We start from the raw sequence: 55,116 nt of genomic DNA, 5'->3' as shown, positions 1-55,116 counted from the left end.
TCCGCCGCGGTGATGGCGATGACGACGCCCTTGCCCGCGGCGAGGCCGTCCGCCTTGATCACAACGGGGAGCGTGAAGCCGGCGAGTGCCTGTTCCGCGTCGGCCAGTGTGGTGCAGCGGACATAGGCGGCGGTCGGGATGCCGGCGCGCGCGCACAGATCCTTGGTGAAGCCCTTCGACCCTTCGAGGGCTGCGGCGGCGCGCGACGGGCCGAACACCGGCACGCCCGCGGCGCGGAGCGTATCGGCGAGGCCGTCGACCAGCGGCGCCTCCGGCCCGATCACGACGAGGTCGATCGCATGTTCGGCGCAGAATGCGACGACGGCGGCATGATCCGCCGCATCGAGCGCATGGCAGACCGCGTGCGCCGCAATGCCGGGGTTGCCAGGCGCGGCGTGCAGGCTACCCAGCAACGGCGATTTCGCGAGTTTCCACGCAAGCGCATGTTCGCGACCCCCGGACCCCAGCAACAGGATGTTCATGGCTTCCCCTTTTGACGGCCTCCTAGCCGAGCCGGTGCCCGGCGACAACGCAGCCGCGGTTTCCGTGTCCGAACTGTCCGGTGCGCTGAAACGCAGCGTGGAGGACGCGTTCGGCCATGTCCGGGTGCGCGGCGAGATTTCGGGGTGGAAGCGCCATACGTCGGGGCATTGCTATCTGGCGCTGAAGGACGACCGCGCGGTGATCGATGGCGTGGTGTGGAAGGGGCAGGCGGCATCGCTTCGCTTCCGGCCCGAGGACGGGATGGAGGTGATCGCCACCGGCAAGCTGACGACCTATCCCGGCCGGTCGAAATACCAGATCGTGATCGAGCGGATGGAGATCGCCGGGGCGGGCGCGCTGATGGCGCTGCTCGACCAGCGGCGGCGGATGCTGGCGGCGGAAGGGCTGTTCGGCGAGGAGCGAAAGGTGGCGCTGCCGTTCCTGCCGCGGACGATCGGGGTCGTGACGTCGCCGACCGGCGCGGTGATCCGCGACATCCTCCACCGGTTGCGCGATCGGTGCCCGACGCATGTACTGGTGTGGCCGGTGGCGGTGCAGGGCGAGGCGGCGGCGGGCCAGGTGGCGCGCGCGATCGCCGGGTTCGATGCGATGGCTGCGGATGGCGCGATCCCGCGGCCGGACCTGGTGATCGTGGCCCGCGGCGGCGGGTCGATCGAGGATCTGTGGGCGTTCAACGAGGAAGTGGTGGTGCGCGCGATCGCGGACTGCCGGATCCCGATCATCTCGGCGGTCGGCCACGAGACCGACACGACGCTGGCCGATTTTGCCGCGGACCGGCGTGCGCCGACCCCGACCGCGGCGGCCGAGATGGCGGTGCCGGTGCGCGCCGAGCTGCTGGAGGCGGTGCGGAGCCTGTCGAACCGGACGTTCCGGTGCGCGACGCGATATCGCGAGCGGGCGGACGAGCGGCTGGTGGCGACGGCGCGGCGGTTGCCGACCGCGGAGACGCTGCTCAGCCCGCAGCGGCAAAGGCTGGACGAGCTGGGCGATCGGTTGCCGCGCGCGCTGGGGCGGCGGCTGGCGGTCGCGCGCGGGGACCTGGCCCATGCGGCGGGGGCTTTGCGGCCGGCTTTGCTGCGCCACCGGGCGGAGCGGGCGGGCGCGCGGCTGGCGGCGGCGCGGTTTTCGCCCGTGCTGGTGCAGCGGCCGCTGGCGGAGCGTGGCCGCCAAGTCGCGCAGGCGGGGCGGTTGCTGGAGCAGCTCGACCCGAACCGGCCGCTGGCGCGCGGCTATGTGAAGGTGGAGCGGCGCGGCGACGGCAGCGTGTTGACGACCGCGGCGGCGGCGCGCGCGGCGGGGCTGCTGACGCTGCACTTCGCGGACGGCGCGGTCGATGCGCGGGTTGAGAAAGCCGGGACGGCCCCCTATCCAAAGGTCAGGGCGGATCAGCCCGGATTGTTCGAGTGAGTGCCGTGACGATGCCGATGCGTATCCTGCCATGCTGATGTCCCCGGGGCGGCCCGCCAAGCTGCACTATATGGCCAATAATTTCCGTATGCTGGTGCGCGGCGACCATGTGGTGTGCGCGCAGACCGGCGTCGCGATCCCGCTCGACAATTTGAAATATTGGAGCGTCGAGCGGCAAGAACCCTATGCGACCGCGCAGGCGGCAAGTGCGGCGATGCTGCCGGAGTGAGCGGCCGATGACGGTTCGCCACGGCCGGGTGGTGGCCGCGATGCTGGCTGGTGTCGGTTTTGCCGTCGCGGCCGATGCGCAGAACGGCACGCCGCCCATGACGCTGCCCGGTTCGGTCGCGACGCAGGCGATGCGGGAGGTGGGGGGCGCGACCGCAACCGCGCCAAGCGACGGCTTCACGATCGAGGGCGCGGTGCGGCAGGGCGGCCTGCTGCGCGGCGTGGCGCCGGTGGGTACAGTGGAACTGACGCTGGACGGCGAGCCGCTGGCGATGGCGCCGGACCGTCGGTTCCTGATCGGGCTAGACCGGGATGCGCCGCCCGCCGCGCGGCTGGTCGCGACACATGCCGATGGCGGGCAGAGCGTGCGGGTGCTGGTCGTGCGGCGGGGCGACTGGCGCGTGCAATCGCTGCCGACGCTGCCCAAGGCGACGCCGCGGACGCCGACGGAGGTGGCGCGGCGGAACGCGGAACTGGCGCAGATCGTGGCGGCGCGCGCGACCGTCCATGCGACCGACGGCTGGCGGCAGACGCCGGTCTGGCCGGTGACCGGGCGGATCAGCGGCGTGTTCGGATCGCAGCGCATCTATGCGGGGGAGCCGGGCGCTTATCATGGCGGCGTCGACATCGCGCGGCCGACGGGGACGCCGGTGGCGAGCCCGCTGGACGGGGTGGTGGTGCTGGCCGCCGCGGTGCCGTTCAGCCTGGAGGGGCATTTGCTGCTGATCGATCACGGCATGGGGCTGGGCAGTGCGTTCCTGCACCTGTCGCGGATCGATGTTCGCGTTGGGGACCGCGTGACGCGCGGCCAGACCGTCGGCGCGATCGGTGCGACCGGGCGGGCGACCGGTCCGCATCTGCACTGGGCGATGACCTGGAACGGTCGGCGGATCGATCCTCAGCCGCTGGCGGGTGCGATGCCGACGTCTACCGCGCGCTGATCAGCCGACGCGCATACCGCGCACCGCCCGACCACCGGGCAACTTGAAGATATAGCTGCCGAGGCTCGCGCGGCGGACGTTGATCTTGCTGCCGGCCTCCGGAAGCTTCGCGCCCGTCCAGGGCTCGGTCGATCGCCAGGTGCCGCCTTCGGCCAGCGTCAGCTGGTACTTGCCGTTGCCGAGCGATTGAACGCGCGTGATCGTGGTGTCGAGTTCGGCGATATCCTCCCGCGCCACGGCGGCCGGATCGCGCGCGCCATCACGCCCGCCGAAGAGCGCGATGCGCGGCAGCGAGAAGCCGAACAGCGACCGGCGGGTTTCGACCACGTCCTGACGGTCCAGCACGATCAGGTCGCGATTGGCGGTGGCGGTCGCAAGCTTTGCGGCCGCGGCGTCGAAGCAGGCCAAACGGGCGTCCGGTTCCGTGCGCCCGCGGCATGCGGCGAATTCGGCCACGATTGCGGCGGGTCGTTCGCCGGCCGCTGTCGCGGCGGTCCGCGGCGCGGCTTGTGCTGCAAAAGCAGCAACCCCGGCGCAAACGCCCAACGCGACAAACCTGACATGTTTCACGGCGGATTGCCCTCCTGATCCGACAAAACGGCTACACCGAGCATCATGAGCCCCGCAAGCAGCAAAGTGTGTCGTTCCTGCTACAGTTCCAAAACAATACCACGGCAGATGACAAACCGAGATTGCTGCATCGCGGGATCGGTGCAACCAAACGCACATAGCGAAAGCGGTTCCACCGTTTCGCGCAATCTTACGAGTGCCAAACGCACCGTAATTGAAAAAAAGGGGCCTAATCGCATGAAGCTGGATATCCGTACCCGCCTGTTGGCGTCCACTCTGCTCGTCGGTGCCGCGATCGCCGCGCAGCCGGCCTATGCTCAGGCTGCGACGGATACGGCGCAGTCGGCAACGGCGGTCCCGTCGGGCACCCAGACGCAGGACACCGTCGCTGCCGCCGGCGGCCAGGACGAAAACAGCTCCGGCGAGATCGTCGTCACCGGTTCGCTGATCCGCAACCCCAACCTGGTCCAGTCCAGCCCGGTCCTGTCGGTCGGTGCCGAAGAAGTTTCGCTCCGCCAGTCGAACGTTGCTGAACAGTTCCTGCGCGAACTGCCCGGTGTTGTTCCGAGCATCGGTTCGGCCGTGAACAACGGCAATGGCGGCGCATCGTTCGTCGATCTTCGCGGTCTCGGCAACAACCGCAACCTCGTGCTGCTGGACGGCGCGCGCATCGCGCCGTCGGGCCTGAACGGCGTGACCGATCTCAACAACATTCCGCTGGCGTTGATCGAGCGGACCGACGTGCTGACCGGCGGTGCATCGACCACCTACGGTGCCGATGCCGTCGCGGGCGTCGTGAACTTCGTCACCCGCCGCGATTTCGCGGGCGTCGAAGTGAACGCATCCAACCAGCTGACCGAAAAGGGTGACGGGCACACGTTCCGCACCGACATCACCATCGGCGCCAATTTCGACGACGGCCGCGGCAACGCGGTGTTCAGCGTTGGCTATCAGCAGGCCGACCCGGTGTATCAGGGCGACCGAAGCTTTTCGCGCAACAACGTCGACTCGTTCAGCGGTGTCGTCGGCGGCGGTTCGGGCACGACCGTTCCGGGGGTGTTCTCGCTGACCGGTGTCGGCAACCGGCAGATCAATCCGGATACCGGTTCGCTGGTCCCGACCTACCAGCTGTTCAACTTCAACCCGCAGAACATCTTCCAGACGCCGTTCGAGCGTTTCAACATGTTCGGCGCGGCGCACTATGAAGTGGCCGACGGGATCGAAGTCTACAACCAGGGCCTGTTCTCGAAGAACAGCGTTTCGACCGTGATCGCGTCGTCGGGCACGTTCGGCAACTCGCTGACCATTCCGTACAGCAACCCCTATCTGCCGGCGGCGGCGCGGACCCAGTTCTGCAACGCCAACGGCCTGACCGCGGCGCAGTGCACCGCGGCCGCAACGGCACAGCCGACGCTGGCCGACGGCAGCGTGAACCCGGCGTACCGCACCTTCGTGACGAACGCATCGCGTCGCTTCGTCGAGGCAGGACCGCGCGTCAACGAGTACACCACGCAGATCTTCAACTACCGCGCGGGTGTTCGCGGCGACATCACCGATAGCATCGGCTTCGATATCTCCGGTGCTTATGGCGAGAGTGAGAATACGTCGCGTCAGACGGGCAACGGTACGTTGACCCGCCTGCGGCAGGCAGCACTTGCCACCAACACCACGAGCTGCGTCGATCCGACCAACGGCTGCGTTCCGATCAACCTGTTTGGGCCGGACGGTTCCATCACGGAGGACCAGCTCGGCTTCCTTCTGGGCGTGACCAACAGCACGACCACGCGGACCACGCTGGCTCAGGCACGCGCCGTGGTGAACGGCGACTTCGGCGTCGTCAGCCCGCTCGGCACCAATCCGATCTCGTTCGCGGCGGGCGGCGAGTTCCGCAAGTACACCGCGGCGGTGATCTCCGACTCGCTGACGCAGACTCCGAACGAAGTGCTCGGCAATGGCGCGGCCTCGCCCGACGTGTTCGGTCAGTACAATGTCTATGAAGGGTTCGGCGAGCTCATCATGCCGTTGATCGAGGATCGTCCGTTCTTCAAGAGCCTGACGCTCGAAGCCGGCGCGCGTTACTCCGATTACTCGACGTCGGGCGGCAACTTCACCTGGAAGGTCGGCGGCAGCTGGGAGCCGGTCGATGCCCTGAAGCTCCGCGGCAATTACCAGAAGGCCGCACGGTCGCCGAACATCGGCGAACTGTTCTCGCCGGAAGTCACGGGGCTCGATAACCTTGCGGTCGATCCCTGTCAGGGCGCTGCGCCCGCAAACAACGCGAATCTCCGCGCCGTCTGCCTTGCGCAGGGCGCACCGGTGTCGTCGATCGGCAACATCAGCGCGCCGTCCGCCAGTCAGGCCAACATCACGCAGGGCGGAAACCCGAACCTGGATGTGGAAAAGGCGACCACTTGGACCGTCGGTGCCGTGTTCCAGCCCGACTTCATCCGCGGGCTGTCGTTCACGGCCGATTACTACAACATCAAGGTGACCGACGCGATCACCAGCCCGACCGTGGGCGACGTGATCGGGGCTTGTTTCGGCGCGAACCCCACTGCCCCATCGGCCGGCGCGGCAACGTCGGTGGCCTGTACCTCGATCCGCCGCGATCCGCTCGACGGCACGTTTAACGGCGTCGCGGACGGCCTGCCGTTGCCGCTGTCGAACCTGGGGCGCATCACGACCGACGGCATCGATGTGTCGCTCAACTACCGTCGTGACCTCGGCTTCGCCGTCGCCAACTTCTCGGCGCTGGGCAACTGGACCAACAGCAAGAAGTTCCAGGCGACGCCGACGTCACTGAACCGCGAATGCGTGAGCTATTACAGCGTCAACTGCGCCTCGATCCAGCCGGAGTTCAGCGGCAGCTTCCGCACCACGCTCAGCTTCGGGAAGCTCGATATCTCGGCACTGTACCGCTACATCGACGCGGTGCAGTACGAGCCGGCGCAGAACGCGGACGACATCGCCAACGCGACCACGGTCGTCAACGGTGTGACCACGATCAATCAGGCCGGGATCGTCAATCCGGAGTTCCAGAACATCGGTGCCGAGCATTATGTCGACCTGACGCTTCGCGCCGAAGCATCCGATCATCTGACCATGACGGTCGGCGTGATGAACCTGTTCAACAACCAGCCGAAGGTCGTCGGCGCGAGCGTCGGTTCGACCGCATACAACAGCGGCAACGTCTATCCGTCGACCTACGACGCGCTGGGCCGCCGTTACGCCGTGAGCGCCCGCCTGAAGTTCTAGGGTTCGGCTTAGCGTGAGCAAAGAGGGAGGCGTGCCACGGCGCGCCTCCCTTTTTTGTGCATAGCGCATCGCGGCAAGCCAGCTTTGAAGGGCGACCCCGCGGGCGGTTTCGTCGGTCGCCGCCAAGATCGAGACCGGCCGTACCAAACGAGAAACCCTGCGCGCGTGATCGGCCGGGCCATCAGGCGGTGTTTAGAAAGGGGCGGGTCGGGCCGGGGGATGAGCCCTGCGAACCCGTAACCGGGTCTGGACGAGGGGCGACTTGGTCGCAACGGCGTTACGCGGTCCGCATCACCTCGCAGCCCCCGTGTTTTACGAAGGGGGCGCGCGAGATTTATCGGACGGGCACCCGGTTGATGGTCACCGCGTCATGTTTGCGAGCTTTTGGCCTCTTGCGGCCTAAAACGTCCGCCGGCCGCAGCGCGGCAGCGGGTGGCTGTTAATAGCCGATTCTGAGACGCGATCCGGTCACGGAGACGTGCTCGCGTCCCGGTTACGCCTTAGAATCGGGTTTTGTGGATCGACGGGTGGTGTTCGACAACTCGTCAGTTGCCGTTGGCGAGGCCGGCATTCTGCTGGACCATATTGCGCGCGGCGGCGTTCTCCCCATCCCGCGATCGCGACCACTGCGCCGACGTCATGCAACGCCGGGTGCGCTTGACCAGCGAGCCGGTCTCGACCGCTGTGCGACAGATGACACGTTCCGGATCGGACCCCGTCCGCGCTTTCGACGCGGCGGCATCGTACCGCGCCTGGGTCGAACTGGTCTGCGCCGTAGCGGTGGTCGAAAGCAGCAGCAACGCGATGGCGATGGTGGATTTCATGACTGTTCCCCGATGATATGCATGAAAGTGTGTCGCAAAGGCGAGATTTCGGCAAGATCGAATTGTGCGGCCGAACCGTGTGCTTCTGTTGTTGCGCAACATGCTCGCCAAAAGCATGGCTTTCGCCATCGACCGCGGTGACCCGAGACGGTAACTTCGGAGCACTGAGCCAGGGGTTGAACCATGAATAGCAAAGTACAGCAGCTGCTCGCCGATGCGACCGCGGCCCAGGGCGCGGGGCGCGGGCAGGAGTCGGCGCGGCTGTTCAGGGCAGTGCTGGCGGTCGATCAGAACCAGCCGATCGCGCTGAACGCGCTGGGTATTCAAGCGCTGGGGGCCGGACGGCTTGCAGAGGCGGTGGCATTGACGCGGCGCGCGACGCAAGCGGACCCGGGCGAACCGATCCTGTGGATCAACCTGGCGCGCGCGCAGCGAGAAGCGGGCGACCGGGCGGGGGAACGGGCGAGCCTGGACGCGGCGCTGGCGATCGATCCACGCCGATTCATCGCGCTATTGCGCAAGGCGCAGTGGCTGGAAAGTAGCGGCGACCTGGCCAATGCGGCACAGACCTGGAGTGCGGCGCTGGCGATGGCACCGCCCGAGGCGCAGCGCCCGCCCGGGCTGGCAAGCGAGCTGGCTGCCGGTGCTGCCTTCGTCCGCCGCCAGGGAAGCGATTTCGCGCAGGAGGTGGACGCCGGGCTGGCAGATGCACGCGCCACGCTGGACGGTGCCGAACGGCGACGCTTCGATGCGTGCGTGGATACGGCGCTGGGCCGGCGGCGGATATTTCACCCGGAATGCGCCGGGCTGCACTTCCCCTTCCTGCCGGCAGACGAATTCTTCCCACGGACGTTGTTCCCCTGGCTGGCCGAGCTTGAGGCACACACGCCGGCGATCCGCGCGGAATATGAGGCGCTGGTCGCGGGACAGGACGCGTCGTTCGTGCCTTATGTGACGCAGCCGGCCAACACGCCGGTCAATCCCTGGTCGGGCCTGAACAACCGGCTGGACTGGAGCGTCTATTATCTCTGGCGGTTCGGGGTGGCACAGGCGGAGGCGCATGCGGCGTGCCCGGCGACGGCGGCTGCGCTGGCAGCGGTGCCGCTGCTCGACATTCCGGAGCGCGGGCCGACCGCCTTCTATTCGCTGCTAAAGCCGGGAGTACGGATACCGCCGCATAGCGGGGTCACCAACAGTCGGGCGATCGTGCATCTACCGCTGATCGTGCCGGAGGCGTGCGGGTTCCGCGTCGGGGGCGAGACGCGGCGCTGGACCGAGGGGGAGGCGTTCGTGTTCGATGATACGATCGAGCATGAGGCGTGGAACGACAGCGAAACCGGGCGGGTGGTCCTGATCATGGATGTGTGGAACCCGCATCTGACGGAGGCGGAGCGGACCCTGCTGCGCACCTATTTCGCGGTGATCGACGCGAGCGAGCACAAGCCGGACCTCGTCGAGGGGCTTTAGGTCCCGCCGCCACAGTCATGCCCGAGGCGGGCCGGGATGGCCCCCGGCCGATGCGGCTGCCCCCGATTAGGGGGGAACCGCTTCTGTGTCAGGCCTACGCCGCGATCACCAGGGCGCCGTCGCCCTCGTCGACGTTGACGGTGCTGCCGTCGGGCACGTCGCCGCGCAGGATCGCGTCGGCGAGCGGATCCTGCAGGTAGCGCTGGACCGCGCGGCGGAGCGGGCGCGCGCCGTAGACCGGGTCGTAGCCGACCCGGCCGAGCCAGGCGCGGGCGGCGTCGGTGAGCGCCAGCGTGACCTTGCGATCGGCGAGCAGCCGCTGGACATGCGCGACCTGGATATCGACGATCGGGGCCATGTGCGCCTGACCCAGCCGGTGGAACAGGATGATCTCGTCCAGCCGGTTGAGGAATTCGGGCCGGAAATGGCCGCGGACGATCTCCATCACCTGGGGTTCGACGCTTTCGACCGTCTGGTCGTCGGTCAGGTGGGCGAGATACTGGCTGCCGAGGTTCGAGGTCAGCACGATCAGCGTGTTGGAGAAGTCGACCGTGCGGCCCTGCCCGTCGGTGAGGCGACCATCGTCGAGCACCTGGAGCAGGATGTTAAAGACGTCCGGATGCGCCTTCTCGACCTCGTCGAACAGTACGACCTGGTAGGGCCGGCGGCGGACCGCCTCGGTCAGCACGCCGCCCTCGTCATAGCCGACATAGCCGGGGGGCGCGCCGACGAGCCGCGAGACGGCGTGCTTCTCCATATATTCGGACATGTCGATCCGGACCATCGCGGCATCATCGTCGAACAGGAAGCCGGCGAGCGCCTTGGTGAGCTCGGTCTTGCCGACGCCGGTGGGGCCGAGGAACAGGAAGGAGCCGAGCGGGCGGCCGGGATCCTGCATCCCCGCACGCGCGCGGCGGACGGCGCGGCTGACGGCCTTCACCGCCTGATCCTGGCCGATCACGCGCTTGCCGATGATCGATTCCATCGCGATCAGCTTGTCGCGTTCGCCCTGCAGCATGCGGTCGACCGGGATGCCGGTCCAGCGGCTGACGACGCCGGCGATGTCGTCGGCGGTCACTTCCTCGCGCAGCATCGCGCCCTCGGCGGCGGTCTCGGCCTCCGCCAGCTGGCGTTCGAGGCCGGGGATGACGCCGTAGGAGAGTTCGCCCGCGCGGCCGAGATCGCCCTTGCGCTGCGCCTGGTCGAGTTCGATCCGCGCGGCGTCGAGCTGACCCTTGAGCACCGCCTCGGCGTTGATCTTGTCTTTCTCGCCCAGCCAGCGCGTGGTGAGCGCGCCGGACTGCTCCTCCAGATCGGCGAGGTCGGCCTCCAAAGTGTCGAGCCGGTCCTTCGACGCGGCGTCGGTCTCGCGCTTCAGCGCCTCGCGCTCGATCTTCAGCCGGATGATGCGGCGGTCGAGCGATTCGATCTCCTCGGGCTTGGACTCGACCTCCATGCGCAGGCGCGAGGCGGCCTCGTCCATCAGGTCGATCGCCTTGTCGGGCAGGAAGCGGTCGGCGATGTAGCGGTGCGACAGCGTGGCGGCGGCGACCAGCGCACCGTCCGCGATCCGGACGCCGTGGTGGAGTTCGTACTTCTCCTTCAACCCGCGCAGGATCGAGATCGTGTCCTCGACCGTGGGTTCGCCGACGAAGACGGGCTGGAAGCGGCGCTGCAGTGCTGCGTCCTTCTCGACATATTTGCGATATTCGTCGAGCGTGGTGGCGCCGATGCAGTGCAGTTCGCCGCGGGCGAGCGCGGGTTTGAGCAGGTTGCCGGCGTCCATCGCGCCCTCCGACTTGCCCGCGCCGATAAGCGTGTGCATCTCGTCGATGAACAGCACGACCTCACCCTCGGCCTGGCGGACCTCGTCGAGCACGCCCTTCAGCCGTTCCTCGAACTCGCCGCGATATTTCGCGCCGGCGATCAGCGAACCCATGTCGAGCGCCATGAGGCGGCGGTCCTTGAGGCCGTCGGGCACGTCGCCATTGATGATGCGGAGTGCCAGCCCCTCGGCGATCGCGGTCTTGCCGACGCCGGGTTCGCCGATCAGCACCGGGTTGTTCTTGGTGCGGCGTGCCAGGATCTGGATCGTGCGGCGGATCTCCTCGTCGCGGCCGATGACGGGATCGAGCTTGCCGTCGCGCGCGGCCTGGGTCAGGTCGCGGGCGAATTTCTTGAGCGCGTCATAGCGATCCTCGGCACCGGCGGTGTCGGCGGAGCGGCCCTTGCGAAGCGCGTTGATCGCGGTGTTGAGCGCGTCGGCCTTCACCTTTGCGGCGGCGAGCGCCTTGCCGGCCGCGGTGGTGGGCGACAGGACAAGCGCGAGCAGGAGCCGTTCGACGGTGACGAAGCTGTCGCCCGCTTTCTGCGCGACCTGTTCGGCGGTGTCGAACACGCGGACCAGATCGTTGTCGATGCCGGGCGATTGCTGCGCGCCTCCGCCGGAGACGGCCGGGATCTTGGCGAGCGCGGCGTCGGTTTCGCGGAGTGCGGCCTTCGCGTCGCCACCGGCCGCGGTAATGAGGCCGGACGCCATGCCCTGCTCATCCTCGAGCAGCGCCTTCAGCATATGTTCGGTGCCGATCCGCTGATGGCTCATGCGGATTGCGACGGTCTGCGCCGACTGAATGAAGCCCTTGGCGCGGTCGGTGAATTTTTCGAGGTTCATGGTCACTCCCCAGATGTTGGTGGGGATATGGTGTTGCGCTTATGTCACACAAGGGTGTGGTGTGTAAGGAGTTGCGGGTGGGGTGCCAGGTCAGAGGGTGGAGCTGGACCCCCGCCTGCGCGGGGGTACGGTTTCTCGTTGGTGGCGCTGTTGCGTCTAGGCCCCGGCCTGCGCCGGGGCACTTTCTGGGGTCATCCGTGCGCGATCAGAACTTGATCGTGCCTTCGAGGCCGAAGGTGCGGGGGGCGTTGTAGTTGCCGTAGTCGCCCAGGATGTTGCTGATGCTGCCGGTCGAGACGTTGGTGGTCGGGGCGCCGGGCAGGCTGTTGGAGGGATCGCGGCGGAAGATATATTGTTCGTCGAACAGGTTGCGCGCCCAGGCCGAGATACCGAACGTGTGGCCCGACCCGAGCGCGATGTCGGCGAGGCCGACGCGGCCGTTGACGATGAAGGACGAGTCCGCCTTCGTCGCGAACTGGTCGAACGCCTGGGTCGCCTGTGCATAGTTGCCGTCGAGGTGGAAGCGCAGCTTGGTGTCGCTGTCGCCGAGCGGGAGGGCGTAGTCGATCGTCCCGCTGACCGCGTTGCGCGGCGTGTAGACGATGTAGAATTGCTGCAGCACCGTCGTCGACTGGCCGCCCGCGGTGTAGGTGATCGGGATGCGCGGGATGTGCGTGTAGGTGTAGGCGTAGGAGGCGCCCAGCGTCAGGCCTTCGACCGGGTTGACCGTCAGGTCGGCCTCGATCCCGCGGATCTTGGTGATGCCCGGCGCATTGATCGTGACGAGGTTGTTGAAGCTGGAGCCGTTGAACGGCTGGATCGAGCTGATGTCGACCTGGCTGTTCTTGCGGTCCATGATGTAGCCGGCCAGGTTCAGGCGCACGCGGTGGTCGAACAGGTCGTTCTTCAGGCCGATTTCGTAGGACTTCACGTCTTCCGGCCCGAATGGCTGGTAGTTCTGGGTGCGCGAACTGGCGCCGCCCGACCGGTAGCCGGTCGCATATTTGGCGTAGGCGTGGACGTTGGGGGTCACGTCGTAGGCGACGGTCGCGGTCGGGTTGAACCGGTTCCAAGTCTTGTCGAGCGGCTGGTAGCCGGCGGCGGTCGCAGCGGCGGTGTTGGTATCGTAGTTCACGTTGCGCGAGATATGCAGCACGCCCTGCTTCTCGTCATGCGTGTAGCGCCCGCCGATCGTGATGTGCAGCAGGTCGGTCGCGTTCCAGGTGGCCTGGCCGTAGGCGGCGTAGCTCTTGGAATGGACTTCCGACGCGCGATCGATCGAGCAACCCTGTGCGGCCGATCCGATGAAGGCGGTGTCGGTGGCGACGGTCTGGCCGGTGCAGAACGGGATGGTGGTGTAGGTCGCACCGGTGACCTGGCCGGCGGCGTTCAGCGTCGCGATCGCGCCGGTGGAGTTGGGCGTCGCGGCGTCGTCCTGCACATGCTCGTTGAAGTAGTAGAGGCCGGCGACATAGTCGACCTGACCGACGGTGCCGACCGCCTGCAGTTCCTGGCTGAACTGGTTCTGCTTCAGATCCGCGAGGCTGTAGCGGCTGAAGGCGCAGGGTGCGGCCGCGGTGCAGGCCGCGGTCAGCGTGACGACGGGGACACGGTGCGCGCCGCCCGAATTGTCCCACTGGGTCGCATCGACGCCGCGCCATGCGGTGATCGAGCGCAGTTCGAGTGCGTCCGAGACGTGCCACCGGAGGTTGTTGGTGAAGCCGTGCGTCTTGTCGATGCTCGGCTGCTGCGGCACGCCGATGTCGGCGGTCTTCATGCGGCTGTCGCCGTTTACGACGACGCCCGGCAGGAGCGGCTTCACCGTGCCGGTGAGCGCGGTGTAGGCGGTGCCGGGCAAGGTGCAGGCCGCGGCGGCCGCCTGCGTCCCCGCGACGCAGTTGTTCGGGTTCGCGTTCAGCAGCTGGCTGTAGAACGGACTGTTCTTGTCCTTGGCGATGTCGAAGGCGAAGTCGTCGGTGATGTTGCTGGTGGGTTTCCAGCGCACCGCGGCGCGCAGGCCCTGGCGGTTGAAGTAGTTCCAGCCGGTCTGCCCCTCGAGCGGGTTCTTGGTGGTCGCGTCCTGGCTCTGCTTGACCAGGTCGAGCTTGAAGCTGAGCCCGGCGACCTCCGGCAGGTCGAGGTGGATGTCGCCATTATAGGCGCCGTAATTGCCGATGCCGCCGGTCGCGCGCAGGCCGAACTTTCCGCTGGGTGCCTTGGTCACGATCGACAGCGCGCCGCCTTCGGTGTTGCGGCCGAACAGCGTGCCCTGCGGACCCTTCAACACCTCGATCCGCTCGACGTCGAAGAGCGCGGCGTTCAGGCCGTGTTGCCGGCCGATATAGACGCCGTCGACATAGATGCCGACGCCCTGTTCGCGCGCGGGCTGGTTCGCGTCGAGCGGCACGATGCCGCGGATGCCGATGGTGAGCGCGGACTGGCGCGCCTCGAACGTGGCGACGCGCAGGCCGGGGACCGCGCCGTCGGCCAGATCGTACAGGCTCTGCACATGGCGGTCGGCCAGCGCCTGCGCGCTGAGCACCGAGATCGAGATCGGGGTCTTCTGGAGGTTCGTCTCGCGCTTGGTGGCGGTGACGACGATGTCCTGCAGGCCGTCATTCGATGCGGCCGGGGCGGCGGTGGTCGGGGCGGCGGTCGCGGCGGCATCGGTCTGGACCTGCGCGTCGGCGGTCGCCGGGGCGGTCTGGGCCTGGGCCGGCATGGCGAGGACGAGCGCGAGCGCACCCAGCGAAATGGAGGAAACGGCGCGGATCATGTCAAAACCCCTTTTGCCGGGACGATGGTCCTTCGGCTCGGGAGCGCCCCTATGTCGGTGGCGTGACAGTTTGGTTTCAGTTGAGCATTACATATCGGTAAGGCGCAGGACATCGTCCGGTAAGCCCCGACCGATCAGATGTCGGATCAATATGTGGGAGCTTTGTCGCTCGTCATTGTGCAGTCGACGATGTCGAGTTGTTGCGGAGTGCGGTAATTACTTCTCCTTGCATATGTGTCATGGCTTCGAGATGTTCGATCCGAAGCGCATCGATCTTTTCGTGGAGCCGCATGATTTCGAGTTCGGCGCGCAGGTTGACTTCATAGTCGTGGCTGGCGGCGAGCCGGTCCTTGGTCGCCTGGCGGTTCTGGCTCATCATGATGACGGGCGCCTGGAGGGCGGCGACCATCGACAGCATCAGGTTGAGGAAGATGTAGGGATAGGGGTCGAACGCCTCACCCAGCCGGCCGAGGATGCCGGTGTTGAGGATCATCCAGCCGACCAGCACGCCGAGGAAGGTGAAGATGAACGCCCAGCTGCCGCCGACCGCGGCGACCCGGTCGGCCAGCCGATCCCAGAAGGTGGCGCGGTTTTCGGCTTCCTCGCCGATGTCCAGGCTGATCGGGCGGCGCGCGGCCATGCTGTCGACGACGCGGCGTTCCTCCGGATCGAGCGTGCCGGCCGCACGGCCGAGCAGCCGTTCGGGGATGTCGGTCGGATCGGACGGCTGGTTCATCGCAATCTCCTGCTCGGCGGGCCTAGCGTGCGGCACCCCCCTTGGCCACCGCGGGGCGGGCTGACATAGTGAACGGTAGATCCTGAAGGAATTCGCATGCGTCGCTGGCTGACCCCCTCTTTGTTGTCCTCGTCCCTGCTCACCCCGCTGTTGCTGGTGCCGCATGCCGTCGCGGCGCAGGCGCCCGCCGCCGCGGTGGCGAAGCCGGCGGACCTCGTGGGTCAGGTGAAGATCCCGTACGAACAGTTCACGCTGCCCAACGGGTTGCGCGTGATCGTCCATACCGACCGCAAGGCGCCGGTGGTGGCGGTGTCCGTCTGGTATCATGTCGGGTCGAAGAACGAGCCGGCCGGCAAGACCGGTTACGCCCATCTGTTCGAGCATCTGATGTTCAACGGATCGGAGAATGCGCCGGGCGATTTCTTCGAGCCGCTCGAGCAGGTCGGCGCGACCGACTATAACGGCACGACCTATTACGACCGGACCAACTATTTCGAGACGGTGCCGACGCCGGCGCTGGCGCGTGCGCTGTGGCTGGAAAGCGACCGGATGGGGCACCTGCTGGGGGCGATCAACCAGAAGAACCTGACCAACCAGATCGGCGTGGTGCAGAACGAGAAGCGGTCGGGCGACAACCAGCCTTATGGCCTGGTCGACTACCGGATCGGCGAGACGCTGTACCCGGTCGGGCACCCGTACCGGCACAGCACGATCGGTTCGATGACCGACCTGTCCGCGGCGAGCATGGATGATGTGAAGGGCTGGTTCCGTAATAACTACGGGCCGAACAATGCGGTGCTCGTGCTGGCCGGCGATGTCGACGTCGCCACCGCACGCGCGCTGACCACCAAATATTTCGGCGACATCGCGCGCGGCCCGACGCCGCCCAAGGTCGTAGCACCCGTGCCGACGCTGCCCGCGCGGAAGGACGAGGTGATGCGCGACCGCGTCGCGACCACCCGCGTGCTGCGGACCTGGGCGGTGCCGGGGATGCTGGACAAGGATGCCGCCGCGCTGGACGTGGTGGGCGGCGTGCTGGGCGGCCTCGCCAGTTCGCGGCTCGACAACATCCTGGTGCGGGGCGAGAAGCTCGCCGTTGCGGTGTCGGCATCGTATAGCGGGTTCGAGGATGCCGGGCAGTTTTCGGTGTCGATGGACGTGCGGCCGAGCGTCGACCCGGCGGTGGCGGCCAAGCGGCTCGACGCGATCATCGCCGACTTCGTCCGCACCGGGCCGACCGCGGACGAGGTGTCGCGGTATGTGACCACCACCGCCGCGCGGCAGATCAAGGGGCTGGAGTCGGTCGGCGGGTTCGGTGGCAAGGCCGTCGCGCTGGCCGAGGGTGCGGTTTATGCGAACGACCCCGGTTTCTATGCCAAGCAGTTGGCGGCACTGGCCGCGGTGACGCCGGGCCAGGCCCAGGCGGTGGCGCAGAAGTGGCTGTCGCGCCCGGTCTATGCGCTGTCGATCGTGCCCGGCGCGCGGGAGAATTATGTCGAGGCGGCACCCGTGGCGGTGAAGACCGACGATGCCGCGACGACCGCCGCCGCCGGTCCGGTGGGGCGCGGCGGGTTGCCGACGGTCGGCACGATCAAGGAGCTGGAATTCCCGGCGGTGCAGCGCGCGACGCTGTCGAACGGCATGCAGATCGTCTACGCGCAACGGACCGCCGTGCCGGTGACCAAGGTGGCGATCAGTTTCGACGCGGGCAATGCGGCCGATCCGAAGGCGAAGCTCGGTACGCAATCGCTGATGCTGGCGCTGCTGGACGAGGGCACGAAGACGCGCAATTCGATCCAGATCGCGGAGGCGCAGGAACGGCTGGGTGCCGACATCGGTGCGCGCGCATCAATGGACCGGACGACGGTGTCGCTCGACGCGCTGACCGCCAATCTGGCGCCGTCGCTCGACCTGATGCAGGATATCGTGCGGAACCCGGCCTTCGCGCCGGCGGAGGTCGATCGGTTGCGCAATACGCAGCTGGCGCGGATCGCATCCGAACTGACGCAGCCGCAGGGCGTGGCGCTGCGCACGCTGCCGGTCGTGCTGTACGGGCCGAACCATCCCTATGCCGTGCCGTTCAGCGGGACGGGTGACCCGGCGGTGGTCGCCAAGCTGACCCCGGCGGACATGGCGGCGTTCCACCGCGCCTGGATCCGGCCGGACGGGGCGAAGATCTTCGTCGTGTCGTCCGCCCCGCTGGCAAGCGTGCAGGCGATGCTGGAGCAGAGTTTCGGCAGCTGGCGCGCGCCGGCGGTGCCGCGCGTGACGAAGGACCTGTCCGCGCCGACGCCGGCGCCGCGCGGGCGCATCCTGCTGATCGATCGGCCGCAGTCGCCGCAGTCGCTGATCCTGGGCGGCGCGGTGCTGGGGTACAAGGGCACGGACGACCTGACCCGGCTGGAGGTGGCGAACGACGTGCTGGGCGGGTCGTTCCTGTCGCGGCTGAACACCGACCTGCGTGAGACCAAGGGCTGGTCCTACGGCGTCAGCGGGTCGGTCAGCCGGCTGCTCGGGCCGGTGCCGTACCTGGTGTCCGCGCCGGTGCAGACCGACCGGACGGGCGCGTCGATCACCGCGCTGAAGGCCGACATGACCGCGTTTCTGACCAAGGACGGCGTCACGAAGGCGGAGCTGGAGCGGACGGTGAACGGCCGCGTGCGCGAACTGGCGGGGACGTTCGAGGGATCGGGCGACGTGCTGGGCGGGCTGCAGCGGATCGACCTGTATGGCTGGCGCGACGACCATTACCAGCGGCTGGCGGCGCAGTACCGCGCGCTGACCGCGCCGCAGCTGGACGCGGCGGCGCGGGCGGCGCTGGATCCGGCGAAGATCGTGTGGATCGTGGTGGGTGATGCCGCGAAGGTGCGGCCGCAGCTGGTGGAGACCGGGTTGCCGGTCGAGGTGGTGCCGGGGGCTGTTGCTGCTGAGTAGGGTTCAGGTTGCTTAGCCCCTCTCCTGAAGGAGAGGGGTTGGGGTGGGGGCAACAGCACCTCCCCTATGACCTCACCGTCTTGAAGCGCTCAGCCCCACCCCAACCCCTCCCCTGAAGGAGAGGGGCTGATGGGCTTGATGCTCCCCCTCCCTTTCATGGGAGGGGGCTGGGGGGTGGGTATTACCTCTTCGCCGCTGGGCGTTGGATTTCGGGGAGCTGTTGCACCCACCCCCAACCCCCTCCCTTGAAAGGGAGGGGGCTTGTCTGGTGCGCCTAGTCCAGCAGTCTTGTGACGTGGCCCATCTTGCGGCCGGGTCTGGCTTCGGCCTTGCCATACAGGTGCAGATGCGCGGTCGGGTCGGACAGGATTTCGTCCCAGGCGTTCGCCTGGTCGCCGATCAAATTGTGCATCTCGACGCGTGGGTGGACCGTGTCGGTCCCGCCCAGCGGCAGGCCGCACACCGCGCGGATGTGGTTTTCGAACTGCGAGGTGCGGGCGCCCTCGATCGTCCAGTGACCGCTGTTGTGGACGCGCGGCGCCATTTCGTTGAACACCGGGCCGGCGGCCGAGGCGAAGAATTCGCAGGCGAGCGTGCCGACATAGCCGAGCGCGTCGGCGATCCGGACGGCGGTGGCGGTGGCGTCCGCCGCTTGGCGCGCGACGATGCCGGTGGCGGGGACGACCGAGGTGGCGAGGATGCCGTCGACATGGGTGTTGTCGGGCGCGTCCCACGTCACGACCGCGCCGTCCTGTCCGCGGCAGAGCAGCACGGAGAATTCGCGGTCGAACGCGACATGGCCTTCGAGCACCGCGGGGGCTTGTCCGATCTGGTCCCAGGCGGCGTCGGCATCGGCGGGGGTGGCGAGGCGGCCCTGGCCCTTGCCGTCATAACCGAAGCGGCGTGTCTTGAGGATCGCGGGGGTGCCGACTGCGGCGATCGCGGCGTCGAGCCCGGCGCGGTCGTCGACTGCGGCCCAGGGTGCCACGGGCACGCCGAGGTCGGCGACGAACGTCTTTTCGGCCAGCCGGTCCTGCGCCACCGCGATGGCACGGGGGGAGGGGTGGAGCGGCACGACGGCGGCGAGCGCATCGAGTGCGGCGACCGGGATATTCTCGAACTCGTAGGTCGCGACGTCGACCGTGGCGGCGAAGGCGGCGAGCGCGTCGAGGTCGTCATAGCCGGCGCAGGTGAACTCCGCGGCGACCTCGGCCGCGGGTGAGTCCGCGTCGGGCGCGTAGATGTGGACGCGGTAGCCGAGCCGGGCGGCGGCGACGGCGAGCATGCGGCCGAGCTGCCCCCCGCCGACGATCCCGATGGTGGAGGCGGGCGGCAGCATCATTCGGGCGACTCCGCGACGGCGTCGGTCTGCGCCGTGCGCCAGGCGTCGAGCCGGGTGGCGAGTTCCGCATCGGTGGTGGCCAGGATCGCGGCGGCCAGCAGGGCGGCGTTGACCGCGCCCGCACGACCGATGGCGAGTGTGCCGACGGGGATGCCGGCGGGCATCTGGACGATCGACAACAGGCTGTCCATGCCGCTGAGCGCCTTGGATTCGACGGGGACGCCGAGCACGGGAAGGCGCGTCATGGCGGCGGCCATGCCCGGCAGGTGGGCCGCGCCGCCCGCGCCGGCGATCACGACGTGCAGCCCGCGCGCCGCCGCGGTGGTGGCGTAGTCGTACAGCCGTTGCGGCGTGCGGTGCGCGGACACGACCTTCGTTTCATGCGCGACGCCGAGCGCGGCGAGCGTGTCGGCGGCGTGGCGCATGGTTTCCCAATCGGACCGGCTGCCCATGATGATGCCGACGCGGGGGGTGGTGCCGAAAATGGCGCCGGGGATGGAGGAGGTGAGGTCGGTCATGCGATCTGGCCTTTGCGTATCCCCGCGGAGGCGGGGATCCAGTTCGGAGCGTGGAACTGGACTCCCCCCTGCGCGGGGGTACGGTCCGTTCGTTGCGGATCAGTCCGCGTTGCGTTCGTGGAGGTAGTAGCGTTCGACCGCGTTCAGATCGTCGTCGAGCTGGTAGACGATCGGCTTGCCGGTCGGGATTTCCAGGCTGGCGATGTCGGCGTCGGAGATGCCGGACAGGTGTTTGACGAGCGCGCGGAGCGAGTTGCCGTGGGCGGAGATGACGACGCGCTTGCCGGCGCGCAGTTCGGGGGCGATGCGGCTGTCCCAATAGGGTAGCACGCGCTCGATCGTGTCCTTCAGGCTCTCGCTCGACGGCACCGCGATGCCGGCATAGCGGCGGTCATGCGTCATGTCGTACTTGCCGCCGGCCTCCGACGGGGGTGGCGGCACGTCGAACGAGCGGCGCCAGATATGGACCTGTTCGTCGCCGTGGAGGGCGGCGGTCTCCGCCTTGTCGAGGCCGGTCAGGCCGCCATAGTGACGCTCGTTCAGCTGCCAGTCTTTCTCGATCGGCAGCCAGAGCCGGCCCATCGCCTCGAGCGCGATGTTCAGCGTCTTGATCGCGCGGGTCTGAACGCTGGTGAAGCCGATGTCGAAATCGAGCCCCGCGGCGGCCATCGCGACGCCCGCCTCACGCGCTTCGCGCACGCCCTGGTCGGTCAGGTTGACGTCCCACCAACCGGTGAAACGGTTTTCCAGGTTCCAGGCGGACTGGCCGTGGCGGATCAGGACGAGGGTCGGCATGCGGGCAGGCTCCGAAGATGTCAGCGCGCGCGGGGCGCGGGGATGGCGTCGATCATTTCCCATAGGGCGGCGAGGCAATCCTCGGCCAGCCGCATCGAACGCGCGGGCGACCAGCCGTATTGCGGATCGGGCAGGTCGTCATTGTCCTTGAACGGCATTTCCAGCGTGGTGGAGACGCAGCCATAGCGTTCGGCGAGCTGGTTGGTCGACATTGACAGGTTCGCCCGGCCGGGCGCGGTGACCGGGTAGCCGTGGCGCGTCTGGAAATCGGGCGTGCGGCGTTCCAGCGTGGCAAGGTAGCGCGTGTAGAGATCGCCTTGGGACTGCGTCCATGACGGGATGCCGTCGAACCCGGCGATGAAGACGTGCGGGATCGCCTCGTCCCCGTGGACGTCCATCGCGAACGCGACGCCGGTCCGGTCCATCGCGTTGCGGACGGCCAGGACCTCCGGGCTGCGCTCCGGCGTCGGATCATGCCATTCGCGGTTGAGGTTCACGCCCGCCGCATTGGTTCGCAGGTGGCCGCGGGCCGAACCATCGGGGTTCATGTTGGGCACGATGTGGAAGGTGCAGCGCTGGCGTAGCGCGCGCGCGATGGACGCCCCGGGGTCGGTGAGGAAGTCGAGCGCACCCTCCATCCACCACTCGGTCATGCTCTCGCCCGGATGCTGGCGCGCGTAGAGCCAGACGGGAAGCGGGCCGTCGCCGATGGTGAGGCAATCGATCGTCTGCCCATCGAGCGAATGGCCGAGCACGCTGGCGACGACGCCCGGTTTCGCCGCGGTGCGCGCGACGAGGTCGTGGTGGCGTTCCATCGAATAGGGCGCGAAATAGGCGAGCCACGCGCTGTCCGCGGTCGGGGTGTAGGTGATTTCGAGGATGCCATCGGTGTAGGTCGTCGGCGCCATTCGCCAGTCGGCCCGGTCCTCCGACACGCGTGCCGCATAGCCCGGCCAGCCGCCGGGATAGGCGGAGCCCGCGAGGTTGACGATCCGCAGCGTCACCGCCCGCCCGGCGGCACCGGACAGGCGGAAATGGAACCACTGGTAGAAATCCGAGTCGCGATCGGCGACGATTTCGAGATCGAAGACGTCGCCGCGCTGGTCCGTGACCCGGATGTTGCCGCTGTCGAAGGCGGCGCTGATGCTGGCAGTCATGTGGGGCAGGTCCGTTACTTTATCGTGATCGTGCGGCCCGATTCGCCGGGGAAGCCCTGGAACAGCGCCGCGGCGAGCATGCGCGCGGCGGTGACGGCGTCGGCGTTCTTCGCATCCGACCGGGCGGATTGCTGTGCGGTGCCTTCCCAGATGGCGGTTCCGTCCGACCGGCGTTTGAGCATGACCTTCATTTCGGTCATCGTGACGTAGCGCGAGCGTGCCTTGCCGACCGGGAAGCTGACCCCGCCGCCAAGCCCGATGCCGCCCCCGCCGCCGCGTCGCCCGCCGCCACCGGTGAAGCCGCCGCCGCCGAGGCCGATCGAGACCGGGGACTGCGCAATGCCGGCTTCGCGTGTGGTGCGGTTGAAATCGACGACCGCGACGAGTTCGGACGTGGCGACGCCGGGCGCGACGCGGAAGCCGAGCCGCGCGAGTTCGGCCCCGACCGCGGCGGCATAGGACTGGAATTCCAGCCCGCCGACCTGGCGCGGATCGCGCGGTTCGACCGCGATCTGGCCGGGGGCGATCGGCTGGTTCAGGTGGAAGCGCGTGACGCGCGTTTCGGGGCCGGGCGTGGCGCAGCCGGCGAGGGCGGCCAGCGTGGCGACCGCAAGCGTGCGGGCGATCATGTGTCTTGTCGGGGTTCGGCTCATCGGACGGTCCTCACGCTTCATCATGCCCTGCTGTGTTTCTCAGTGGCATGTGGTGCGGTGGCGTCAAGCACGACGTGGCGCCTTTGCCTTGACTCATGTCGGGGGGCCGCATAGGAGGCCGGCTTCTTTCGACAACCGATCAAGACAGACAAGGCGCGTACGGCCATGAAGATCCGCAATTCGCTCAAGTCCCTCAAGGGCCGTCATCGCGACAATCGCGTGATCCGTCGCCGTGGCCGGACCTACGTCATCAACAAGACGAACCGCCGCTTCAAGGCACGCCAGGGCTGATCTTTCCTCCCGCCTGATGGCGGGAGATGTGGTTCGCTGGGTCCGGGGACACCGATGGGTGTTTCCGGGATTTTTGCGTTTGGGGGTTGGTTTCTTCTGAGCCCCTCTCCTTTAGGGGAGGGGTTGGGGTGGGGGCAACAGCTCCTCCCCTGCTACCTCACCGGCTTGAAGCGCTCAGCCCCACCCCAACCCCTCCCCTGAAGGAGAGGGGCTTGCTTGGCTCGACGTCGGTCGTTTCTTACGACGTTGGATTCGTGGTGCTGTTGCACTCACCGCCAACCCAGTTTCACCGTCCAGCAGGTAAAACATGCCCCCGGCATGTTTTAGGGAGTGCCAGTGGCACTCCCGACCTGCTGGCCGGTGAAACTCTTGAAAGGGAGGGGGCTTAGAACATTACACTCGCTTGTAGTTCGCCAGTTCGTCGCCGGTCAGGCGGACGACGTGGAGGACGTTGGTGGCGCCGGGGGTGCCGAAGGGGACGCCGGCCATCACTATGATGCGGTCGCCGGCGGAGGCGACGCCGTGGCGGAGCGCCATGCGCTTGGACTTGGCGATCATCGCTTCGAAACTGTCGACGTCGCGGGTGAGCACGGCGTGCGCGCCCCAGAGGAGCCCGAGTCGGCGCGCGGTTTCGGGGACGGGGGTGAGGACGAGCAGCGGCACCGCGGGGCGTTCGCGTGCGACGCGGCGCGCCGTGGAGCCCGACGAGGTGAAACAGAGAATCGCCTTCGCGCCGATCGTCGTGGCGATCTCGTTCGCCGCGGCGGCGAGCGCGTCGGCGGTGGTGGGATCGGCCGGCGTCTGGGTGAAGTGGATGCGCGCGTTGTAGCCGGGGTCGGCCTCCACCGAGATGGCGATGCGCTCCATCATCGCGACCGATTCTTCCGGCCAGTCGCCGGCGGCGCTTTCGGCGGACAGCATGACCGCATCGGCACCGTCGTAAATCGCGGTCGCGACGTCGGACACCTCCGCCCGGGTGGGCGTGGGTGCGCGGATCATCGATTCGAGCATCTGCGTCGCGACCACGACGGGGCGGCCGAGCCGGCGGGCGGTTTCGACGATATGCTTCTGGAGGCGCGGGACCTCCTCGGGCGGCATTTCGACGCCGAGATCGCCGCGCGCGACCATGACCGCGTCGGCGAGTTCGAGGATCTCCTCGAGCCGGTCGACCGCGGCGGGCTTCTCGATCTTGGCGAGCAGCGAGGCGCGGCCGCCGATCAGGCTGCGCGCCTCGGCGACGTCCTCGGGCCGCTGGACGAAGGAGAGCGCGATCCAGTCGGCCTTCTGCTCCAGCGCGAAGGCCAGGTCGCGGCGGTCTTTCTCGGTCAGCGCGGCCATTGGCAACACGACGTCGGGGACGTTCAGCCCCTTGGAATTGGACAGCGCGCCGCCGACCTCGACCACCGTGTCGATCCGGTCGGGCGCGCAGGCGGTGACGCGCAGCACGAGCTTGCCGTCGTCGAGCAGCAGCCGCGCGCCGACCGCGATCGCTTCGAAGATCTCGCGGTGCGGGAGCGACACGCGGGTGGTGTCGCCGGGGGTGGGATCTCGGTCGAGCACGAACGGGTCGCCGACCTTGAGCACGACGATGCCGCCGTCGAAAGCGCCGACGCGCAGTTTCGGACCCTGCAGATCGAACAGGATGGTGGTCGGGCGACCATATTCCTGTTCGAGCGAGCGGATCGCGGCGACGACGGTGGCCTTGTCGGCATGCGCACCGTGACTCATATTGATGCGGAACGCGTCGGCACCGGCCAGGTAGAGCTTACGGATCATCGCCAGATCGGCGCTGGCGGGGCCGAGCGTTGCTAGGACGCGGACCTTGCGTGCCCGCGGACGGAGCGACGGGGCAGCACCGCTGGCACTGGCGTCGGCGGCGGACATCGGATCGACCAAGACGGTTTCCTCTTTCAGATAAGGACAGCGACCGACTAGGCGGTTTGCGGGCCCCGGGCAAACGATGGAGTGCAGCATGAGCGAGATTAAGGTCGATACGATTCCCGACGCGGTGGCGGCCGCCGCCTTCCGCCGGCTGGTGGCCCATCTGCGCCACCGCGACGACGCACAGAATGTCGATATCATGGGGCTGGCCGGGTTCTGCCGGAACTGCCTGGGCGACTGGGTGGCGGAGGCGTCCGACGGCACGATCGACCGTGAGGCCGGGCGCGCCGCGGTGTACGGGATGCCCTATTCGGAATGGAAGGCGGCGCATCAGCAGCCCGCGACGCCGGAGCAGATCGCGCGGATGGAAGAGAGTTTGAAGCTTAATCCGTAGGGGTCTTCTGAAGCCCCTCTCCTTCAGGGGAGGGGTTGGGGTGGGGGCAACAGCACCATGCCCACAGCCTCACCGGCTTGAAGAGCTCAGCCCCACCCCAAACCCCTCCCCTGAAGGAGAGGGGCTTTCGGTTGTGAAGCCTCTCCGAGTCACGCACTTGATCGGAGGGGGCGCATGCCCGTAGGAGCGGCGTTCTTTGGGATCGGGGAGACTGACCATGGGTGACGACAATGTCGCCGCCGACCAGCTGCGGCTGTTCATCGAGCGCATCGAGCGGCTGGAAGAAGAGAAGAAGGGCATGGCCGACGACATCAAGGATGTCTATCTGGAGGCCAAGGCGACCGGGTTCGTGCCGGCGACGATGAAGACCATCGTGCGGCTGCGCAAGATGGAGAAGGATGCGCGCGACGAAATGGACGCGCTCGTCGAAACCTATCGCAACGCGCTCGGCCTGCACTAGAACAGGCGCAGACGGACGGCACCGGGCGATACGGCGCCGGGCCGGTGGAGGGGCGGCATGACGACGGCGAAGCGGCGGGGACGGCGCACGACGGGCGCCTGGGTGCAGGCGGCGATCGACGTGCTGCGCGGGTTGCCCGCCGGGTTGTGGCTGGTTGCCGCGCTGGTGGTGATCGGCGTCACGCTGTTCCGGCTGGGCACCGCGGCGGCGCCGGGCGATGCACCCGATATCACCGCCGCGATCGCCGCGACTGCGCAGTTGATCGCGCTGCTGCTGCTCAATTTCGTGCTGTACCGCGCCGCGGCGGGCATCCATCCGACGAGCCTGGCGGGCGGGCCGCTGTTGCGGTTCGGCGCGGTGCTGGCCGGCACGATCCTGTTCACGCTGCTGCCGCTGGCGGCGGCGAAGGCGTTGCTGCCGGCGGGTGCGCGGCTGGCCGACGTGTGGCTGTGGTCGTTTGCGGCGACGACGTTCGCCAACGTCGTACTGCTGCCGCTTGCGCCGTGGATCGCGGCGCTGGCGATCGGCGACCGGACGCTGGGGCCGGGTGGCGGGTGGCAGGTGTTGCGCGGGCGGCTGGTGACCTTTGCCGGCGCGTATCTGGCGGTGGTGGCACCGTGTTTCGCGGTGCACCTGATGCTGACGATGCTGCTCGATGCGCCGGGGTCGGCGCTGGCCGGGACCGCGTTGATTGGGATCGTGTTCATCGATTCGGCGGCGTCGCTGGCGCAGCTCGTGCTGACCGTGGCGCTGGGCGTGGCCGCGTGGCGGTTGCACGAGGCCGGACGGGCACGCTAGACAGCGCGTTTCCAGATAATATGAGGCGAGCAGCCGCACATGGCCGGCCATTCCAAGTTCAAGAACATCATGCACCGCAAGGGCGCGCAGGATAAGAAGCGTTCGTCGCTCTTTTCCAAGCTGAGCCGCGAGATCACGGTGGCGGCGAAAAGCGGCCTGCCCGATCCGGACATGAACGCGCGGCTGCGCTCCGCCGTGCTGGCGGCACGCGCGCAGTCGATGCCCAACGACAATATCCAGCGCGCGATCAACAAGGCGTCGAGCACGGATTCGGAGAATTACGAGGAGATCCGTTACGAAGGGTTCGGCCCGGGTGGCGTGTCGCTGATCATCGAGACGCTGACCGACAACCGCAACCGCACCGTGACCAACGTGCGGACCGGGATGGCAAAGAACGGCGGCAACATGGGCGCGAGCGGATCGGTGTCGCACGGGTTCGACCGGATGGGGCTGATCTCCTATCCCGCCAAGGCGGGCAGTACGGACGCCGTGTTCGAGGCGGCGCTGGAAGCGGGCGCGGAGGATGTGCAGTCCTCGGACGAGGGCCACGAGATCTGGACCGCAGTGGCCGACCTGCACGAGGTGGCGCGCGCGCTGGAGGCCGTGCTGGGCGAGGCGGAAGGCGCGAAACTCGCCTGGCGCCCGCAGACGATGGTGACGGTCGACGAGGCGGACGCCGCGACGCTGATGAAGCTGATCGACGTGCTGGACGACGATGACGACGTGCAGACGGTGTGGGGGAATTATGACGTTCCCGAGGATGTGATGGAGCGTTTGGGGGGGTGATCTTCTTCAAGCCCCCTCCCTTTCAAGGGAGGGGCTGGGGGTGGGTGCTACGTGGGAGGCGGTCACGGCGCTCAGGATCAATCCGAGGCTCGGTGGCTTTGCCCGTGACATGCGGAAGGAACCGACGCCGTTCGAGGAGGCGCTGTGGTTGCAGTTGCGCGGCTCGCGGCTGGCCGGGCTCAAATTCCGGCGGCAGACGGTGATCGGGTCGGTGATCGTGGACTTCTTCTGTCCGGCGATCGGGTTGGTCGTCGAGGTCGACGGCGATACGCATGACGCGGCGGTCGATTCTGCACGCGATACCTGGCTTGGTGAACGGGGATTTACGGTTTTGCGGTTTTCCAACGCGGATGTGGGGCGGAATTTGAACGGGGTGTTGGAGGCGATTGTGTTGGCGGCCGGGGCCTGCCGGGCACGTTTCACCCACCCCCCGGCCCCCTCCCTTGAAAGGGAGGGGGAGTGATGGGTTTGCGCTGGTCCCGCGCCTCATGATCTTGCTCGGGCTCGATCCCGGTCTCGGGACCACGGGCTGGGGCGTGATTTCCGCGGAGGGGAATCGGCTGTCTCATGTCGCAAACGGGCAGATCAAGACGGAGCCGGGGATGCAGTTGCCGCGGCGGTTGACGTTGTTGTTCGAGGCGTTGGGGGCGGTGATCCGGACGTATCAGCCGGGTGGGGCGGCCGTTGAGGAAGTGCTTGGCAATAGCAACGCGCAGTCGACGTTGAAGCTGGGGCAGGCGCGCGGGGTGGTGTTGCTGGCCGCGGCCACCGCGGGCGTGGCGATCGGCGAATATCATCCGAGCATCGTCAAGAAGGCGGTGGTAGGGACGGGCGGTGCGGACAAGAAGCAGATCCAGGCGATGATGGCGCATTTGCTGCCCGGTGCGAAGCTGGCGGGGCCGGATGCGGCCGATGCGCTGGCGGTGGCGATCACCCATGCGCATCATCTGGCGAGCGCGCGGGCGTTGGCCCGTAGGGTCATCCCGTCATGATCGCGCGGCTGACGGGCGTGCTGGCCGAGAGCGCGGCGGACCATGCGGTGATCGACGTGGGCGGCGTCGGGTATCTCGTCTGGATGTCGACGCGCGCGCTGGCGGCGTTGGGGCCGGTTGGGGGCCAGGTGATGGTGTTCACCGAATTGCAGGTCCGCGAGGATGCGATGACGCTCTACGGCTTTGCCAGCGGGGCGGAGCGCGACTGGTTCCGGCTGCTGACGTCGGTGCAGGGCGTGGGCGGGCGCGTGGCGCTGGCGATCCTGTCGGTGCTGGAGCCGGTGGAGCTGGTCCGCGCGGTCGCGGCGGGCGACAAGGCGATGGTGGCGCGCGCCAATGGCGTTGGGCCGAAGCTGGCGATCCGGATCATCACCGAGCTGAAGGACAAGACCGGCGGGATCGTGCTGGGGCCGGGCATGACCGCGCCGCAGGTGAAGGGATCGGCGGCGGGCGATGCGTTGTCGGCGCTGGCGAACCTGGGGTTCCGGCCGGTCGAGGCGTCCGCGGCGGTGACCGCGGCGGAAGAGGAACTGGGGCCGGGCGCGACGCTGGATGCGCTGGTCCGACTGGCGCTGAAGAAGGCGGCGCGGCCGGTCTGAGGTTGGGCTGAGCAGGGATGGGCCTGCGGGGGGCTGGTTCGGCGTGATGACTTCGGCACGCACCCGGCCAGGAGAGCGTCCGTGCTATCTGCCGCACGAACAGCGTGTTGGGCGACGACGCTCGACGTCCCGAGACAAGCGCTGTTGCAGGAGTGCAACAGTGTCGCGCGGGTGTGCGATCGAGACATGGTTTGTCACAAATGCATCGCAATCGCCGCATAGCGGGCGTGCTTGGGGGTAGCGGGGTCGCGTCGGGTGGACGATGGACGCGCCCCTGGGGGAAGACCGTGTCGCGCATCGTTTCGAAGTCTCTCGTTCTCGCCGGTATTGGTCTGGCCGCGCTGGTCGCGCCCGGGTTGGCGGCAGCGCAGGCGGTGGCGCCGGCAAGCGACAGCGCCGGGCTGGAAGACATTGTCGTGACCGCGGAGCGCCGGTCGGAGAATCTGCAGCGCGTGCCGGTGTCGGTGGGTGTCGTGCGCGGCGAGGATCTGCGCGCTTACACCAGCGGGGGCGACGACACGCTGCTCGCGCTCGCGGGGCGGGTGCCGAGCCTGTACGCCGAGACGACGACGGGGCGGATCTTTCCGCGTTTCTACATCCGCGGGCTCGGCAATATCGATTTCTACCTCGGCGCGTCGCAGCCGGTGTCGATCATCCAGGACGATGTCGTGCTGGAGCATGTCGTGCTGAAATCTAACCCGGTCTATGACGTGGGTCAGATCGAGGTGCTGCGCGGGCCGCAGGGGTCGCTGTTCGGGCGGAACACGACGGCGGGCATCATCAAGTTCGACACGCTGCGCCCGACGCAGACGTTCGAGGGTCGCGCGCAGGCGACGTACGGATCGTACAACACGGTGACGTTCGACGGCGGCGTGGGTGGGCCGATCGTGCAGGACAAGGTCGCGATCCGGGTGTCCGGGCTGTACCAGCACCGCGACGATTATGTCGACAACCGTTACGAGGGCGCCAGCGCCGACGGCACGGTGACGCCGAAGAAGAACGCGATGGGCGGTTTCGACGAGCGTGACGCGCGGTTGCAGGTGCTGCTGACGCCGACCGAGACGCTGTCGATCCTGGCATCGGCCCATGCGCGCGATTACGATGGCACATCGACCCTGTTCCTGCGCCAGGGGCTGGTGAAGGGGTCGAACGATCCGATCGCGCCGCGCAACTCCGTCATCTACGACGAGGCGAACAATAATCCGCAGGCGTACAAGACCTATGGCGGGTCGTTGAAGGCCGGGCTGGACCTGGGCGGCGCCACGCTGACGTCGATCACCGCGTACGAGACGACGAGCGGGTACAGCCGCGGCGATACCGATGGCGGTGCGGCGTCGGTCTATCCGGTCAACGGCGTAGCGAACGGTTTCGGCCAGTCGCAGGGTCAGATCCGCGACCTTGACCAGTGGACGCAGGAGCTGCGGCTGGCGAGCGACGATGCCGGGCGGTTCCGCTGGCAGGTCGGCGGCTTCTACTTCGACAGCCGCGACACGACCGATTTCTACCAGCGCGCATTCTTCCTGACGACGGCGGGGCGCAACCCGAACAACTGGGTGCGGTTGAACAACGTCAACACGAGCTGGGCACTGTTCGGGCAGGCGAGCTATGCCATCACCGACAAGCTGACCATCACCGCCGGCGCGCGCGAGACGAAGGATACCAAGAAGACGCGGCTGGTGAAGACCGCCGATACCGCGGCGGGTGCCGTGACCTATACCGGCCGGCGTTTCGTGCGGCTGTCGGACACGAAGCCGAGCTGGGACGTGAGTGCGCTGTACGAGGCGAGCCCGGAGGTGAGCCTGTATGCGCGCGTGGCGCGCGGCTTCCGCGGGCCGACGATCCAGGGGCGGTCGGCAGTGTTCAATTCCGACTTCACCACGGCGGATTCGGAGACGAACACGTCGTACGAGGCGGGGATCAAGACGCGGCTGTTCGACAACAAGCTGCGCCTGAACGCGACCGGCTTTGCGTACCGCGTGAAGAACATCCAGCTGAACGGCAACGACGTGAACGGCAACGGCGTGCTGTTCAACGCGGACAAGGCGGACGGTTACGGGTTCGAGGCGGATGCCGAACTGCGCCCGATCCCGAACCTGTCGCTGACGGCCGGGGTCAGCCTGCTCCATACCGAGATCAAGGATCCGAACGTCTATGCGCAGGTCTGCCAGCTGAACGGCGTGGTGGTGTGTACGGTGAACGATCCGACGATCCGGGTCGGGGCGAACACGTTCGCGTCGATCGACGGCAACCCGCTGCCCAACGCGCCGAAATATAATCTGAACTTCGCGGCGCGGTACGACGTGCCGCTGGGCAATGGCGGGCGGGCGTTCGTCGCGACCGACTGGAACATGCAGGGCTATACGAACCTGGTGCTGTACCGGACCGACGAATTCTACGCGAAGGACAATTTCGAGGGCGGCGCGCGGATCGGGTACGAGGCGGCCGGCGGCGCGTACGAGATCGCGCTGTTCGCGCGGAACATCACGAAGGAAAAGAACCTGAAGGGTGTGATCGAGAACTATATGGCCGCGGTGTATAACGAGCCGCGCGTATTGGGCGTGTCGCTGTCGGGGCGGTTCTAGGCGACTCGGACCCTGCTTCGCGCCACGCAATTGCGAGGGGCAGGGTGCCCGCGTGCTTTTGCGAATCGGTGGGTATCGATCGCGGGGGTGACCCCGCGGACTTCGGCGTAATGCCCGCGCGGAAGCAGGATCCGCGAGATGATCGACCGGCAGACAATAGTCGTGCGCCATTATAAAGGATTATTCACCTGCGTTAAGACGTGGCGCCGCCAATTTTGGGAGACAAGGTCATCTTTTGTGCGGAGTGAAACGTCATGAACGGACTCAACCCCGACGACCTTGCTGAAATCATCGCGCGTGAGGAAGCCGCCGCGGCGGCCGCGAAGTGCGAACGTTCCTGGCAGGCCCACAGTGCGCTGGCACAGAATTACCGCCGGCAGCTGCATCAGGACATGACGGACAACGCGGTCCCGCGCTTCGCTACCGCCTGACCGGCCGAAACGGCGAATAACATAGATTAATTTTAACGGGAACGAAGCGTGGCCGCGCTCGCTTCGCATGGGTGCCTACGTATTTCCTCCACCTGCATGAGGGCGGGTTCGTCGTCGAAGACGAGGAAGGCACGACGCTTGCCGACGATGGGTGCGCACGCATCGCGGCGGTTCGGGCGGCCCGCGATGTGCTGGCCGGTGCCGTGCGGGAGGGGCGGTTGCCGCTCGACGACCGGATCGTCGTGACCGATCAGGCCGGGCGGACCGTTGTATCGATCACGCTGGGCGCAGCGGTGGGGCATCCTGGCTAGGTCCACGGCGTCAGGCGGCGTCGGTGATCCGCGGTGCCGGGCTGTCGAGCAACAGGAACGCCGGGTCGAAGTCGCCGACCGAGACGAGCTTGTCCCAGTCATAAACCGTGACGACACCGGACCGCAGATCGGCGACCGACGCGGTGCGCAGTTCCTTCAGCGTGCGGTTGACGTGGACGCTCGTCAGGCCCGTCGCATCGCCAAGATCCCACTGCGTGATCGGTAACGGGAAGGACGTGCGGCTGCCGATCCCCGCCTGCTCGCACCGAATCGCCATTTCGCAGAACAGATGCGCGATCCGCGACAATGCGTTGCGGCGGCCGACGTTCACGACCCATTCCGAAAAGATCGACCCGTCCACGACGCAGTCGCGCCACAGCGCCTCCGCCACGCCAGGGTGGCGCCCGGCGAGGCGGCGGACGTCCGCGTGGGGAATCTGCAGAATCGTGGTGGTTGTGAGCGCGCCGATGCCCCAGCCCGCCCGGGGGCTGACCACCGATGGCAGATCGGCCATGTCGCCGGTGATGTAGAGACCGGAAATCTGCCGCAGACCATCGCCATTCTGGCCGAACCGGCCCACCAGACCATCGACGATCAGGCAGCTATGGTCGATCAGATCGCCGACCCGGACGAAATCGGTATGCGCGGCGTAGCGTTTGAGATGGCCGCCGAGCTCGAGCAGGCCGCTCACCTCGTCGTTGGTCAGGCACGAGCGTGACGCGAGGCGTTTCACGAAAAGTCGGAGGGCCGCAGCCTGTGGGGTCACGATCGATATACTCCGGCCAAAAGGCGGGAGCACATAAGTCTCACAGCCACCGACGCCCAAAGACGCTGCCGATGATGAACGCGTCTACCATGGTTCGGTGCATCCACCTAACGCATCAGCCGATCGGTTCATCGCAATGCCCGTCCGTCCGGGTGGCGCGCAAATCGGATGTCCGTTGCGCCGGAATCGGCCCCTTCGGTTTGGAACAGACCCAAAACGCGCTAAGGCCGCGGCATGATCGACGACGACGACCGCATGGTGACCCCCGCCCGCCGCCCCGAGGATGTCGACGCGGCGCTGCGCCCCAAGACGCTCGACGATTTCGTGGGGCAGAAGGCGGCGCGCGAGAATCTGCGCGTGTTCGTGTCGGCGGCCAAGGCGCGCGGCGATGTGCTCGACCATGTGCTGTTCTTCGGTCCGCCAGGCCTCGGCAAGACGACGCTGGCGCAGATCGTGGCGCGTGAGATGGGGGTCGGGTTCCGCGCGACGTCCGGCCCGGTGATCGCGAAGTCGGGCGATCTGGCCGCACTGCTGACCAACCTGGAGGACGGCGACGTCCTGTTCATCGACGAGATTCACCGGCTGAACCCCGCGGTGGAGGAGGTGCTGTATCCCGCGATGGAGGACCGCGCGCTCGACCTGATGATCGGCGAGGGACCGTCGGCACGGAGCGTGCGGATCGATCTGCCGCGCTTCACGCTGGTCGGGGCGACAACGCGGCAGGGCTTGCTGACAACGCCGTTGCGCGACCGGTTCGGGATCCCGATCCGGCTGCAATTCTATTCGGTCGAGGAACTGGAGCGCGTGGTGACGCGCGCGGCGGGGCTGCTCGGCATGGCGATTTCGGCGGACGGCGCGGTGGAGATCGCCCGGCGGGCACGGGGGACGCCGCGGATCGCCGGACGGTTGCTGCGCCGGGTGCGCGATTTCGCCGATGTGGCGGGCGCGTCGGTGGTGGACGCGAAGGTGGCGGACGGCGCGCTGACCCGGCTGGAAGTCGATTCGCTGGGGCTGGACGCGATGGACCGGCGCTACCTGCTGATGATCGCCGACATCTATCGCGGCGGGCCGGTGGGGGTGGAGACGTTGGCCGCGGGCCTGAGCGAGCCGCGCGACACGATCGAGGAAGTGATCGAGCCCTATCTGATCCAGCTCGGCCTCGTCGCGCGAACGGCGCGCGGGCGCTGCCTCAATTCGCGCGCGTGGGGGCATATCGGCCTGCCGGAGCCCGAGGGGACGGTCGTGCAAGGCGGGTTGTTCGAGGGGTAGCGCGCGCGCCGCCGCCGCGTGTTGCCCAAAGGACCCTGTGGTTATCGGGTGTCCGGGATCAACGACTGCACAGTGTTGGACAACGTCCCGGTAAATTTGAACTGACCGCTGGTGCAGGTCGCAACCAGCAGAGCTTCGGCACCGGGCGTGAATTTGGCTCTTGAGACCTTCTCCCCGACGACGATCGTCACATCACCCGATTTTGTCACGGAAAACAGAAACGGAATCGTACCGGTTGCGGCAACCTTTCCTTCCGGGGTTTCCGTTATGTCTTCTCCGTTCTTCGTAATGAGGGTGACGTCCAATGCATCAGCGTCGTCAGACGGGGCATCGACCTGGAATCCTACGCTGCTCGCGTCGCCCGGACTGGCGATCCTCAGGCTGCCGGATGGAACATACTCGTTTGAGCGCATCCGTAGCGCGGACACGGTCCCGATCATTGTGAAGGGCAAGGCCGTTTTCTGCGTCTTCAACTCGAATTGATCGACGGGCGCATCGCACTGGAGAATGACAGGCGTCTTCGCCGTTGCGATCCATGGGACCGTGATTCCCGAAAGCAACGTCGCAGTTAAGCAGGCAGTTCTACGGACGCTCAACGTTGTCATTCCCTCTTAATCCGTATGAGCCGTCGGCGTAGCACCAAGCGAGTGAATTGAACCAGCCTGGTCGATGGTTGTCGTGAGAACAGGAGTATGCCGACCGTCGGCAATTGGCGGATAGGGCATTCGATCGAGCGCCTGCAACGCTGTGACGAGTCCACCGGCGTTGGCGTTGTCGTGCAGCGGTAAGCCACGGCAACCACTCCCGTGAAGGCCGGGGGCCTTGGTGCAGTAGGGTTGGTGGAATCGGGTTGTCTCGTTTTCGTTAACCGCTAGACCCGCCGGAATGGTGAGGGACGATCTGGACCGGCCCTATACGGGGGGCTTTGTGGGCGCGGAGCACCGGTTTGCGGTGCGCGTGTACTTCGAGGACACCGATCTGACCGGGGTCGTCTACCACGCCAATTACCTGCGTTACATGGAACGCGCACGGTCCGACATGCTGCGTGCGGCCGGGATCGACCAGCGCGCGGCGCAGGACGACGGGACCGGCGCCTACGCGGTCGCGGACCTGGCGATCCGTTACATCCGGCCGGCGCGGCTGGACGATGCGGTGCAGGTGGTCAGCCGCGTGGTGCGGGTCGGCGCGGCATCGTGCGCCATTCATCAGACAGTCATGCGCGGTGACGAGGTTCTGGCGACGGCGGAGGTGACCGCGGCATTCCTGTCGCCCGCCGGCCGGCCGCGCCGCCAACCGCGCGACTGGGTAGAGATTTTCGAACGACTGACAAAGGACGACAGGGGCGCATGACCGGTATCGAAGTGACGACGAGCGCATCCATGCTGTCGCCGATCACGCTCTTCCTGCAGGCGGACATCATCGTGAAGGCGGTGATGATCGGCCTGACGCTGGCCAGCATCTGGACGTGGGTGATCATCATCGGCCACGGCATGAAGCTGCGCCGCGTGGGGGCGAAATCGGAGGCGTTCGAGCGCGATTTCTGGAAGGCGGAGGACGTCGACCGACTGTACGACGGCGCGGGCAAGGAAGATTTGCCGTCGGCGCGGGTGTTTTCAGCCGGCGTCAGCGAATGGCGGCGGTCGACCGCAGGCAAGGTGGTGGACCGCGAGGGCACGCGCAGCCGGCTGGCGACCGCAATGGCGGCATCGGTCGGCGCGGAGATGGACCGGTTGTACGACCGGATCAGCATCCTGGCGACGATCGGGTCGGTGGCGCCGTTCGTGGGGCTGTTCGGCACGGTGTGGGGCATCATGCGGGCGTTCACCGATATTGCGGGCAAGCAGTCGACCAATCTGGCCGTGGTGGCACCGGGCATCGCGGAGGCGCTGTTCGCGACCGCGCTGGGCCTGTTCGCGGCGATCCCCGCGGTGATCGCGTACAACCGCCTGACGCACCGGCTGAACCGGTTCGAGGCGAAGCTGAACCGCTTTGCCGACGGGTTCCATGCGACGCTGAGCCGGGAGCTGGAGGCGTGAGGCGTTTGGCGTTTCTGAAGCCCCTCTCCTTTAGGGGAGGGGTTTGGGGTGGGGCTGACCGCTTCAACCCTGCAACGTCACCGGCGTGGAGCTGTTGTCCCCACCCCAACCCCTCCCCTGAAGGAGAGGGGCTCTAGTTATGGCGATGGGTCCTATTTCCGGACGCGGGTCGAACGGTCGGCGGGCGCCGATGGCGGAGATCAACGTCACGCCGCTGGTCGACGTGATGCTGGTGTTGCTGATCATCTTCATGGTGACCGCGCCCTTGCTGACCGCGGGCGTGCCGGTGGAGCTGCCGGAGAGCCGCGCGGGCGGGCTGGAGCAGGAGCAGGAGCCGATCCAGCTCTCGCTCGACGGGCAGGGCCGCGTGTTCATCGGCGAGACCGAGGTATCGGATGCCGACCTGCCCGGGCGACTGGCGCAGGCGGCGGCGGACGGCGCGGGCAAGAACCCGCCGCAGGTGTTCCTACGCGCCGACCGGCATCTCGATTATGGCCGCGTGATGAAGGTCATGGGCGAGCTGAACGCCGCGGGGCTGAACAAGGTCGCGCTGGTGACGGTCGGGGCCGAAGTGTCCGGTGGCGGGGCGGCGGGTGCCGTGTCGACCGGCGACGCCGCGGCGGGCGCACGCTGACCCGATGACGATGGAACGGTCGGAGAAGGCGGGCCTCGCCATATCGCTTGCGGCGCATGCGGCGTTGCTGGCGGTGCTGTCGCTGGGGCTGCTTGCGCCGAAACCGCTGCCGCCCAAGCCGGTGAGCGACCCGATCGATATCCAGTTCGCCGACGAGGTCGGGCTGGTGTCCGGCGCGCCGGAGCCGGCGACCGAGGTGCCGGCGCAGTCGGAAGCGCCCGAGCTGGGCAAGCCCGAGGAAGCATCCGCCGCGGAGGCCGAGCCCGCGCCGCCCGAACCGCGCCCGACGCCGCCGCCGCCCGCCCCGGAGCCGGACCCCGTTCCGGTGCCGAAGCCCAAGCCGACCCCGCCGGCCCCCGCGCCGACGCCGAAACCCACACCGAAACCAAAACCGAAGCCCACCCCCGCGCCGAAACCGGTACCAAAACCCGTGCCCAAGCCGGTGGTGAAGCCGACGCCGAAACCGACCCCCGCAAAGGCGAAGCCGACACCGGCCAAGCCCGCGCCCGCGAAGGCTGCGCCCGCCAAGGCCGCCCCGAGCAAGGCGGCGCCGTCCAAGGCTGCTCCGTCGAAGGCGGCACCGTCCAAGAGCAATGGGCGACCCGCACCCGGCAAGGCGGCGACCGCGACGGCGAAGGCCGGGGCGGGCAACGGCAAGCGGACCGCGGGTGCGGCGCTGGGCGATGATTTCCTGAAGGGGATCACCGCGGAGAAGAGCGACAGCAAGACGCAGGCGCCGCGCGCCGCGACGGTCAGCGCGACGCAGATGGCGGGGCTGGTCGGCGCGATCCAGCGGCAGTTGTTGCCATGTGCGGACCGGCGGTCGAGCCCCGGGCCGGGATCGAACCGGATCGTGACGCGGATGCGGTTGCAGTTCCGGAAGGACGGGACGCTGGCGACCGCGCCGACCGTGCTGGGCCAGACCGGCACGGATGACGAGAATGGCCGTTACGCCACGCGCGTCGGCGAACTGGCGATCGGCATCGCGCGCGAATGTTCACCCCTGAAACTGCCCCCCGAACTCTACGAGGTCGGAAACGGGCAGGGTTGGAACGATATCGTGATACGCTACAAGCTGCCCGGATGAGGATGGACATGACGCGCACCCTTTCGATCATGCTCGCGCTGCTGGCTTCCGGGACCGCGGTCGCGCAGACGCCGCCGCCCGCACCGGCTGCGGCCCCCGCCGGCGCGTCCAGCGGACCGCTCGAGGTCGACGTGGTCGGCGGTATTTCCGCGCCGATGCCGATCGCGGTGCCGGTGATGCCGACGCCCGCCGCGGCCGGCACACCCGCCGGCGACACCGCGTCGCTGGGGCGGCAGGTGTCGGAGATCATCACCAACGACCTGCGCAACAGCGGGCTGTTCACGCCGCTGGTCGGGTCCGCACTGCGCGCCGTATCGTTCCCGCAGGTGACCGCGCCGGACTTTGCCGGATGGGGCAGCACGGGCGCGCAGGCGCTGGTGCAGGGGTTCGTGCAGGCCAATGGCGACGGGACGCTGACCGTCGGCTGCTATCTGTACGATGTGTTCGCGCAGACCGAACTGACGCGGCAGGGCTTCGTCGTGCCGCCCGCGCAGTGGCGGCGCGCGGCGCACAAATGCGCGGATCAGGTCTATACCCGGCTGAGCGGCGAGGGGCCGTATTTCGACAGCCGCGTGGTCTATGTGTCCGAGACGGGCCCCAAGACGCGGCGGCTGAAGCGGCTGGCGGTGATGGACCAGGACGGTGCGAACCACCGGTTCCTGACCAACGGCCGGTCGATCGTGCTGACGCCCCGGTTTGCGCCGAACCAGCAGACGATCGCGTACATGTCGTTCGAGAACGACCGGCCGCGAATCTATGTCTACGACGTCGGCAGCGGCAAGCAGCGGCTGGTGGTGAACCAGCCGAACATGACGTTCGCACCGCGTTTCTCGCCGGACGGCCGGTCGATCGTGTTTTCGATGTCGGTGAACGGCAATACCGACATCTACCGCGTCCCGACCAGCGGGGGCACGCCGCAGCGGCTGACGACGTCGCCGGGCATCGACACGGGTGCGAGCTACTCGCCGGACGGCAGCCGGATCGTGTTCGAGAGCGACCGGTCGGGCGGGCAGCAGCTGTACGTCATGGGCGCGGACGGATCGGGGCAGAACCGGATCAGCTTCGGCGGCGGGCGCTACGGCACGCCGGTGTGGAGTCCGCGCGGCGACCTGATCGCGTTCACCAAGATCGGCGGCGGGTTCCGGATCGGCACGATGACGCCGGGCGGCGGCAACGAGACCATCCTGACGAATGCGTGGCAGGACGAGGGGCCGAGCTGGTCCCCCAACGGCCGCGTCATCCTGTTCTTCCGGACGGGGCAGGGCAGTGGGAAAGCGGATCTGTGGTCGGTCGACCTGACCGGCAAGAACCTGCGCCCGGTGCCGACCCCGCTCGATGGGTCCGATCCTGCGTGGGGGCCGTTGCTGCCCTGATGCATCCGCACGACAGATTGGCGGCCGAAGCGGGGCCGCGAATGTTCAAGGGAGACCGAACATGCACCATCTGACGAAACTGGCCCTGGCCGGCACCATGCTTGTCGCCGTCGCGGGTTGCGCGAAGAAGAAGCCCGCGGTCCTGCCGCCGGCACCCGCCGGTGCGGGCATGATCGACGACGGCACCAACAATGCGCCGACCGGCGGCGCGATCGGTGGTGCCGCGGTGCCCGGCAGCCGCGCAGACTTCATCGCGCAGGCGGGCAGCGACACGGTGCTGTTCGTGACCGACAGTTCCGACGTCGATTCCGAAGCGCAGTCGATTCTGCTGCGTCAGGCGCAGTGGCTGCAGCGCAACCCGAACGTCCGCGTGACGGTGGAGGGGCATTGCGACGAGCGCGGGACGCGCGAGTACAACCTGGCGCTGGGCGATCGTCGGGCGAACTCGGCGAAGAACTTCCTGGCGTCGAACGGTGTGGACGCGAGCCGGATCTCGGTCATCAGTTACGGCAAGGAACGGCCGGTCGCGACCGGTTCGGACGAGAGCGCCTATGCGCAGAACCGCCGCGCCGTGACGGTGGTGCCGGTCGGCGCGGGTTCCATGTGATTTCGCCCGAGGCCAGGCCGGGGGTGCGTGCGCGCCCGGCCTGGCTGCCCATGACGGCGCTCGCCACGCTGGCGGTCTGGGTGCCGGCATTGTGTTTGGCGGTGTCCTTGCTGCTCGCATCTGTCACCGGGTGCGCGGCCAATGAGGCTGGCACGGTCGTTTGCATGCGCGCCGGGATCGACATTGCGGTGCCGATCTCGATGCTCGGGATCATGGGGTGGGCGATGCTGCCGATGATCCCGTTCATGGCGGGGTCGGTGCTGTTCTGGGTGGGGTATGTCTTGATCGTCGTGGGGCGGTGGGGGTTTTCGCGCTTGCGGCGGGGGTAGGGTTTCTCCCCTCGCCTGAGTGAGCGGGGAGGCGGCGGTGTCTCGGCTGCGCCCGACAGGGCCCTCGACTTCGCTCTCGATGGGCGGAGTTTGAATGTCTGGAACGTGCCGATCGTTCCGGCTGCGACCGGCGTTGAAGGCGCTCTGCTCCAGATGTATGTTCGTAGCGAACACGGAGCGGTCGTCATGGCGGATGCGGGCAGGCAGGTCTGGTTTCGGGCGAAGTCGTTTGGCTATGGCGCGGGAATGCCGGTGGCCTGGCAGGGTTGGGCCTTGCTGGTCGGGAGCGTCGGGGCGTTGGTTGCCGTGCGGCACTGGTTGCACGGCGCAGTCGAGGCTGGGGCCTTTGTCGGCATATTGGCGGTGATGGTGGTGCTGGCGGCGCGACATACCGAGGGTGGGGCTTGGCGCTGGCGGTGGGGCTCGTAGGGGCTTCTGCTTTCCGTTGAGGTAGCGCTTGGGGTGCTGTTGCACCCACCCCCAACCCCCTCCCTTGAAAGGGAGGGGGCTTTTGTTGTGACCGCTTTCTTGGGTCTTCCCGGACTTGATCCGGGGATCTCGCTTCTTTTTGCTGCCTTCGAAGGTCAGTGCTTCTGCCACCCATTCCGGATCGAGTCCGGGATGCGGTCAGTGCCCCCCCTACCGCTCACTCCCCAGCACGAAGTCGCGCAAGGCGCGGGCGTCGTGGAGGGCGTTGTGGGGGACCTTGCTGTTGCGCGCGGTCGAGAAGCCGGGGGTGCGGAGATATTCGAAGCGGAGGCCGGGCAAGTCGACGACGTCGGTTTCCGCAGTCATCAGCAGGCGGCAGAACAGTGCGATGTCCTCCGGCCAGTCGGCGACGATGACGGGGTCGCGGTCCGCGCGGAGATAGTTGGCGATGTCGTGCGCGGCGGCGATGCGGTCGAGTTCTGTGTGGAGCATCGGCGGCACGCTGCGCAGATAGGGGACGACGTGGCGCGCGACCCAGTCGTGGAGCTGGTCGGGGAGCGGCAGGACGACGTAATAGTCGTCGTCGCCATGTTCGGCGGCCAGGCCGACGCTCATCAGTTCGCCGCCGAAGCCGTTGAATTCGGTATCAAGAAAATAGCGCATGTCAGCCGCGGCGCGGACGGGGGACGCGCGACGGATCGGGCGCGACGTCGCCGAGCGCCTCGTCGAGGAGCTTGGCCAGACGGAGACCGCCGAGCGCGACCTGGCGGCGGGCGAGCGGGATTTCGCGGGCGATCGCCTCGTTCGACAATGTCGGGCGGCCGGCCGGTTGCGGGCCGCAGCCGTCGCCGCCGAGCAGATCGGCATAGGCGGTGTGCGACGCCTGCCAGCTTTCGCGCGACCAGTCGGCCACGCTGCCCGCGGCGGCGGCGGGGCGATCGGCGGCCGGGATTTCGGACAGCACGCCAAGCGCCCCGCCGGGGGGCGTCGATATCGCGCGATCGGCGAGCAGCCCGTCCCACACGGTGTGCAGGTTCCGGCGGCCCGCCATGATGCCGTAGTTCGCGGGCTGATCGTTGCCGCCGCGATCGGAGCGGTCGCCGGCGTGGAGCGGCTGGTGCAGATCGCCTACGAAGTGGACGAGGAAGGCGAGCGCCTCGATCCGGTCGACCGTCGGCAGTTTCGTGTCGTGGAGCATGCGGGCGGCGCGCTCGATCTGCGCGGAGACGCAGTTGCCGTCGGCGCAGGGGGTCTTGATGTCGAACGGCTTGCAGATGTCGACGTTCTGATAGTGCCAGCTATAGGCGTAGCTGAACCGGTCGCCGAGCGGCTTGACGCAATCGGGCCAGACGCTGGCATCCTCGATCGAGCGGATCGGGCAGGTCGGGGTGCGGAGTTGCGGCGATTGCGCGATCAGCCGGCGGATCGCGGCGCGGGTCTTGGGGCTCACCTCCGCCATCGCGATCGTGGCGATGGCCTGGTGGCCATATTCCCACCAGGCGGCGGCGGGGCCGGCGGTGAAGAGGGCGATAAAGGCCAGTAACGGCGCGGCGATGCGGAGGGGGCGAATCATGGCTTTCCGCTACGCCCGTCGTGTGACGAAAGCGAGCGAGCGTTCAGGGGGCGAATACCAGGATCAAAAAGACCGCGAACATCGACAGGTGGACGGTGCCCTCCAGGATCGTCGTGCGCGTGCCGGAGAAGGTGAGGGTGCTGAGCACCAGCGTGATGGCGAGCAGCACCATGTTGGCTGACGACAGCCCGAGCACGACCGACTGGCCGGTCAGTACGCCGATCAGCAGCACGGCCGGCACGGTGAGGCCGAGCGTGGAGGCGGCGGCACCCAGGCACAGGTTGATCGCGCGGGTCAGCTGGTTGGCGTGGACCGCGCGGAGGGCGGAGATCGCCTCCGGCGTGAACACGATCATGGCGATGACGACACCGCTCAGTGCGGCCGGTGCGCCGAGTGCGGCGATGCCGGCGTCGAGGAGCTTGGCGAGGCTCTTCGACAGGATGACGATCGGCAGGATGTTGGCGAGCAGCAGGATGACGTGGCGGCCGGTGGTGGATTTCGACGTCGTGGCGTCGGCGTGCGGCATCGGGGTGGCGGGGGCGTCGGCGCCCTCGGCGGGTGGTAGGGGGGACTCGGTGCCGCTGGTGACGGGGCGGAAGAAGCTGCGGTGGCGGCCGGTCTGGAGCCAGAGAAAGACGCCGTAGAGAGCCACGGTGAGCAGCGAGAACAGCCCGGACTGCGCGGTGGACAGCGTGCCGCGGACGGTGGTGGTGGTGAAATTGGGGAGGACGAGCGCGATCATCGCCAGCGGGATGGTGATCGCGAGATAGGCGCTGGCACCCTGGAGGTTGTAGCTTTGCTGGTGATGGCGGAGGCCGCCGATCAGGAGGCCGAGCCCGACGACGCCGTTGAGCACGATCATCAGCACCGCGAACATCGTGTCGCGGCCGAGGGTCGGGACGTCCTTCGACCCGAGCATGACGGCGGCGATCAGCGCGACCTCGATGATCACGATCGACAGGGTGAGGATGAGCGTGCCGAACGGTTCGCCGAGCGCCTCGGCCAGCTCCTCCGCCTCGTGCACCACGCCGAACGCGGACCAGAAGATGATGCCGAGCAGCCATGCGAAGAGCAGCCCGGCGAGCGCGGGGCCGAGTGCGGCGGGGTCGATCGTGGGGGCGAGGAGGGCCGCGGCGACGGTCGCCCATGCGGCGGGGAGGCGTAGGGTGGAGAGCTTCATGCGGGCAAGGGTAGCGGCAGGGGGGCGGTGGGTCGAGGGTGGGGGTGGCTCCCTCCACCCATCGGGGGGAGGGCTGGGGTGGGGGGGTTTTCTGGGTGGGGCGGTCGGGGGAGTTCGCTGCTGGTGCCGGATCGGGTCGTTGGTGAGGCTCGCTCACCCCAAGCCAAGCCCCCCACCCCGACCCTCCCCCCGGTGGGGGGAGGGAGTTAGGTCGCTTCACTCGTCGCCGTAGATCGCGACTTCGGGCGCAGCGTCGTGGGTGGCGATGGCGCGGTACATGCCGGGGGTGTTGAACGCCCAGCCGCCGGAGCCGTCCGGGCCGACGACGATGACGCCACCCTTGCCGCCGAGTTCGCCGAGTTCGTCGATGATGGTGTCCGCCGCGTCCTCGATCGTGGTGCCGGACAACCGGACACGGGCGGCGATTTCGGCCGCGACGCCTAGCCGGATGAAATATTCGCCTGCGCCGGTGCAGGAGACCGCGGCGGCGCGGTCGTCGGCATAGGTGCCGGCACCGATCAGCGGGGAGTCGCCGATGCGACCCCATTTCTTGGCGGTGAGCCCGCCGGTCGAGGTCGCGGCGGCGACATGGCCCTCGCCGTCGACCGCGACCGCGCCGACCGTGCCGTATTTCATGCCGATGTCGAACGCGCCGTCAGGGTTGGCGAGCATCTCGTCGAGCTGGCGGCGACGTTCGGGGGTGGCGAACCAGGTTTGGTCGGCCTGATCGAGGCCCTGTTCCTGGCCGAAGGTGTCGGCCCCGCGGCCGGCGAGCAGGACGTGCGGGCTGCGCTCCATCACCGCGCGGGCGAGCGAAACCGGGTTGCGCGTGGTGGTGAGCCCGGCGGCGGCCCCGGCGCGGCGATCGCGGCCGTCCATGATCGCGGCGTCGCATTCGATCGTGCCGTCCGCGGTGAAGACCGATCCGCGGCCGGCGTTGAAGGCCGGATCGTCCTCCAGCACGCGGATCGCGGCCTCGACCGCGTCGAGTGCGGAACCTGCGGAGGCGAGGATGCGGCTGCCGGCGAGGAGGGCGGCGTGGAGCCCTTCGCGGCCGGCGGCGTCGGCCTCAGGCGAGAGCGTGTCGCGGGTCATCGAGCCGGAGCCGCCGTGCAGGACGAGCGTCCAGCGGGGGGTGGTGGGAGTCATGGTGCGGGGCTCCGGTTGGTTCTTATTAGCCCCTCTCCTTTAGGGGAGGGGTTGGGGTGGGGGCTACCTCTTCATCGTCGCAAGGTCGTGGGTAAGGTGCTGTTGCCCCCACCCCAACCCCTCCCCTGAGGGAGAGGGGCTGATGGGATCGCGGTTCGGTGTGTCTGATACGGTGCGTGTGGGGTGCTGTTGCACCCACCCCCAACCCCCTCCCTTGAAAGGGAGGGGGCTTTGCTTGGGCTTTCGCCTGCCCTCCGCTATATGAGGGTCACACCAACCATCCGGGAAAACCCATGTCCCTCCGTCCGTGGCGCGATATCGTCCGTCGTCCGTCCCGCCAGATCATGGTGGGGAAAGTCCCCGTCGGGGGCGATGCGCCGGTGTCGGTGCAGACCATGACCAACACGCCGACCACCGACGTGCGCGCCACCGTGGACCAGATCCGGCGGTGCGAGGAGGTGGGCGTCGACATCGTGCGCGTGTCGGTTCCCGACGTGGAGTCGGCGGTCGCGCTGAAGCAGATCGTGCGGGCGGCCAAGGTGCCGATCGTGGCGGACATCCATTTCCACTATAAACGTGCGCTGGAGGCGGCGGATGCGGGTGCTGCGTGCCTGCGGATCAACCCCGGCAATATCGGGTCGAGCGCGCGCGTGGCCGAGGTCGTGCGGGCGGCGAAGGCGAATGGCTGTTCGATTCGGATCGGCGTGAACGGCGGCAGCCTGGAGCGGCATCTGCTCGAGAAATATGGCGAGCCGTGCCCGGACGCGCTGGTCGAGAGCGCGATGGACCATATCAAGCTGCTGCAGGACCATGATTTTCATGAATACAAGGTCGCGGTGAAGGCGTCCGACCTGTTCCTGGCGGTGGCGGCGTATCAGCAGCTGGCCGAACAGGTCGATTGCCCGCTGCATCTGGGCATCACCGAGGCGGGTGGACTGATCGGCGGGACGGTGAAGTCGTCGATCGGGATGGGATCGCTGCTGTGGTTCGGGATCGGCGATACGATCCGCGTCTCGCTGTCGGCCGAGCCCGAGGAGGAAGTGCGGGTCGGTTACGAGATACTGAAGGCGCTCGGCATTCGGACACGCGGCGTGCGCGTGGTGTCGTGCCCGTCCTGCGCACGGCAGGGCTTCGACGTGATCCGCACGGTCGAGGCGCTGGAGGCGCGGCTGAGCCATATCGCGACGCCGCTGTCGCTGTCGGTGCTGGGCTGCGTCGTGAACGGCCCGGGCGAGGCGCGCGAGACGGACATCGGCCTGACCGGCGGCGGTGCGGGCAAGCACATGGTGTATCTGTCGGGCATCACCGACCACACGGTGCAGGACGAGGGCATGGTCGACCATATCGTCCGGCTGGTCGAGGCCAAGGCGGCCGAGATCGAGGCGGCGGAAGCGGCGGCGGAGCTGGCCGCGGAGGCCTTGGCCGCGCAGACGGTGGTGGTGCAGGCGGCGGAGTAGCGCGCACTGCGGTTGTGAGTGGCCGGATATCCTGCGGGCTTGGCCTGGGTCCGGGCAGCTTGGAATGGATTGCGATCCGTCTCCAGAGTGACGTCCGGTCGAAGGTGAGGGCGGGATCGGTGCCCGTGCTCGGCAGAACGAGGAGGACGGCATGCCGGACGTGACGATCAGGCGGGTGGAACCGGGTGACGTGGAGGCGGTGCTGGCGCTGATCGTGGCGCTGGCGGTGTATGAGCGGGAGCCGGATGCGGTGCGGGCGACCGTGGCGTCTTTGCGCGAGACCCTGTTTGGCGAGGGCGCGTAGGTGTTTGCGCATGTCGCGGTGCTGGACGGGGCGGTGGTGGGGGTCGCCTTGTGGTTCCAGACCTATTCGACGTGGACGGGGCGGCCGAGCCTGTATCTGGAGGATCTGTTCGTGGCGGACGTGGCGCGCGGGACCGGGGCGGGCAAGGCGTTGTTCCGGGCGCTGGCGCGGGAGGCCGTGCGGCGCGATTGTGCGCGGATCGACTGGGCGGTGCTGGACTGGAACGAGACCGCGGCGGGGTTTTACGAGGCGATCGGGGCGCGGCCTTCGACCGGGTGGCAGCCTTGGCGGATCGAGGGCGCGGCACTGGAGCGGTTGGCGGCGGGGTAGTTTTTGGTTCTGGGATGCGTGCCCCGCCCGCAACACACATCCGTACCCCCGCGTAGGCGGGGGCCAGCTCCACGCTCAGACCTGGATCCCCGCCTGCGCGGGGATACGCGAGAGTGGTGAACGCACTCGATGCGGCGCCGCCAACTCTACCTTAACCGTTCCCCGGCGGAGGCCGGGGCCTCGACGCAACCGCTGCGCCCAGGCCCCGGCCTTCGCCGGGGAACGACATCGTCGCTCTACTTGTCCAAGCCGCTAGATAGGGCAGCGGCCCGCACCGCGTGACCATCAATGGCCCGGATCGCATCTGCCGGGCCGAGGCGTATGCCAGGACGGGGCGTTGGATCGGTTCAGGCCCCGCGGCTCGGGCGCAACATAGAAAAGGGGCGGTGCATCGTTGGATGCACCGCCCCTTCTCGTTTGGGTTCAGGCGGCGACGTCGCCGGTGTCGTCGATCTCCGCGCGGGGGCGGCGGCGGCGGCGGGGCTTGTCTTCGGTCGCGCCGGCATCGGCGGTGACCGGTTCGGGGCGGGGGGCGGGCTCCGCGGCGGCCGGGGTGGAGAGGAAGGCAGGCGGCAGCGCGAGCTGGTCGATCCGTTCGTCCGTCTCGGTCGCGGCCGCGGCGCGGGTGCGCGGGCGACCGCGGCGCGGGGCTTCGGCGGTGGCCTCTTCCGGTGCGGCCATCGGCGCCGGCGCGGGCGCGGCCTCGACCGGCGGCATCAGGTCCGGCTGCGCCACATCCGACGCGGGGCGGCGGGTGCGCAGGCGGCGGGGGGCCGCTTCGCCGGTCTCGCCGGACGGCTGGGCGGCGTGCTGCATCGGCTGGGGGGCCGGCTGCGACGCGGCGAGCGGCGAGGCGACGGGGCCGCGATCGGACGACGGGCGCGTGGAGGTGCGGTCCGCGCCATCCTGCTGGTCGCGGTCGGTGGGGCCTTCGGCGCGGCCCTCGGCACGGATCGTGCGGTAGGTCTGGCCTTCGTTGCCGCGTTCCTGACCGTCGTCGCGCTGGCGCGGGCCGCGGTCCTGGCGCTGACCGTCCTGCTGGCCGTCGCGGCGCGGGCGGTCCTGGCGATCCTGACGGTCGCCGCGGTCGGGGCGGGGGCCCCGATCCTGGGCGTAGCCGTTCTGGTCCTGGCCGTCGGCCTGCTGGCGGTCCTGGCGGGGGCCGCGATCCTGATAGCCCTGCTGGTTACCCTGACCGTTGCCGTCGCGGTTGCGATCCTGGCGGTCGTTGCCGCGGTCCTGGCCGTTGCCGTTGCGCTGGTAGCCCTGGCCGTCGCCGCGGTTGCGGTCCTGGCCCTGCTGGCCGCCATTCTGGCCACGATCTTGGCCGTTCTGGCCGCGGTCCTGGCGGTCCTGATAACGCGGCTGCTGGTCCGGGCGCGGATCGTCGAAGCTGTCGGTGATGTCGCCTTCGCCGTCGTCGGCGTAGTCATCGTCTTGGTAGCTGTTGGCGCCCTGCGGCTCGCCCTGGGGGCGGCGCTGTTCGTCCATGCGCGCGCGGGTATCGGCCAGCACGCGGAAATAATGGTCGGCGAACTGGAGATAATATTCGGTCATGACGCGGTCGCTGGCCATCTGCGCGTCGCGGGCCAGCGCCTTGTACTTTTCGAGCAGCTGCGCTGCGTTGCCGCGCGCGCGATTGTCGATCCGGTTGCCCTGTTCGGGCCGACCGGTCCCCCCGCCACTGCCGCTGCCCTGGGGACGCACACCGTTGCGGCCACGGCCACGGCGGCCGTTCTGGCGATTGTTGATCAAGTCGCTGTCCTTGTCGTACGTGGGATGTTTCTCACCACTTCGTCATGCCGGGCCCATCCCGTGGAGTGTGCCGGCACCGTCCGGAGCAGTGATGCGATCCGGTGACCGCAGACGCTTCGGCCCTTCGCCTGTCCGCGCCCCGGACAGAGGCGACGGTGCAGATAGGGGTGGTGGCGACCATGTCCGGGCGTCATCCGCCGCTGGAACCTGATCCCCGTACAACCTCTAGGCAGGTCCGAAGCCGATTCCAAGCGGAATTACGGGGGTGCGGGCGGAATTCGGGTTCGGTGGGGATGTGACCTTACGGCTTTGCGGGCGTGGCGACGATGCAGCGGTCGCGGCCGGCGAGGTCGCGGCGGACGGTGGTGGCGAGGCCGTGGGCCTGGAACAGCGCGGTCACGGCGGCGCCTTGCGTTGCGCCGATCTCGACCGCGGCCATGCCGCCGGGGGCGATCTGTCGCGCGAGCAGCGGGGCGAGCGCGCGGTAGTCGTCGAGGCCGTCGGCGCCGGCGAACAGTGCGGCGTGCGGCTCGTGGTCGATCACGTCGGGGGCGAGCGGTTCGGCGGTGCCGATGTAGGGCGGGTTGCAGAGGACGAGGTCGTAGGCGTCGCCGGTGCCGTGCCAGCCGCCGGCAACGATACGCGTGCGGGGGGCGAGACCGAGGCGGTCGGCGTTGGCCTGCGCCTGGGCGAGGGCGGCGGGGCTGGCGTCGATGCCGGTGCCGGTGGCGTTCGGCCATTCAGTCAGCGCGGCGAGCAGGAGCGCGCCGGAGCCGGTGCCAAGGTCGAGGATCGTCCGCGGGCCTTGCGTGCCGAAATGGTCGAGCGCGGCCTCGATCAGGGTTTCGCTGTCGGGGCGCGGGATCAGGACGCCGGGGGCGACGGTGAGGTCGATGCTCCAGAAGCCGCGCGTGCCGGTGATGTAGGCGATCGGCTCGCTGGCGAGGCGGCGGGCGAGGAGGGGGGGGAAGGTGTCCGGGGTGGGGGCGTCGAGGTGGGTGAGGAGGAGCTGGTCGCGGGTGGTGTTCAGGGCGTGTGCCATGAGGAGTTCGGCGTCGAGGCGGGGGGTGGTGCTGTTTTTTAGGAGGGCGGTAGCTTCGGCGAGCGCTGACCGGACTCCCTCCCCCCCACGGGGGGAGGGGTNCCCCCCCCCCCCCCCCCCCCCCCCCTGTTCTTGGTGGGACGGTCGCCGCCAGCCGCAGCCCCCCACCCAACCCTCCCCCCGTGGGGGGGAGGGCTTTGTTGCGTTTCCGCGGCGAGACCATCGTTTGTGGCCCCCCCTCTCCCAACCCTCTCCCCGTTGGGGAGAGGGCTTTTTGCTTCGTCCTCAGCCATCGAGCGCGGCCAGTCTTGCCGCTTCGTCCTCGGCGATCAGGGCGCCGATCAGTTCGTCCATATGGCCTTCGAGGATTTCGGGGAGGCGGTGGAGGGTGAGGTTGATGCGGTGGTCGGTGACGCGGCCCTGCGGGAAATTATAGGTGCGGATCCGTTCGGAGCGGTCGCCGCTGCCGACCATCGAGCGGCGGGCGCCGGCGCGGGCGCTGTCGACCTTTTCGCGTTCGAGGTCGTAGAGGCGCGAGCGCAGGACGCGGAGCGCCTTGGCCTTGTTCTTGTGCTGCGACTTCTCGTCCTGCTGGATCACCACCAGCCCACTCGGCAGGTGGGTGATGCGGACCGCGCTGTCGGTGGTGTTGACCGATTGCCCGCCGGGGCCGGACGAGCGGTAGACGTCGATCCGCAGGTCCTTCTCGTCGATCTGGACGTCGACCTCCTCCGCCTCCGGCAGCACCGCGACGGTCGCGGCGGATGTGTGGATGCGGCCGCCGGATTCGGTGACGGGCACGCGCTGGACGCGGTGGACGCCCGATTCGAACTTCAGCCGGGCAAACACGCCGGCGCCGGTGACGGAGGCCACGACCTCCTTGTAGCCGCCCATGTCGGCGGCCGAGGCGGACATCAGCTCGACGCGCCAGCCGCGGTCCTCGGCATGGCGCTGGTACATGCGGAACAGGTCGCCCGCGAACAAGGCGGCCTCGTCCCCGCCGGTGCCGGCGCGGATTTCGAGGATGGCGGAGCGTTCGTCGGCAGCATCGCGTGGCAACAGGCTGAGCGCGAGCGCGCGTTCGGCGGGGGGGAGCGCGGCCTGGACCTCGGTCAGCTCCTCGGCCGCCATCTGGCGCATGTCCTCGTCCGCGTCGCGCGTCATCTCGGTCAGGCTGTCGACCGCGGCGCGCAGTTCGCGGACCTTTGTCGCGGCCTGCGCCACCGGTTCGATCTCGGCATAATCCTTCGACAGCTGGACGAACTGTTCGGCAGGCAGGTCCGCCTTGGTCATCATCGCGGACAGCTCGTCGCGCCGCGCCTCGATCTGGCGGATGCGGTCGGGGGTGATGGTGGTCATGCGGTGGGGGGTTCCGGTGGTCTGTCTGGCGGCGAACGCGTGAGTTGGTCGGGTGTGCCCCGGCGGAGGCCGGGGCCTAGGTGAAGCGGTGGCGTCTAGGCCCCGGCCTTCGCCGGGGAACTGTCAATGGAAGAGTATGCGTTGGCGTGTCGAGTGCGTTCGCCGCCCTCGCGTATCCCCGCGCAGGCGGGGATCCAGGTCTGAGCGTGGAGCTGGACCCCCGCCTGCGCGGGGGTACGGACCTGGGTCGACATTACTCGTTCGAGCCAGTGGCCAAGAATGGAAAATCGGGGCGGAACGCCGCTATGACGATCTCTCGAACTTCGTCCTGCTTGGCAGCATTGGTCTCAAAATAGGAGAGGTGCGTGCCGCCCGCTTGTTCGGGGCTTCCGCGAACGATGATGGCCCCGTTCAGGCCGCGTTTGCGGGCAAGCTCGACCTGTCGCCTGGCATTCCCGCGATAGGCATTGTCGACGATCACGCCCTGGTTGCGAAGCCGTGTCGTCACACGGGCAGCGTCGTCCGCGAGTTCCGGCCGATCGGGAATGACGGCCAACGCGATTCCGGGCGTAGCAGGCGCGTCGATCAGCATCCCCAACCGCTCGATCCCCGCGGCCCAGCCGACCGCGGGGGTGTGCGGGCCGCCGAGCGTCTCGATCAGGCCGTCGTAGCGGCCGCCGGCGAGGACAGTGCCCTGCGCGCCGAGCCGGTCCGTGACGAATTCGAACGCGGTGTGACGGTAGTAATCGAGCCCGCGGACGAGGCGGGCGTTGCGGGTCCAGGCGAGGCCGGACGCCTCGAGCCCGTGGGTGACGGCCTCGAAGAACGCGCCGGCCTCCGCCGACATATAGTCGTCTATGCCGGGAGCGGCGTCGGCGATCGGGCGGTCGCGCGGGTCCTTGCTGTCGAGGATACGCATCGGGTTCTTGGCGAGCCGGACGAGGCTGTCCTCCGACAGGTCGCCGCGGTGCGCCTCGAAATGCGCGACCAGTGCGGCGCGCCAGGCATCGCGCGTGGCGGCATCCCCCAGCGTGTTGAGTTGCAGCGTGACGCCGTCCGCGATCTTCAGTTCGCGGAGGAGCTGGTCCGCGAAGCTCAGCAGCTCGACGTCGGCGGCGGGTTCGGCGGCGCCGATGATCTCTGCATCGACCTGGTGGAACTGGCGGAAGCGGCCCTTTTGCGGGCGTTCGTAGCGGAACACCGGGCCGTGGACCGCGGCCTTCAATGGGGCATGCTGCTGCCAGCCCTCGGTCAGGTAGGCGCGCGCCAGGCCGGCGGTGAATTCGGGGCGGAGAGTCAGCGATTCGCCGCCGCGATCGTCGAACGAATACATCTCCTTCGACACGACGTCGGTCGTCTCGCCCAGCGAGCGCGCGAAGACGGCGGTCGATTCGAAGACCGGGATCTCGACCCGGCGGAACCCGTAGAGCCGGCGGACGCGGTCGAACATGTCGACGACGTGGTGGAAACGGTCCGCGGTCTCGCCCAGCATGTCCTGGGTGCCGCGGATCGGGCGGGGTGTGGCGATCTTGGTCATGGTCGGTCCGCGTCCTAGAACGGATCGGGGGAACGGGGAACCATTTGTGCGCCGCTGGCCAGAGTCGTACGACCGGCGGGTTCGTTTCCTACAATCCGTTCCGGATACCAGATGACTGGTGCAGAAAGCAGTTAAATGGTGCTTGAGCGTAGACGGGGGCCGCGATACTCCCCTGCCCATGAACATCGAATATATCCCGATCGGCGATGATCCGCCGCACAGCCTCAACGTCATCATCGAGGTGCCCGTTGGGGGTGAGCCGGTGAAGTACGAGTTCGACAAGAAGTCGGGCGCGCTGTTCGTCGATCGCATCCTGCACACGCCGATGCGCTATCCGGCGAACTACGGCTTCGTGCCGCACACGCTGTCGCCCGACGGCGATCCGCTCGACGCGCTGGTGGTGGCCCGTTCGCCGTTCATCCCGGGTTCGGTGGTGCGCGTGCGGCCGATCGCGGTGCTGAAGCTGGAGGACGAGGCCGGCGGCGACGAGAAGCTGCTGACCGTGCCGGTGGACGCGACGTTCCCCTACTACAGCAAGATCACCGAAAGCTCGGACATGCCCGAGATCGTGATGCAGCAGATCGAGCACTTCTTCACCCACTACAAGGATTTGGAGAAGAAGAAGTGGGTCCGCGTCGGCCAGTGGGGCGACACGGCGGAGGCCAAGCGGATCATCGTCGAGGCGATCGAAGCGGCCAAGGAAGCCAAGGCGAAGGGCGAGAATCCCGGGTCGCAGCTGCAGGGCGATCGGCCGATCAAGGAATAGTATTCCGACACCAGGCCCCATCCTGCCCTGCGCCGCGGACGGCGATCGGGGCAGGATGGGTGCGGGCTAGCTGCCGGACGTCAGCTTCAGCCCGCCGATGCACAGCACCACGCCCAGCACGAGTGCGATCCGCACGGGCGTGACCGGTTCCCCGAACCAGACCATGCCGACGATCACGGTGCCGAGCGCGCCGATGCCGCCCCAGACGGCGTAGGCGGTGCCCATTGGGATGGTGCGCGCCGCGACCTCCAGCAATGTCATCGACAACGCGACCGACACGAGGAAGCCGAGCGTCCAGGGCAGGTTGCGGAACCCGTCGACGAACCGCAGGCAGGTGGTGAAACCCACCTCCCCCAGTCCGCCAAGCAGCAGCAGGCCCCAGGCGATCATTCCGGCGGCAACGGGCGCGGGCGGTGATTCTCGTCGAGCGCGACGAAGGTGAAGACGCCTTCGGTGACCTTTACCTCGCGCCGGCCGCGGTCGCGGCTGGCGACGACCTCGATCCGGATCGACATCGACGTGCGGCCGCGGCGTTCGACCTTGGCATAGACCGAGATGACGTCGAGCAGCAGGATCGGCTGGAGAAACGCCATCGCGTCGATCGCGACCGTCGCGACCGCGCCGTCGGCGGTGCGGCCCGCGACGATCCCGGCGGCGATGTCCATCTGGCTGAGCACCCAGCCGCCGAAGATGTGACCGTTGGCGTTGATGTCGCCCGGGCGGGGGACGACGCGCAGGACGGGCTCGTCGGTGCGGGTTTCGACGGTTGCGGCGATCGGTGTGTCGGTCATGATTCGTCCTCGTGGATGGCGGCATCGGCATCGTGGCCGCTGCCGGAACTCAGGAAGGCCAGCCCCATCAGCGCCGCACCGAGCAGCACGACGCCGCCGACTCCGGCAATGGTCGAGATGACCAGCGCGATGGTGAACGGCGCGCCGGCGCTGTGCAGGTAGAACAGCGCAGCGGCTATCGCGACGGCGGCGGCCAGCAGCATCCAGCGCATCAGCCGGCGATACCGCCCCCAGGCGAAGGCGGCATAGTCCGGATCGGAAAGCCGGTTGCGTGGATCGTCCATGGGCTTGGTTCCGCCGGTGGCACGGATGCGTGCAGACTGTGGCCTTATCGCGTGTGCGGGCGCATCATCAACCCGTGGACGCGGACAATGCCGCGCCGGACAGGGGAGGATGCGGAGATGACGATCGCGCGGATGATGCGGGGGCGGGATGGCGACGTGGTTGCGGTACAGGTCGATACGACCGTGCGCGCGGTGGTTGCCCTCCTGGCCGAGCGCCGGATCGGGGCGGTGCCGGTGATGGACGGGGAGCGCGTGGTCGGGATTCTGTCCGAACGCGACCTTGTCCATTGCCTGGCGGCGGAGGGCGCGGCGGTGATCGACCGGACCGCCGAGTCGGTGATGACCGCGCCGCCGATCACCGTAACGGGCGACATGCCGGTGCTCGCCGCGCTGTCGCTGATGACCCGCCGCCGGATCCGCCACCTGCCGGTGATGGAGGGGGAGCGCATGGTCGGCTTCGTCTCGATCGGCGACCTGGTGAAACACCGCATCGACGGCATCGAGGCGGAAGCCGCGGCGCTGCGGGATTACATCACCGCTGGGTAGGGGAGCGTCCACCCTTAACAGTTCCCCGGCGCAGGCCGGGGCCTAGGTGAAGCGGCTGCGTCTAGACCCCGGCCTACGCCGGGGAACTGACCTGTGAAGGGGCGGCGAGCGACTCAGGTTTCGCCGTGATTCGCCTACCTCCAAGACCAACCCCTAGCCCTCGACGACCCTCGCAAACCTCCGGAAACAGGCCATTCAGGCCACTTCCGT

General features: G+C 68.2%; 56 protein-coding genes (1 of these 56 only partly in view). 31 read left to right on the top strand and 25 right to left on the bottom strand.

The features are described from left to right. Window positions 1–482: the 5' end (the start) of a phosphoribosylamine--glycine ligase gene (gene purD / locus ACFSGX_RS00280; protein ID WP_380926584.1), read on the bottom strand. It extends 808 nt beyond the left edge of the window; only the first 482 of its 1,290 coding nucleotides appear in the window; it begins with the start codon at window positions 480–482; its stop codon lies beyond the left edge, outside the window. On the opposite strand from purD, the gene xseA reads away from it, so the two are divergent. From xseA to ACFSGX_RS00265, 3 genes are all read left to right on the top strand, one after another. Beyond that, entirely contained in the window at window positions 481–1,911 is a 1,431-nt protein-coding gene (gene xseA, locus ACFSGX_RS00275; protein WP_380926582.1) for an exodeoxyribonuclease VII large subunit, read from the top strand. The genes purD and xseA overlap by 2 nt on opposite strands. 31 nt (window positions 1,912–1,942) lie before the next feature. Then, window positions 1,943–2,140: a DUF2093 domain-containing protein gene (locus ACFSGX_RS00270; RefSeq protein ID WP_380926580.1), complete on the top strand. Its 198-nt coding sequence runs from the start codon at window positions 1,943–1,945 to the stop codon at window positions 2,138–2,140. Window positions 2,141–2,270: 130 nt separating this feature from the next. Then, window positions 2,271–3,080 carry a M23 family metallopeptidase gene (locus ACFSGX_RS00265; protein WP_380928173.1) on the top strand — a complete coding sequence of 270 codons (810 nt, stop codon included), beginning with the start codon at window positions 2,271–2,273 and terminating at the stop codon, window positions 3,078–3,080. Here the strand turns inward: ACFSGX_RS00265 and ACFSGX_RS00260 are convergent, their stop codons facing one another. Beyond that, entirely contained in the window at window positions 3,081–3,536 is a 456-nt protein-coding gene (locus tag ACFSGX_RS00260) for a hypothetical protein (protein WP_380926578.1), read from the bottom strand. Between the two features lie 351 nt (window positions 3,537–3,887). On the opposite strand from ACFSGX_RS00260, the gene ACFSGX_RS00255 reads away from it, so the two are divergent. Beyond that, window positions 3,888–6,905, top strand: coding sequence for a TonB-dependent receptor domain-containing protein (locus ACFSGX_RS00255; RefSeq protein WP_380926576.1), 3,018 nt, complete (start codon window positions 3,888–3,890; stop codon window positions 6,903–6,905). A 545-nt stretch (window positions 6,906–7,450) separates the two neighbouring features. Here ACFSGX_RS00255 and ACFSGX_RS00250 read toward each other — a convergent pair. Beyond that, window positions 7,451–7,729 carry a hypothetical protein gene (locus ACFSGX_RS00250; protein ID WP_380926574.1) on the bottom strand — a complete coding sequence of 93 codons (279 nt, stop codon included), beginning with the start codon at window positions 7,727–7,729 and terminating at the stop codon, window positions 7,451–7,453. A gap of 183 nt (window positions 7,730–7,912) precedes the next feature. Between ACFSGX_RS00250 and ACFSGX_RS00245 the strand changes: the two genes are divergently transcribed. Beyond that, the gene (locus tag ACFSGX_RS00245; protein ID WP_380926572.1) at window positions 7,913–9,196 is read left to right on the top strand and encodes an aspartyl/asparaginyl beta-hydroxylase domain-containing protein; all 1,284 of its coding nucleotides are present in this window, start codon (window positions 7,913–7,915) and stop codon (window positions 9,194–9,196) included. A gap of 94 nt (window positions 9,197–9,290) precedes the next feature. Here the strand turns inward: ACFSGX_RS00245 and clpB are convergent, their stop codons facing one another. From clpB to ACFSGX_RS00230, 3 genes are all read right to left on the bottom strand, one after another. Further along, window positions 9,291–11,867 carry an ATP-dependent chaperone ClpB gene (gene clpB, locus ACFSGX_RS00240; protein WP_380926570.1) on the bottom strand — a complete coding sequence of 859 codons (2,577 nt, stop codon included), beginning with the start codon at window positions 11,865–11,867 and terminating at the stop codon, window positions 9,291–9,293. Between the two features lie 205 nt (window positions 11,868–12,072). Next, window positions 12,073–14,643: a TonB-dependent receptor gene (locus ACFSGX_RS00235; protein ID WP_380926568.1), complete on the bottom strand. Its 2,571-nt coding sequence runs from the start codon at window positions 14,641–14,643 to the stop codon at window positions 12,073–12,075. 172 nt (window positions 14,644–14,815) lie between these two features. Further along, a complete protein-coding gene (locus tag ACFSGX_RS00230; protein WP_380926566.1) occupies window positions 14,816–15,379 on the bottom strand; it encodes a DUF1003 domain-containing protein in 564 nt (187 codons plus the stop codon). A gap of 96 nt (window positions 15,380–15,475) precedes the next feature. On the opposite strand from ACFSGX_RS00230, the gene ACFSGX_RS00225 reads away from it, so the two are divergent. Then, a complete protein-coding gene (locus ACFSGX_RS00225; protein WP_380926564.1) occupies window positions 15,476–18,313 on the top strand; it encodes a M16 family metallopeptidase in 2,838 nt (945 codons plus the stop codon). Between the two features lie 274 nt (window positions 18,314–18,587). Here ACFSGX_RS00225 and ACFSGX_RS00220 read toward each other — a convergent pair whose 3' ends face one another. The 5 genes from ACFSGX_RS00220 to ACFSGX_RS00200 all read right to left on the bottom strand — a co-directional run bounded on the left by ACFSGX_RS00220 (window position 18,588) and on the right by ACFSGX_RS00200 (window position 22,778). Beyond that, window positions 18,588–19,655 (bottom strand): 5-(carboxyamino)imidazole ribonucleotide synthase, encoded by a 1,068-nt coding sequence (locus ACFSGX_RS00220; protein ID WP_380926562.1) that lies wholly within the window; start codon window positions 19,653–19,655, stop codon window positions 18,588–18,590. Further along, window positions 19,652–20,173: a 5-(carboxyamino)imidazole ribonucleotide mutase gene (purE, locus tag ACFSGX_RS00215; protein WP_380926560.1), complete on the bottom strand. Its 522-nt coding sequence runs from the start codon at window positions 20,171–20,173 to the stop codon at window positions 19,652–19,654. Before purE ends, ACFSGX_RS00220 begins: the two co-directional genes overlap by 4 nt. 99 nt (window positions 20,174–20,272) lie before the next feature. Further along, on the bottom strand, window positions 20,273–20,968 hold the full coding sequence (gene gpmA, locus ACFSGX_RS00210) for a 2,3-diphosphoglycerate-dependent phosphoglycerate mutase (RefSeq protein WP_380926558.1): 696 nt from the start codon (window positions 20,966–20,968) through the stop codon (window positions 20,273–20,275). Window positions 20,969–20,988: 20 nt separating this feature from the next. Beyond that, entirely contained in the window at window positions 20,989–22,125 is a 1,137-nt protein-coding gene (locus tag ACFSGX_RS00205; protein ID WP_380926556.1) for a M14 family metallopeptidase, read from the bottom strand. 14 nt (window positions 22,126–22,139) lie between these two features. Next, complete coding sequence (locus ACFSGX_RS00200) at window positions 22,140–22,778, bottom strand: DUF4136 domain-containing protein (RefSeq protein WP_380926554.1); 639 nt, start codon at window positions 22,776–22,778, stop codon at window positions 22,140–22,142. 165 nt (window positions 22,779–22,943) lie between these two features. Here ACFSGX_RS00200 and ykgO point away from each other — a divergent pair, with 165 nt between their 5' ends. Beyond that, entirely contained in the window at window positions 22,944–23,069 is a 126-nt protein-coding gene (ykgO, locus tag ACFSGX_RS00195; protein WP_004210176.1) for a type B 50S ribosomal protein L36, read from the top strand. Window positions 23,070–23,462: 393 nt separating this feature from the next. On the opposite strand, the gene pyk is transcribed toward ykgO, so the two are convergent. Then, a complete protein-coding gene (pyk, locus tag ACFSGX_RS00190; protein WP_380928172.1) occupies window positions 23,463–24,953 on the bottom strand; it encodes a pyruvate kinase in 1,491 nt (496 codons plus the stop codon). An 88-nt stretch (window positions 24,954–25,041) separates the two neighbouring features. Here pyk and ACFSGX_RS00185 point away from each other — a divergent pair, with 88 nt between their 5' ends. The 10 genes from ACFSGX_RS00185 (at window position 25,042) to ACFSGX_RS00140 (ending at window position 32,303) form a co-directional block, all read left to right on the top strand. Continuing rightward, window positions 25,042–25,344, top strand: a complete 303-nt coding sequence (locus ACFSGX_RS00185; RefSeq protein WP_380926552.1) for a DUF1244 domain-containing protein — start codon at window positions 25,042–25,044, stop codon at window positions 25,342–25,344. Between the two features lie 217 nt (window positions 25,345–25,561). Beyond that, complete coding sequence (locus ACFSGX_RS00180; protein WP_157176566.1) at window positions 25,562–25,804, top strand: DUF2312 domain-containing protein; 243 nt, start codon at window positions 25,562–25,564, stop codon at window positions 25,802–25,804. A gap of 57 nt (window positions 25,805–25,861) precedes the next feature. Further along, window positions 25,862–26,602, top strand: a complete 741-nt coding sequence (locus tag ACFSGX_RS00175) for a hypothetical protein (RefSeq protein WP_380926549.1) — start codon at window positions 25,862–25,864, stop codon at window positions 26,600–26,602. 39 nt (window positions 26,603–26,641) lie between these two features. Beyond that, window positions 26,642–27,388: a YebC/PmpR family DNA-binding transcriptional regulator gene (locus ACFSGX_RS00170; RefSeq protein WP_380926547.1), complete on the top strand. Its 747-nt coding sequence runs from the start codon at window positions 26,642–26,644 to the stop codon at window positions 27,386–27,388. A 109-nt stretch (window positions 27,389–27,497) separates the two neighbouring features. Further along, complete coding sequence (locus ACFSGX_RS00165) at window positions 27,498–27,851, top strand: endonuclease domain-containing protein (RefSeq protein ID WP_380926545.1); 354 nt, start codon at window positions 27,498–27,500, stop codon at window positions 27,849–27,851. A 25-nt stretch (window positions 27,852–27,876) separates the two neighbouring features. Next, window positions 27,877–28,380 carry a crossover junction endodeoxyribonuclease RuvC gene (ruvC, locus tag ACFSGX_RS00160; RefSeq protein ID WP_157176562.1) on the top strand — a complete coding sequence of 168 codons (504 nt, stop codon included), beginning with the start codon at window positions 27,877–27,879 and terminating at the stop codon, window positions 28,378–28,380. Further along, complete coding sequence (gene ruvA, locus ACFSGX_RS00155) at window positions 28,377–28,979, top strand: Holliday junction branch migration protein RuvA (protein ID WP_380926543.1); 603 nt, start codon at window positions 28,377–28,379, stop codon at window positions 28,977–28,979. The genes ruvC and ruvA overlap by 4 nt, the downstream gene beginning before the upstream one ends. Before the next feature lie 287 nt (window positions 28,980–29,266). After that, complete coding sequence (locus ACFSGX_RS00150; RefSeq protein WP_380926541.1) at window positions 29,267–31,561, top strand: TonB-dependent receptor; 2,295 nt, start codon at window positions 29,267–29,269, stop codon at window positions 31,559–31,561. Window positions 31,562–31,815: 254 nt separating this feature from the next. Next, on the top strand, window positions 31,816–31,992 hold the full coding sequence (locus tag ACFSGX_RS00145) for a hypothetical protein (protein WP_380926539.1): 177 nt from the start codon (window positions 31,816–31,818) through the stop codon (window positions 31,990–31,992). Between the two features lie 71 nt (window positions 31,993–32,063). Beyond that, window positions 32,064–32,303, top strand: a complete 240-nt coding sequence (locus tag ACFSGX_RS00140) for a DUF6894 family protein (protein WP_380926537.1) — start codon at window positions 32,064–32,066, stop codon at window positions 32,301–32,303. Window positions 32,304–32,313: 10 nt separating this feature from the next. Here ACFSGX_RS00140 and ACFSGX_RS00135 read toward each other — a convergent pair whose 3' ends face one another. After that, entirely contained in the window at window positions 32,314–33,036 is a 723-nt protein-coding gene (locus ACFSGX_RS00135) for a Crp/Fnr family transcriptional regulator (protein WP_380926535.1), read from the bottom strand. A gap of 267 nt (window positions 33,037–33,303) precedes the next feature. Here ACFSGX_RS00135 and ruvB point away from each other — a divergent pair, with 267 nt between their 5' ends. Continuing rightward, on the top strand, window positions 33,304–34,338 hold the full coding sequence (gene ruvB, locus ACFSGX_RS00130) for a Holliday junction branch migration DNA helicase RuvB (protein ID WP_380926533.1): 1,035 nt from the start codon (window positions 33,304–33,306) through the stop codon (window positions 34,336–34,338). A gap of 41 nt (window positions 34,339–34,379) precedes the next feature. Here the strand turns inward: ruvB and ACFSGX_RS00125 are convergent, their stop codons facing one another. Then, on the bottom strand, window positions 34,380–34,811 hold the full coding sequence (locus ACFSGX_RS00125; protein WP_380926531.1) for a hypothetical protein: 432 nt from the start codon (window positions 34,809–34,811) through the stop codon (window positions 34,380–34,382). A 412-nt stretch (window positions 34,812–35,223) separates the two neighbouring features. Here ACFSGX_RS00125 and ybgC point away from each other — a divergent pair, with 412 nt between their 5' ends. From ybgC to ACFSGX_RS00085, 8 genes are all read left to right on the top strand, one after another. Next, window positions 35,224–35,688 (top strand): tol-pal system-associated acyl-CoA thioesterase, encoded by a 465-nt coding sequence (gene ybgC, locus ACFSGX_RS00120; protein ID WP_380926530.1) that lies wholly within the window; start codon window positions 35,224–35,226, stop codon window positions 35,686–35,688. Next, window positions 35,685–36,374, top strand: a complete 690-nt coding sequence (gene tolQ / locus ACFSGX_RS00115; protein WP_380926528.1) for a protein TolQ — start codon at window positions 35,685–35,687, stop codon at window positions 36,372–36,374. The genes ybgC and tolQ overlap by 4 nt, the downstream gene beginning before the upstream one ends. Before the next feature lie 139 nt (window positions 36,375–36,513). Beyond that, window positions 36,514–37,008, top strand: coding sequence for a protein TolR (tolR, locus tag ACFSGX_RS00110; protein ID WP_380926526.1), 495 nt, complete (start codon window positions 36,514–36,516; stop codon window positions 37,006–37,008). 4 nt (window positions 37,009–37,012) lie between these two features. Beyond that, window positions 37,013–38,095: a cell envelope biogenesis protein TolA gene (locus ACFSGX_RS00105; RefSeq protein WP_380926525.1), complete on the top strand. Its 1,083-nt coding sequence runs from the start codon at window positions 37,013–37,015 to the stop codon at window positions 38,093–38,095. 29 nt (window positions 38,096–38,124) lie between these two features. Beyond that, a complete protein-coding gene (tolB, locus tag ACFSGX_RS00100; RefSeq protein ID WP_380928171.1) occupies window positions 38,125–39,468 on the top strand; it encodes a Tol-Pal system beta propeller repeat protein TolB in 1,344 nt (447 codons plus the stop codon). A 61-nt stretch (window positions 39,469–39,529) separates the two neighbouring features. After that, the gene (gene pal, locus ACFSGX_RS00095) at window positions 39,530–40,075 is read left to right on the top strand and encodes a peptidoglycan-associated lipoprotein Pal (protein WP_380926523.1); all 546 of its coding nucleotides are present in this window, start codon (window positions 39,530–39,532) and stop codon (window positions 40,073–40,075) included. Between the two features lie 50 nt (window positions 40,076–40,125). Continuing rightward, window positions 40,126–40,404 (top strand): hypothetical protein, encoded by a 279-nt coding sequence (locus ACFSGX_RS00090; protein ID WP_380926522.1) that lies wholly within the window; start codon window positions 40,126–40,128, stop codon window positions 40,402–40,404. Between the two features lie 90 nt (window positions 40,405–40,494). Then, window positions 40,495–40,833, top strand: coding sequence for a hypothetical protein (locus ACFSGX_RS00085; RefSeq protein WP_380926520.1), 339 nt, complete (start codon window positions 40,495–40,497; stop codon window positions 40,831–40,833). Between the two features lie 210 nt (window positions 40,834–41,043). Here ACFSGX_RS00085 and ACFSGX_RS00080 read toward each other — a convergent pair whose 3' ends face one another. From ACFSGX_RS00080 to ACFSGX_RS00065, 4 genes are all read right to left on the bottom strand, one after another. Then, window positions 41,044–41,496, bottom strand: coding sequence for a hypothetical protein (locus tag ACFSGX_RS00080; RefSeq protein ID WP_157176550.1), 453 nt, complete (start codon window positions 41,494–41,496; stop codon window positions 41,044–41,046). A gap of 1 nt (window position 41,497) precedes the next feature. Beyond that, complete coding sequence (locus ACFSGX_RS00075; protein WP_380926518.1) at window positions 41,498–42,406, bottom strand: S1/P1 nuclease; 909 nt, start codon at window positions 42,404–42,406, stop codon at window positions 41,498–41,500. Between the two features lie 43 nt (window positions 42,407–42,449). Next, window positions 42,450–43,586, bottom strand: coding sequence for a calcium:cation antiporter (locus ACFSGX_RS00070; RefSeq protein WP_380926516.1), 1,137 nt, complete (start codon window positions 43,584–43,586; stop codon window positions 42,450–42,452). Window positions 43,587–43,802: 216 nt separating this feature from the next. After that, window positions 43,803–44,735, bottom strand: coding sequence for an isoaspartyl peptidase/L-asparaginase family protein (locus tag ACFSGX_RS00065; protein ID WP_380926515.1), 933 nt, complete (start codon window positions 44,733–44,735; stop codon window positions 43,803–43,805). A gap of 293 nt (window positions 44,736–45,028) precedes the next feature. On the opposite strand from ACFSGX_RS00065, the gene ispG reads away from it, so the two are divergent. The 3 genes from ispG to ACFSGX_RS00050 all read left to right on the top strand — a co-directional run bounded on the left by ispG (window position 45,029) and on the right by ACFSGX_RS00050 (window position 46,826). Continuing rightward, complete coding sequence (ispG, locus tag ACFSGX_RS00060) at window positions 45,029–46,192, top strand: flavodoxin-dependent (E)-4-hydroxy-3-methylbut-2-enyl-diphosphate synthase (RefSeq protein WP_380926513.1); 1,164 nt, start codon at window positions 45,029–45,031, stop codon at window positions 46,190–46,192. 151 nt (window positions 46,193–46,343) lie between these two features. Then, window positions 46,344–46,496, top strand: coding sequence for a GNAT family protein (locus tag ACFSGX_RS00055; RefSeq protein WP_380926512.1), 153 nt, complete (start codon window positions 46,344–46,346; stop codon window positions 46,494–46,496). Continuing rightward, on the top strand, window positions 46,497–46,826 hold the full coding sequence (locus tag ACFSGX_RS00050) for a GNAT family N-acetyltransferase (RefSeq protein ID WP_380926511.1): 330 nt from the start codon (window positions 46,497–46,499) through the stop codon (window positions 46,824–46,826). 423 nt (window positions 46,827–47,249) lie between these two features. Here the strand turns inward: ACFSGX_RS00050 and ACFSGX_RS00045 are convergent, their stop codons facing one another. The 4 genes from ACFSGX_RS00045 to hisS all read right to left on the bottom strand — a co-directional run bounded on the left by ACFSGX_RS00045 (window position 47,250) and on the right by hisS (window position 52,519). Continuing rightward, a complete protein-coding gene (locus ACFSGX_RS00045) occupies window positions 47,250–48,581 on the bottom strand; it encodes a DUF4167 domain-containing protein (RefSeq protein ID WP_380926509.1) in 1,332 nt (443 codons plus the stop codon). A gap of 301 nt (window positions 48,582–48,882) precedes the next feature. Then, complete coding sequence (prmC, locus tag ACFSGX_RS00040) at window positions 48,883–49,791, bottom strand: peptide chain release factor N(5)-glutamine methyltransferase (RefSeq protein ID WP_380926507.1); 909 nt, start codon at window positions 49,789–49,791, stop codon at window positions 48,883–48,885. Between the two features lie 117 nt (window positions 49,792–49,908). Further along, a complete protein-coding gene (gene prfA, locus ACFSGX_RS00035) occupies window positions 49,909–50,982 on the bottom strand; it encodes a peptide chain release factor 1 (RefSeq protein WP_157176543.1) in 1,074 nt (357 codons plus the stop codon). A 253-nt stretch (window positions 50,983–51,235) separates the two neighbouring features. After that, the gene (gene hisS, locus ACFSGX_RS00030; protein ID WP_380926504.1) at window positions 51,236–52,519 is read right to left on the bottom strand and encodes a histidine--tRNA ligase; all 1,284 of its coding nucleotides are present in this window, start codon (window positions 52,517–52,519) and stop codon (window positions 51,236–51,238) included. Window positions 52,520–52,697: 178 nt separating this feature from the next. Between hisS and ppa the strand changes: the two genes are divergently transcribed. After that, the gene (gene ppa / locus ACFSGX_RS00025; protein ID WP_076068080.1) at window positions 52,698–53,285 is read left to right on the top strand and encodes an inorganic diphosphatase; all 588 of its coding nucleotides are present in this window, start codon (window positions 52,698–52,700) and stop codon (window positions 53,283–53,285) included. Window positions 53,286–53,351: 66 nt separating this feature from the next. Here the strand turns inward: ppa and ACFSGX_RS00020 are convergent, their stop codons facing one another. The 3 genes from ACFSGX_RS00020 to ACFSGX_RS00010 are packed head-to-tail and all read right to left on the bottom strand — an operon-like array spanning window position 53,352 to window position 54,360. Beyond that, window positions 53,352–53,675, bottom strand: coding sequence for a DMT family transporter (locus tag ACFSGX_RS00020; RefSeq protein WP_221237549.1), 324 nt, complete (start codon window positions 53,673–53,675; stop codon window positions 53,352–53,354). Then, entirely contained in the window at window positions 53,672–54,076 is a 405-nt protein-coding gene (locus ACFSGX_RS00015; RefSeq protein ID WP_380926502.1) for an acyl-CoA thioesterase, read from the bottom strand. Before ACFSGX_RS00015 ends, ACFSGX_RS00020 begins: the two co-directional genes overlap by 4 nt. Next, entirely contained in the window at window positions 54,073–54,360 is a 288-nt protein-coding gene (locus tag ACFSGX_RS00010) for a hypothetical protein (protein WP_380926501.1), read from the bottom strand. Before ACFSGX_RS00010 ends, ACFSGX_RS00015 begins: the two co-directional genes overlap by 4 nt. A gap of 117 nt (window positions 54,361–54,477) precedes the next feature. Between ACFSGX_RS00010 and ACFSGX_RS00005 the strand changes: the two genes are divergently transcribed. Continuing rightward, entirely contained in the window at window positions 54,478–54,906 is a 429-nt protein-coding gene (locus ACFSGX_RS00005; protein WP_380928169.1) for a CBS domain-containing protein, read from the top strand. Window positions 54,907–55,116 lie beyond the last annotated feature (210 nt).

It is taken from the genome of Sphingomonas arantia (genome assembly GCF_042682045.1).
Taxonomy (GTDB): domain Bacteria; phylum Pseudomonadota; class Alphaproteobacteria; order Sphingomonadales; family Sphingomonadaceae; genus Sphingomonas_R; species Sphingomonas_R arantia.
Note: the sequence above shows the minus strand (reverse complement) of the source record. Positions and strands in the feature narration are given on the sequence as shown.

Bases quoted from the DNA above. Each gene is read 5' to 3' on its own strand.
- ACFSGX_RS00170 (WP_380926547.1), top strand. From the start codon at position 26,642: ATGGCCGGCCATTCCAAGTTCAAGAACATCATGCACCGCAAGGGCGCG.
- ACFSGX_RS00200 (WP_380926554.1), bottom strand. From the start codon at position 22,778: ATGAGCCGAACCCCGACAAGACACATGATCGCCCGCACGCTTGCGGTC.
- ACFSGX_RS00010 (WP_380926501.1), bottom strand. From the start codon at position 54,360: ATGGACGATCCACGCAACCGGCTTTCCGATCCGGACTATGCCGCCTTC.
- ACFSGX_RS00230 (WP_380926566.1), bottom strand. From the start codon at position 15,379: ATGAACCAGCCGTCCGATCCGACCGACATCCCCGAACGGCTGCTCGGC.
- ACFSGX_RS00020 (WP_221237549.1), bottom strand. From the start codon at position 53,675: ATGATCGCCTGGGGCCTGCTGCTGCTTGGCGGACTGGGGGAGGTGGGT.
- ACFSGX_RS00090 (WP_380926522.1), top strand. From the start codon at position 40,126: ATGACGGCGCTCGCCACGCTGGCGGTCTGGGTGCCGGCATTGTGTTTG.
- purE (WP_380926560.1), bottom strand. From the start codon at position 20,173: ATGACCGACCTCACCTCCTCCATCCCCGGCGCCATTTTCGGCACCACC.
- ispG (WP_380926513.1), top strand. From the start codon at position 45,029: ATGTCCCTCCGTCCGTGGCGCGATATCGTCCGTCGTCCGTCCCGCCAG.
- ACFSGX_RS00220 (WP_380926562.1), bottom strand. From the start codon at position 19,655: ATGATGCTGCCGCCCGCCTCCACCATCGGGATCGTCGGCGGGGGGCAG.
- clpB (WP_380926570.1), bottom strand. From the start codon at position 11,867: ATGAACCTCGAAAAATTCACCGACCGCGCCAAGGGCTTCATTCAGTCG.
- tolQ (WP_380926528.1), top strand. From the start codon at position 35,685: ATGACCGGTATCGAAGTGACGACGAGCGCATCCATGCTGTCGCCGATC.
- ACFSGX_RS00250 (WP_380926574.1), bottom strand. From the start codon at position 7,729: ATGAAATCCACCATCGCCATCGCGTTGCTGCTGCTTTCGACCACCGCT.
- ykgO (WP_004210176.1), top strand. From the start codon at position 22,944: ATGAAGATCCGCAATTCGCTCAAGTCCCTCAAGGGCCGTCATCGCGAC.
- gpmA (WP_380926558.1), bottom strand. From the start codon at position 20,968: ATGCCGACCCTCGTCCTGATCCGCCACGGCCAGTCCGCCTGGAACCTG.
- ybgC (WP_380926530.1), top strand. From the start codon at position 35,224: ATGGTGAGGGACGATCTGGACCGGCCCTATACGGGGGGCTTTGTGGGC.
- ACFSGX_RS00165 (WP_380926545.1), top strand. From the start codon at position 27,498: ATGCGGAAGGAACCGACGCCGTTCGAGGAGGCGCTGTGGTTGCAGTTG.
- ACFSGX_RS00145 (WP_380926539.1), top strand. From the start codon at position 31,816: ATGAACGGACTCAACCCCGACGACCTTGCTGAAATCATCGCGCGTGAG.
- ACFSGX_RS00255 (WP_380926576.1), top strand. From the start codon at position 3,888: ATGAAGCTGGATATCCGTACCCGCCTGTTGGCGTCCACTCTGCTCGTC.
- ppa (WP_076068080.1), top strand. From the start codon at position 52,698: ATGAACATCGAATATATCCCGATCGGCGATGATCCGCCGCACAGCCTC.
- ACFSGX_RS00270 (WP_380926580.1), top strand. From the start codon at position 1,943: ATGCTGATGTCCCCGGGGCGGCCCGCCAAGCTGCACTATATGGCCAAT.
- ACFSGX_RS00065 (WP_380926515.1), bottom strand. From the start codon at position 44,735: ATGACTCCCACCACCCCCCGCTGGACGCTCGTCCTGCACGGCGGCTCC.
- ACFSGX_RS00245 (WP_380926572.1), top strand. From the start codon at position 7,913: ATGAATAGCAAAGTACAGCAGCTGCTCGCCGATGCGACCGCGGCCCAG.
- ACFSGX_RS00225 (WP_380926564.1), top strand. From the start codon at position 15,476: ATGCGTCGCTGGCTGACCCCCTCTTTGTTGTCCTCGTCCCTGCTCACC.
- tolR (WP_380926526.1), top strand. From the start codon at position 36,514: ATGGCGATGGGTCCTATTTCCGGACGCGGGTCGAACGGTCGGCGGGCG.
- ACFSGX_RS00070 (WP_380926516.1), bottom strand. From the start codon at position 43,586: ATGAAGCTCTCCACCCTACGCCTCCCCGCCGCATGGGCGACCGTCGCC.
- ACFSGX_RS00105 (WP_380926525.1), top strand. From the start codon at position 37,013: ATGACGATGGAACGGTCGGAGAAGGCGGGCCTCGCCATATCGCTTGCG.
- ACFSGX_RS00205 (WP_380926556.1), bottom strand. From the start codon at position 22,125: ATGACTGCCAGCATCAGCGCCGCCTTCGACAGCGGCAACATCCGGGTC.
- ACFSGX_RS00185 (WP_380926552.1), top strand. From the start codon at position 25,042: ATGAGCGAGATTAAGGTCGATACGATTCCCGACGCGGTGGCGGCCGCC.
- ACFSGX_RS00175 (WP_380926549.1), top strand. From the start codon at position 25,862: ATGACGACGGCGAAGCGGCGGGGACGGCGCACGACGGGCGCCTGGGTG.
- hisS (WP_380926504.1), bottom strand. From the start codon at position 52,519: ATGACCAAGATCGCCACACCCCGCCCGATCCGCGGCACCCAGGACATG.
- xseA (WP_380926582.1), top strand. From the start codon at position 481: ATGGCTTCCCCTTTTGACGGCCTCCTAGCCGAGCCGGTGCCCGGCGAC.
- prfA (WP_157176543.1), bottom strand. From the start codon at position 50,982: ATGACCACCATCACCCCCGACCGCATCCGCCAGATCGAGGCGCGGCGC.
- ACFSGX_RS00005 (WP_380928169.1), top strand. From the start codon at position 54,478: ATGACGATCGCGCGGATGATGCGGGGGCGGGATGGCGACGTGGTTGCG.
- ACFSGX_RS00265 (WP_380928173.1), top strand. From the start codon at position 2,271: ATGCGGGAGGTGGGGGGCGCGACCGCAACCGCGCCAAGCGACGGCTTC.
- ACFSGX_RS00055 (WP_380926512.1), top strand. From the start codon at position 46,344: ATGCCGGACGTGACGATCAGGCGGGTGGAACCGGGTGACGTGGAGGCG.
- ruvA (WP_380926543.1), top strand. From the start codon at position 28,377: ATGATCGCGCGGCTGACGGGCGTGCTGGCCGAGAGCGCGGCGGACCAT.
- ruvB (WP_380926533.1), top strand. From the start codon at position 33,304: ATGATCGACGACGACGACCGCATGGTGACCCCCGCCCGCCGCCCCGAG.
- ACFSGX_RS00080 (WP_157176550.1), bottom strand. From the start codon at position 41,496: ATGCGCTATTTTCTTGATACCGAATTCAACGGCTTCGGCGGCGAACTG.
- ACFSGX_RS00235 (WP_380926568.1), bottom strand. From the start codon at position 14,643: ATGATCCGCGCCGTTTCCTCCATTTCGCTGGGTGCGCTCGCGCTCGTC.
- ACFSGX_RS00180 (WP_157176566.1), top strand. From the start codon at position 25,562: ATGGGTGACGACAATGTCGCCGCCGACCAGCTGCGGCTGTTCATCGAG.
- pyk (WP_380928172.1), bottom strand. From the start codon at position 24,953: ATGTCCGCCGCCGACGCCAGTGCCAGCGGTGCTGCCCCGTCGCTCCGT.
- pal (WP_380926523.1), top strand. From the start codon at position 39,530: ATGCACCATCTGACGAAACTGGCCCTGGCCGGCACCATGCTTGTCGCC.
- tolB (WP_380928171.1), top strand. From the start codon at position 38,125: ATGCTCGCGCTGCTGGCTTCCGGGACCGCGGTCGCGCAGACGCCGCCG.
- ACFSGX_RS00015 (WP_380926502.1), bottom strand. From the start codon at position 54,076: ATGACCGACACACCGATCGCCGCAACCGTCGAAACCCGCACCGACGAG.
- ACFSGX_RS00075 (WP_380926518.1), bottom strand. From the start codon at position 42,406: ATGATTCGCCCCCTCCGCATCGCCGCGCCGTTACTGGCCTTTATCGCC.
- ruvC (WP_157176562.1), top strand. From the start codon at position 27,877: ATGATCTTGCTCGGGCTCGATCCCGGTCTCGGGACCACGGGCTGGGGC.